This window comes from Psychromonas algicola, assembly GCF_004378355.1.
Lineage (GTDB): Bacteria > Pseudomonadota > Gammaproteobacteria > Enterobacterales > Psychromonadaceae > Psychromonas.
Map to the genome: position 1 here is coordinate 1 of NZ_SNUB01000015.1, position 57,671 is coordinate 57,671.

General features: G+C 36.3%; 54 protein-coding genes and 1 pseudogene (1 of these 55 running past the window's edge). 46 read left to right on the top strand and 9 right to left on the bottom strand.

Features of this window, described 5'->3' with window-relative positions; all coding sequences use genetic code 11:
- Window positions 1–250: 250 nt before the first annotated feature.
- Window positions 251–976: a hypothetical protein gene (locus E2R67_RS09035; RefSeq protein ID WP_134290625.1), complete on the bottom strand. Its 726-nt coding sequence runs from the start codon at window positions 974–976 to the stop codon at window positions 251–253.
- Between the two features lie 16 nt (window positions 977–992).
- Window positions 993–2,936, bottom strand: coding sequence for a VENN motif pre-toxin domain-containing protein (locus E2R67_RS09040; protein WP_134290626.1), 1,944 nt, complete (start codon window positions 2,934–2,936; stop codon window positions 993–995).
- 222 nt (window positions 2,937–3,158) lie between these two features.
- Here E2R67_RS09040 and E2R67_RS16880 point away from each other — a divergent pair.
- The 6 genes and pseudogenes from E2R67_RS16880 to E2R67_RS09070 form a co-directional block, all read left to right on the top strand.
- Window positions 3,159–3,251: pseudogene (locus E2R67_RS16880) on the top strand (Type I secretion system protein TolC); the annotation flags it as partial.
- 164 nt (window positions 3,252–3,415) lie between these two features.
- Window positions 3,416–5,209 (top strand): DNA repair helicase RadD, encoded by a 1,794-nt coding sequence (radD, locus tag E2R67_RS09050; protein WP_134290627.1) that lies wholly within the window; start codon window positions 3,416–3,418, stop codon window positions 5,207–5,209.
- Between the two features lie 149 nt (window positions 5,210–5,358).
- Window positions 5,359–5,814: a DUF1499 domain-containing protein gene (locus E2R67_RS09055; protein WP_134290628.1), complete on the top strand. Its 456-nt coding sequence runs from the start codon at window positions 5,359–5,361 to the stop codon at window positions 5,812–5,814.
- Between the two features lie 87 nt (window positions 5,815–5,901).
- Window positions 5,902–6,495, top strand: coding sequence for an HD domain-containing protein (locus E2R67_RS09060; RefSeq protein ID WP_134290629.1), 594 nt, complete (start codon window positions 5,902–5,904; stop codon window positions 6,493–6,495).
- A 353-nt stretch (window positions 6,496–6,848) separates the two neighbouring features.
- A complete protein-coding gene (gene uxaC / locus E2R67_RS09065; RefSeq protein ID WP_134290630.1) occupies window positions 6,849–8,255 on the top strand; it encodes a glucuronate isomerase in 1,407 nt (468 codons plus the stop codon).
- Window positions 8,256–8,359: 104 nt separating this feature from the next.
- Window positions 8,360–10,396, top strand: a complete 2,037-nt coding sequence (locus E2R67_RS09070; RefSeq protein ID WP_134290631.1) for a heparinase II/III domain-containing protein — start codon at window positions 8,360–8,362, stop codon at window positions 10,394–10,396.
- Between the two features lie 80 nt (window positions 10,397–10,476).
- On the opposite strand, the gene kdgR is transcribed toward E2R67_RS09070, so the two are convergent.
- A complete protein-coding gene (kdgR, locus tag E2R67_RS09075; RefSeq protein ID WP_134290632.1) occupies window positions 10,477–11,259 on the bottom strand; it encodes a DNA-binding transcriptional regulator KdgR in 783 nt (260 codons plus the stop codon).
- Window positions 11,260–11,488: 229 nt separating this feature from the next.
- On the opposite strand from kdgR, the gene kduD reads away from it, so the two are divergent.
- From kduD to E2R67_RS09130, 11 genes are all read left to right on the top strand, one after another.
- Entirely contained in the window at window positions 11,489–12,250 is a 762-nt protein-coding gene (gene kduD, locus E2R67_RS09080) for a 2-dehydro-3-deoxy-D-gluconate 5-dehydrogenase KduD (protein ID WP_134290633.1), read from the top strand.
- 31 nt (window positions 12,251–12,281) lie between these two features.
- Window positions 12,282–12,812 carry a YgjV family protein gene (locus E2R67_RS09085; RefSeq protein ID WP_134290634.1) on the top strand — a complete coding sequence of 177 codons (531 nt, stop codon included), beginning with the start codon at window positions 12,282–12,284 and terminating at the stop codon, window positions 12,810–12,812.
- Between the two features lie 93 nt (window positions 12,813–12,905).
- Entirely contained in the window at window positions 12,906–13,547 is a 642-nt protein-coding gene (locus E2R67_RS09090) for an RpiB/LacA/LacB family sugar-phosphate isomerase (RefSeq protein WP_134290635.1), read from the top strand.
- A 135-nt stretch (window positions 13,548–13,682) separates the two neighbouring features.
- The gene (locus tag E2R67_RS09095) at window positions 13,683–14,633 is read left to right on the top strand and encodes a heparin lyase I family protein (protein ID WP_166739350.1); all 951 of its coding nucleotides are present in this window, start codon (window positions 13,683–13,685) and stop codon (window positions 14,631–14,633) included.
- Window positions 14,634–14,771: 138 nt separating this feature from the next.
- The gene (locus E2R67_RS09100; protein ID WP_134290637.1) at window positions 14,772–16,844 is read left to right on the top strand and encodes a S9 family peptidase; all 2,073 of its coding nucleotides are present in this window, start codon (window positions 14,772–14,774) and stop codon (window positions 16,842–16,844) included.
- A gap of 177 nt (window positions 16,845–17,021) precedes the next feature.
- A complete protein-coding gene (locus E2R67_RS09105; protein WP_134290638.1) occupies window positions 17,022–17,399 on the top strand; it encodes a hypothetical protein in 378 nt (125 codons plus the stop codon).
- 236 nt (window positions 17,400–17,635) lie between these two features.
- The gene (locus E2R67_RS09110) at window positions 17,636–18,004 is read left to right on the top strand and encodes a hypothetical protein (RefSeq protein ID WP_134290639.1); all 369 of its coding nucleotides are present in this window, start codon (window positions 17,636–17,638) and stop codon (window positions 18,002–18,004) included.
- Window positions 18,005–18,070: 66 nt separating this feature from the next.
- Entirely contained in the window at window positions 18,071–19,348 is a 1,278-nt protein-coding gene (locus E2R67_RS09115; protein WP_134290640.1) for a hypothetical protein, read from the top strand.
- A gap of 211 nt (window positions 19,349–19,559) precedes the next feature.
- Complete coding sequence (locus tag E2R67_RS09120) at window positions 19,560–20,762, top strand: bifunctional alpha/beta hydrolase/OsmC family protein (RefSeq protein ID WP_134290641.1); 1,203 nt, start codon at window positions 19,560–19,562, stop codon at window positions 20,760–20,762.
- A 112-nt stretch (window positions 20,763–20,874) separates the two neighbouring features.
- On the top strand, window positions 20,875–21,198 hold the full coding sequence (locus E2R67_RS09125; RefSeq protein WP_134290642.1) for a hypothetical protein: 324 nt from the start codon (window positions 20,875–20,877) through the stop codon (window positions 21,196–21,198).
- Window positions 21,199–21,319: 121 nt separating this feature from the next.
- Window positions 21,320–21,739 carry a BLUF domain-containing protein gene (locus tag E2R67_RS09130; protein ID WP_166739351.1) on the top strand — a complete coding sequence of 140 codons (420 nt, stop codon included), beginning with the start codon at window positions 21,320–21,322 and terminating at the stop codon, window positions 21,737–21,739.
- Between the two features lie 108 nt (window positions 21,740–21,847).
- On the opposite strand, the gene E2R67_RS09135 is transcribed toward E2R67_RS09130, so the two are convergent.
- Window positions 21,848–22,306, bottom strand: a complete 459-nt coding sequence (locus E2R67_RS09135) for an RNA recognition motif domain-containing protein (protein ID WP_134290644.1) — start codon at window positions 22,304–22,306, stop codon at window positions 21,848–21,850.
- 742 nt (window positions 22,307–23,048) lie between these two features.
- Here E2R67_RS09135 and lepA point away from each other — a divergent pair.
- From lepA to rpoS, 19 genes are all read left to right on the top strand, one after another.
- On the top strand, window positions 23,049–24,842 hold the full coding sequence (gene lepA, locus E2R67_RS09140) for a translation elongation factor 4 (RefSeq protein WP_134290645.1): 1,794 nt from the start codon (window positions 23,049–23,051) through the stop codon (window positions 24,840–24,842).
- 188 nt (window positions 24,843–25,030) lie between these two features.
- Window positions 25,031–25,951, top strand: coding sequence for a signal peptidase I (gene lepB / locus E2R67_RS09145; protein WP_134290646.1), 921 nt, complete (start codon window positions 25,031–25,033; stop codon window positions 25,949–25,951).
- A complete protein-coding gene (rnc, locus tag E2R67_RS09150) occupies window positions 25,948–26,634 on the top strand; it encodes a ribonuclease III (protein WP_134290647.1) in 687 nt (228 codons plus the stop codon). The genes lepB and rnc overlap by 4 nt, the downstream gene beginning before the upstream one ends.
- 61 nt (window positions 26,635–26,695) lie before the next feature.
- Window positions 26,696–27,598: a GTPase Era gene (era, locus tag E2R67_RS09155; RefSeq protein WP_134290648.1), complete on the top strand. Its 903-nt coding sequence runs from the start codon at window positions 26,696–26,698 to the stop codon at window positions 27,596–27,598.
- A 48-nt stretch (window positions 27,599–27,646) separates the two neighbouring features.
- On the top strand, window positions 27,647–28,351 hold the full coding sequence (gene recO, locus E2R67_RS09160; RefSeq protein WP_134290649.1) for a DNA repair protein RecO: 705 nt from the start codon (window positions 27,647–27,649) through the stop codon (window positions 28,349–28,351).
- Window positions 28,352–28,409: 58 nt separating this feature from the next.
- Complete coding sequence (gene pdxJ / locus E2R67_RS09165) at window positions 28,410–29,150, top strand: pyridoxine 5'-phosphate synthase (protein ID WP_134290650.1); 741 nt, start codon at window positions 28,410–28,412, stop codon at window positions 29,148–29,150.
- 68 nt (window positions 29,151–29,218) lie between these two features.
- Window positions 29,219–30,445 carry an aminotransferase class V-fold PLP-dependent enzyme gene (locus tag E2R67_RS09170; RefSeq protein ID WP_134290651.1) on the top strand — a complete coding sequence of 409 codons (1,227 nt, stop codon included), beginning with the start codon at window positions 29,219–29,221 and terminating at the stop codon, window positions 30,443–30,445.
- Between the two features lie 61 nt (window positions 30,446–30,506).
- Window positions 30,507–31,316 carry a nucleoside triphosphate pyrophosphohydrolase gene (mazG, locus tag E2R67_RS09175; RefSeq protein ID WP_134290652.1) on the top strand — a complete coding sequence of 270 codons (810 nt, stop codon included), beginning with the start codon at window positions 30,507–30,509 and terminating at the stop codon, window positions 31,314–31,316.
- Between the two features lie 276 nt (window positions 31,317–31,592).
- A complete protein-coding gene (gene pyrG, locus E2R67_RS09180; RefSeq protein WP_134290653.1) occupies window positions 31,593–33,230 on the top strand; it encodes a CTP synthase in 1,638 nt (545 codons plus the stop codon).
- A 121-nt stretch (window positions 33,231–33,351) separates the two neighbouring features.
- The gene (gene eno / locus E2R67_RS09185; protein ID WP_134290654.1) at window positions 33,352–34,650 is read left to right on the top strand and encodes a phosphopyruvate hydratase; all 1,299 of its coding nucleotides are present in this window, start codon (window positions 33,352–33,354) and stop codon (window positions 34,648–34,650) included.
- A 1,146-nt stretch (window positions 34,651–35,796) separates the two neighbouring features.
- Window positions 35,797–36,357 carry a phosphopyruvate hydratase gene (locus tag E2R67_RS09190; RefSeq protein WP_243836991.1) on the top strand — a complete coding sequence of 187 codons (561 nt, stop codon included), beginning with the start codon at window positions 35,797–35,799 and terminating at the stop codon, window positions 36,355–36,357.
- 106 nt (window positions 36,358–36,463) lie between these two features.
- Window positions 36,464–36,745, top strand: a complete 282-nt coding sequence (gene ftsB / locus E2R67_RS09195; RefSeq protein ID WP_134290655.1) for a cell division protein FtsB — start codon at window positions 36,464–36,466, stop codon at window positions 36,743–36,745.
- A gap of 3 nt (window positions 36,746–36,748) precedes the next feature.
- Window positions 36,749–37,447, top strand: coding sequence for a 2-C-methyl-D-erythritol 4-phosphate cytidylyltransferase (gene ispD / locus E2R67_RS09200; RefSeq protein WP_134290656.1), 699 nt, complete (start codon window positions 36,749–36,751; stop codon window positions 37,445–37,447).
- Window positions 37,444–37,926, top strand: a complete 483-nt coding sequence (gene ispF, locus E2R67_RS09205) for a 2-C-methyl-D-erythritol 2,4-cyclodiphosphate synthase (RefSeq protein WP_134290657.1) — start codon at window positions 37,444–37,446, stop codon at window positions 37,924–37,926. The genes ispD and ispF overlap by 4 nt, the downstream gene beginning before the upstream one ends.
- Window positions 37,923–38,966, top strand: a complete 1,044-nt coding sequence (gene truD / locus E2R67_RS09210) for a tRNA pseudouridine(13) synthase TruD (RefSeq protein ID WP_134290658.1) — start codon at window positions 37,923–37,925, stop codon at window positions 38,964–38,966. The genes ispF and truD overlap by 4 nt, the downstream gene beginning before the upstream one ends.
- Window positions 38,963–39,709 (top strand): 5'/3'-nucleotidase SurE, encoded by a 747-nt coding sequence (surE, locus tag E2R67_RS09215; protein ID WP_134290659.1) that lies wholly within the window; start codon window positions 38,963–38,965, stop codon window positions 39,707–39,709. The genes truD and surE overlap by 4 nt, the downstream gene beginning before the upstream one ends.
- A 35-nt stretch (window positions 39,710–39,744) precedes the next feature.
- The gene (locus E2R67_RS09220) at window positions 39,745–40,326 is read left to right on the top strand and encodes a YqaA family protein (protein WP_166739352.1); all 582 of its coding nucleotides are present in this window, start codon (window positions 39,745–39,747) and stop codon (window positions 40,324–40,326) included.
- A gap of 7 nt (window positions 40,327–40,333) precedes the next feature.
- Window positions 40,334–41,191, top strand: a complete 858-nt coding sequence (locus E2R67_RS09225; protein WP_243836992.1) for a peptidoglycan DD-metalloendopeptidase family protein — start codon at window positions 40,334–40,336, stop codon at window positions 41,189–41,191.
- A gap of 105 nt (window positions 41,192–41,296) precedes the next feature.
- Window positions 41,297–42,304, top strand: a complete 1,008-nt coding sequence (gene rpoS / locus E2R67_RS09230) for an RNA polymerase sigma factor RpoS (RefSeq protein ID WP_134290661.1) — start codon at window positions 41,297–41,299, stop codon at window positions 42,302–42,304.
- A gap of 88 nt (window positions 42,305–42,392) precedes the next feature.
- Here the strand turns inward: rpoS and E2R67_RS09235 are convergent, their stop codons facing one another.
- Window positions 42,393–42,578, bottom strand: coding sequence for a DUF3545 family protein (locus tag E2R67_RS09235; RefSeq protein WP_134290662.1), 186 nt, complete (start codon window positions 42,576–42,578; stop codon window positions 42,393–42,395).
- Between the two features lie 213 nt (window positions 42,579–42,791).
- On the opposite strand from E2R67_RS09235, the gene E2R67_RS09240 reads away from it, so the two are divergent.
- The 8 genes from E2R67_RS09240 to groL all read left to right on the top strand — a co-directional run bounded on the left by E2R67_RS09240 (window position 42,792) and on the right by groL (window position 50,002).
- A complete protein-coding gene (locus tag E2R67_RS09240; RefSeq protein WP_134290663.1) occupies window positions 42,792–44,423 on the top strand; it encodes a response regulator in 1,632 nt (543 codons plus the stop codon).
- Between the two features lie 47 nt (window positions 44,424–44,470).
- The gene (locus E2R67_RS09245) at window positions 44,471–44,995 is read left to right on the top strand and encodes a GspH/FimT family pseudopilin (protein WP_134290686.1); all 525 of its coding nucleotides are present in this window, start codon (window positions 44,471–44,473) and stop codon (window positions 44,993–44,995) included.
- A complete protein-coding gene (locus E2R67_RS09250) occupies window positions 44,989–45,606 on the top strand; it encodes a prepilin-type N-terminal cleavage/methylation domain-containing protein (protein ID WP_134290664.1) in 618 nt (205 codons plus the stop codon). The genes E2R67_RS09245 and E2R67_RS09250 overlap by 7 nt, the downstream gene beginning before the upstream one ends.
- A 96-nt stretch (window positions 45,607–45,702) precedes the next feature.
- Window positions 45,703–46,839: a 3-phenylpropionate MFS transporter gene (locus E2R67_RS09255; RefSeq protein WP_134290665.1), complete on the top strand. Its 1,137-nt coding sequence runs from the start codon at window positions 45,703–45,705 to the stop codon at window positions 46,837–46,839.
- Between the two features lie 93 nt (window positions 46,840–46,932).
- Window positions 46,933–47,403, top strand: coding sequence for an FxsA family protein (locus E2R67_RS09260; RefSeq protein ID WP_134290666.1), 471 nt, complete (start codon window positions 46,933–46,935; stop codon window positions 47,401–47,403).
- A gap of 181 nt (window positions 47,404–47,584) precedes the next feature.
- Window positions 47,585–47,830: a DUF1107 family protein gene (gene ytfK / locus E2R67_RS09265; RefSeq protein WP_134290667.1), complete on the top strand. Its 246-nt coding sequence runs from the start codon at window positions 47,585–47,587 to the stop codon at window positions 47,828–47,830.
- 175 nt (window positions 47,831–48,005) lie between these two features.
- Window positions 48,006–48,296 (top strand): co-chaperone GroES, encoded by a 291-nt coding sequence (locus E2R67_RS09270; RefSeq protein WP_134290668.1) that lies wholly within the window; start codon window positions 48,006–48,008, stop codon window positions 48,294–48,296.
- Window positions 48,297–48,367: 71 nt separating this feature from the next.
- A complete protein-coding gene (gene groL / locus E2R67_RS09275) occupies window positions 48,368–50,002 on the top strand; it encodes a chaperonin GroEL (protein WP_134290669.1) in 1,635 nt (544 codons plus the stop codon).
- 432 nt (window positions 50,003–50,434) lie between these two features.
- Here groL and E2R67_RS09280 read toward each other — a convergent pair whose 3' ends face one another.
- Entirely contained in the window at window positions 50,435–51,682 is a 1,248-nt protein-coding gene (locus E2R67_RS09280) for an Lcl C-terminal domain-containing protein (RefSeq protein WP_134290670.1), read from the bottom strand.
- A gap of 203 nt (window positions 51,683–51,885) precedes the next feature.
- Between E2R67_RS09280 and E2R67_RS09285 the strand changes: the two genes are divergently transcribed.
- Window positions 51,886–53,079 carry a helix-turn-helix domain-containing protein gene (locus E2R67_RS09285; protein ID WP_134290671.1) on the top strand — a complete coding sequence of 398 codons (1,194 nt, stop codon included), beginning with the start codon at window positions 51,886–51,888 and terminating at the stop codon, window positions 53,077–53,079.
- Between the two features lie 241 nt (window positions 53,080–53,320).
- Here the strand turns inward: E2R67_RS09285 and E2R67_RS09290 are convergent, their stop codons facing one another.
- Window positions 53,321–53,554 (bottom strand): hypothetical protein, encoded by a 234-nt coding sequence (locus tag E2R67_RS09290; protein ID WP_134290672.1) that lies wholly within the window; start codon window positions 53,552–53,554, stop codon window positions 53,321–53,323.
- A gap of 450 nt (window positions 53,555–54,004) precedes the next feature.
- On the opposite strand from E2R67_RS09290, the gene gss reads away from it, so the two are divergent.
- Complete coding sequence (gene gss / locus E2R67_RS09295; RefSeq protein ID WP_134290673.1) at window positions 54,005–55,903, top strand: bifunctional glutathionylspermidine amidase/synthase; 1,899 nt, start codon at window positions 54,005–54,007, stop codon at window positions 55,901–55,903.
- A 518-nt stretch (window positions 55,904–56,421) separates the two neighbouring features.
- On the opposite strand, the gene E2R67_RS09300 is transcribed toward gss, so the two are convergent.
- Window positions 56,422–57,330: a hypothetical protein gene (locus tag E2R67_RS09300; RefSeq protein ID WP_134290674.1), complete on the bottom strand. Its 909-nt coding sequence runs from the start codon at window positions 57,328–57,330 to the stop codon at window positions 56,422–56,424.
- Window positions 57,331–57,404: 74 nt separating this feature from the next.
- Window positions 57,405–57,671, bottom strand: the 3' portion of a protein-coding gene (locus tag E2R67_RS09305; protein ID WP_134290675.1) for an AAA family ATPase. It continues 2,349 nt past the right edge of the window; the window shows 267 of its 2,616 coding nt (coding positions 2,350–2,616); its start codon lies beyond the right edge, outside the window — the gene reads right to left on this strand; it ends in the stop codon at window positions 57,405–57,407.

Consider the following 57,671-nt stretch of genomic DNA (forward strand, 5'->3'; position numbering starts at 1 on the left):
TTTAACCAGAAAGGTTATCCCTTAATAATGAAGGGTGACGAGTTTTTTATACAATATCGACAGTGAAATAATAAATAAAAATCAATTTGAACTTGATTTACAAAGAGTGACCATATATGTCCAAGTTTACTTGCAAGGCCAAGTAAAGCTATTTCCGTTATTACTTTTATTTTTCACTAACGAAAATAGTTTTATTTTGAAGGTTTAAATTGATGGCTGTCCAAGTTTACTTTTCTTTTTTTGTCCAAGTCTATTTTGCACTACTATAAATAACATCTCTTAACTTTTTTTGTTTCGACTCAGTACTAAAATCTTTGAATACTTCTTCACCAACATGTATGTAAAAAACTTTAGAATCTATACATTCTATACATCCTTCTAAGGCGTTTTTTAAATCTTCAATATTTTTTCCTATTTTTTGGAGGAAATCATTAGAAAGCCACATATGAGAACCAATAGCCTCAGTATATCCAACGCAGAGCTTTCTTACCCCAATGTTTTTACTAATATCTATTTCTAATTGTTCGAGTGGGGCTGGCAAATTATTTGATAACATTGGCAATCCTTCGTAACTTTTTCCTTTTACACTATATTCAATTGGGTCTGTTACATTTTGCCAATAATCAAATTCAATATCTACAAGCCAAGCTTGTAAAAAACCATCAAGCTTTACCAATTCATTAACCCATTCTAACCACCATCTTTCTCTATTTATTTTTTTTACTTTAATTTTTAAAGAAACCTGCTGATAGTTAACTAGCTCTACCAAATGAAAATTAAAATATTCACTTTCAATATTAAACTTATGTCTTTTAAACTTTTTAAAATCTAATAAAAGGCTAGAAAACTTAATTCTTTCTCCATACATAGATATTGAATTAATATTATCTTCCCGAATTAAAAGTGATTCCAAACTTTTCAATATTTCAATCTGTTTTTTTGAATTTAAACTGAAAACAAATTCTAATTTTTGCATATTTAACTCTTTAAATTTATTTAATTATTACAGTTACGCCTATTTCTCTTCCATATTGAATTAAACTAGACGCAGAATTAATACCGCCAGGTTGTACTCTTAAATCTAAAACCATATTCGCAGGCTGATTATCAATAGTTGCGATTCTAGTTGCTAAATCATCTATATGGTTCTGCATGCGGCTCATCCATGTCTTCCCATTTGTATCAACAGTCTTTAAGCTAACAAGGGTATTGCCTTTTTGAAAATCAACTAAAGGAAAATATCCATTATATTCACTTCCTACATTATACCAGTCTTTATAGTCTGTCAGAGCAAGATGTTTTTCAATCTCAATACCTCTGGTGGTTGGTTCCAATGTCCAGAATCCTTCAACAACATCATCAACTTTCCCCCAAAGCCCTTTACTCTTATAAAGCGCAATAAGAGAGCGAGCTGCTATTGCCGCCTCTCCAACACCCGTAGCGAGAGAAATTAAATCTCCCATCTGAGCTTGCGATTGCTGGACTGCATTAAAGACTAAAAGGCTATTAGCCTGTTGATTTAGTTGTTCATTATCAGATACCTCTCTAATGCCATCTAATGTAAAATAATCAGTCCATTTTACATCAAGATTAGAGAGTGCATCTTCTTTCGCTTCTGAATCTAATGCCCAAGGGAAATTATAATCAAGCGCACTATCTTGCCATTTAGGTTCGTCAGAGAATAATAAACTGGTTATTTTTAATGCATCTTCAACACCATATATTTCTACTTGTTCATTATAAAAAGTCGTTATATAGGATTCTAGTTTTATTTTTTCTTCAGTAGATAGGCTATCAGGATCTGTCTTATACTTATCTAATAATTGATCGCTATGTTGATTTATGTAATCTAATTCTAAGATTTTTCTAGCATCCTCTATAGACATTCGACCTTCTCTAGCTTCTTTTAAAGCTTCTAAAGATTCGCCACCTAGAAAGTTATTATCAATCGCCGTATCACTCGCTTGTCCTGCTGCTACTGCATTATTCAGATCGCCTGTAGACGCACCAACCGCTGTTGAAGCAAGACCTAATATTGCAGCAATGGTTTCTTTTTGATCAGAAGTTAAATCACTTCCGTTTTCTGACCCATATAGCCAACTTGCTAAGAGAGGAGCCGCTGCTTCTGAAGTTGCAGCCGTTACACCAGCTGTTAAGCCATCATTACCGCCTGATGCGGCTACCGCTGCGGCTAATACGCCATGTGCTAAAACGTGAGCAGCTTCTTCTCCCCCAGTAAGTTGTCCATTGTGATTATTTGCGGCAATGTCTTTGAAGTACTGACCTATTGCATAGGACACGGTAGGTGATGCAGCGGCGGCTGCTTGCCCAAGTAGACTATTTGTTGGTGTCCCTACTACAGCGCCTATGGTGCCTAATAATAAATTGTAATTTTGTAATGTTTCAGTTTTATCATTAAATTGCGCTTGATTAATTTCGCCACTTTCTAACTGCTCTTTTAGCTCTGTCAATTGGCTGTTAACTAAACCTTTTAATGCAGTTACATTTTTATCAAAAGCTTGTGTTATAGCTTGTTGGTTATTTACAAACTCTTCTACTTCAGCTTGATCAAAATTGTTATTTAACGCACCACTATCAACAATTGCTGTTTCTGTGGTGGTAGTTGTTGCTATATTTGCAATCGCTTGGGTTGTATTTTCACCCGTTAGCGCTTGTTGTGTTTCTGAATCTGTAATTTCAATATTCGCAGTATTAATACCACTGTTAGTTGTTGAACTTTGACTAAATTCTGTCGCGCCGTAGCCTGCTGATCTTGTTAAGCCATATTTACCTGATTCGTTTTTAGAAACTGACGCATCGCCGCCAAAACTTTCGCCGCTGAAGTCTGCATTGTTTTCTAAATTGCTCTGAGTAATAGTGCCGGTACTAAAACTATTATTACCTGCTGTTTCAGCATTACTATTTGATGTAATCAAGCCTGCTACAAGGTTGGTACGCTACATTTCATGTTGGTCACTCCATATTTAGATTGATTTGCTGAATACTTATCTATCTTGGCACATTGCGATGCCGTTTTGGAGTGACCATCTCAGCACCCAACGACTTTGAATTATTGTAATAGATCAACTACCTTTTAGAAATGCATATTACTGTATTATAAGAAGGTGTTTGTTATGACTCAATCTCGCCAATCATAAGTATCATTATCTGATGCGCCTTATTATCATTGTATTTCTCGTTGTGTTCGCCGCGCTTATTTATGTGGTGAAGATAAATACACAGAAAAGTCTTTGAACATTAAAATAGCCCTGACTCCATTTTAACCTCCGTGATAATAAAATTTATTTTTAGACATGCTTATTTCTGTATGTAGAAATCAATATAAACCCATTCATTTACAATCATTAACTGTTAAACTTTCATTTTTCATTTAACTCAAAATATATCCTCATTTATGTACAAACTTCGTCCTTATCAACAAGATGCTGTGAATGCGACTTTGCATTACTTTCGACGTTTTAGCTCACCTGCTGTGTTAGCGTTATCAACGGGCGCCGGTAAAAGTTTGATTATCGCCGAATTAGCGCGTATTGCCAAAGGGCGAGTGTTAGTCCTTGCACACGTTAAAGAGCTTGTTGAACAAAACCATGCAAAATATGAAAGTTATGGTGTTGAAGCTTCTATCTTTTCAGCAGGTCTTGGACGTAAAGAAACCACTGAACAAGTGGTGTTTGCATCCGTACAATCCATTGTTAACAACCTTGAGTTATTTACTGATGCATTTTCATTATTAGTGATCGACGAATGCCATCGTGTGCCCATGCAAGGCGATTCAAGCTATCAGAAAGTGATTAAACACTTACAAGCAATAAATCCTAACCTCAAAGTGTTAGGCTTAACAGCGACACCTTATCGCCTTGGTTTAGGCTGGATATATCAATACCATACGCGCGGACAAGTACGCAGTGAAGAGCCGCGCTTTTTCCGTGATTGTATTTTTGATTTACCGATCCGCTTTTTATTGGATGAAAAGTTCTTAACTGAACCTAAAGTGATGGATATGGCGGTGTTAAGTTATGACTTTTCGCAAATTTCGCCAGCTAATACCGGCACTTATCGCGAAGCTGACTTAAATAAAGTGATTGAAAAATCAGGTCGGGCGACACCTGAAATTATTAAGTCTGTGATTGTGCATGCTAAAGATCGCCAAGGTGTGATGATTTTTGCTTCCACGGTGAAACATGCGCAGGAAATTTTAGGTTATTTAGGGAATGAAAGTGCGGCATTAATCATTGGTGATACTGCGGGTAAAGATCGTGACCAAATTATCCAAGACTTTAAAAATAAAAAGATTAAATACCTAGTTAATGTTTCTGTACTAACCACGGGCTTTGATGCACCGCATGTGGATTTAATCGCCATTCTACGTCCGACTGAATCGGTTAGTTTGTATCAACAAATTGTCGGGCGCGGATTGCGTTTGTCGGAAGGTAAAAAAGATTGTTTAGTAATGGAGTTTGCGGGTAATTGTTATGACCTCTATCAACCAGAAGTGGGACAAGCAGCCCCTGAAAGTGGCAGTGAAATGGTGACTATTCCTTGTCCTGCTTGTCAGTTTAATAATAATTTTTGGGGAAAGCTCGATCCAGCTGGTTTTGTGATTGAACATTATGGGCGTAAGTGCCAAGGTTATTCATTAAAAATTACCGAAGATGATGACGGTAATAAGTTTGAGCAGCGCGTACATTGTAATTATCGTTTCCGTGCTAAATTTTGTGAACAGTGTGGAATGGATAATGATATCGCAGCGCGTGTTTGTGGACATTGTGAAGCGGTATTAGTGGACCCTGATAAAAAATTACGTGAAGCGTTAAAACTCAAAGATGCAATGATTATTCGTTGTGATGATATGCAGCTTTCTGCTACTAAAAACAAGCATGGTAAAAATCAGCTAAAAGTCACTTACAGTGGTGGTCAAGGGCAAATAAGTGAAGTGTGGCAACTGACGACGGCGAAGCAAAAAGCACAATTTTTACAGCGATTTATTCAGCCGCATTTGATTGACCGTTTTCGACCTTTTACTGAAGCGTCAGTGACTAAGATAATCAATAACGAACATAGATTACAAGCGCCTGAAATTGTGATTGCCAATAAAGTAGGGCGATTTTGGCAAGTACGCGACAAGTTGTTTACTATTCATGAATTCCCTAAAGCGGTGGAATTATTAACTCAAATGGACTCTGAATAATATTCATCAAACAGTTTTGTAATTCCTTTGAAACTGAGTAACATGTGTCTGTACTTTGAGGTTTTATAGATTTTAATATGAAATTATCAACATGAGATAACTAGCATGAAACCTCAATATTAATTATCACTATCAAATTGGATCAAAAAATGAATAAAGTATTAATTATTTTAGCTTCTATTGCAGTATTTATTGTTGTCGCTTTTTTTGTTTTAGGCATGATGTCTAAAAAGGGTGAGGCATTAGGTTTAAAAGAAGGTCAACTACAAGCTTGTGCTAGCACTGAAAACTGTGTGATCAGCGAACAAATAGATGGCATGGCGAATACAGTTGAACCATTTACTTTCAGCGGCGATAAAGGCGAATTTGTTAGCAAATTAGAAGGTGTTATTGAAACGTTAGGCGGTAAAGTCACAGTGAAAGAAGGCGACTATATCGCTGCCACTTTTACTTCCGGGATCTTTGGTTTTGTTGACGATGTTGAGTTACGCGTGACGGACGATAATCTTTTGCATTTCCGCTCTGCTTCTCGTGTTGGCCGTAGTGATTTAGGTGCAAATAAAAAACGTGTTGATGCAATGAAAATGTTATTAAATCAACAGTAATATTGCACAAAAATAACTAAGCAATGTTAATTACCTTAACGTGTTTCGATTTCCTCAAACACGTTAAGGTTTAATAGGAATATAAATATGCTCGACTTACAAAAACAGTTAGCTTTTATTATTGAAATCGATAAATTGAAAGCAGTTTATCGTCAAACAACGGTAAAAGAAGATAAAGATCGTTTTGAAAATAGCGCTGAACATAGTTGGCATATTGCATTAACGGCACAACTTTTACGTGATTATGCCGAGCATGATATCGATATCAACCGTGTGGTTAAGATGTTGTTGATCCACGATATTATTGAAATTGATGCAGGTGATCTATTTGCCTTTGCAGAAAGTGAAGATCATCAAGCGCAAGCTTTAAAAGAAGAAAAGGCAGCACAACGTTTATTTGGTTTGTTACCTGCTGAGCAGTACGATGAATATAAGACCTTATGGTTTGAGTTCGAAGCGGCAGAGAGTAATGACGCTCAATTTGCAAAATCAATGGATAGAATTTTGCCCTTGGTGCAGAACATGAATAACCAAGGTGGCAGTTGGGCTAAGCATAAAATAAAACGATCTCAGGTTTTAAAGCGTAACCAATACTTAGAATATATTGCACCTAAGCTTTGGGATTTTGTTCAATCTCAGGCTAATTTAGCGGTTGAAAATGGTTGGTTAACCGCGGACTAATCCATTTCATTTCATGAGTTCGTATTCAATAAGTAATTTTAATCTGCTTTTATAAGCTTGATTGAAATTACTTTTTTATTTCTAAGATTTCATTATTTTCATGCCAACTTATCGCCTCTATCAATCTCTTATTCTTTTTTTCTTAATATTTTTTACTTTTAACCCTTCGTAAAACAATATTTTTATTTATTTGAAGTTTCTATTTAATAATATGAAATGCCGCTTTAAAAACAAATTGTTTGTGATTCTGATCTTAGAATTCTAATGGGTTTGCCTTTATGATGATTTCTATTCATGAGCACTATTTTTTATTCAGTCTTGCTGAAAGTGTTATTACATAGGAGTTATTGATCATGGCCAAACAGTTTATAGATGAGAATTTTCTGCTTGCTAATGAAACAGCAAAACACTTGTTTCATACTTACGCTAAAACCTTACCTATCATCGATTACCATAACCATTTGAGCGCGCAGGAAATTAATGAAGATATTCACTTCTCTTCTATTACTGAGGCGTGGTTAGGCCATGATCATTACAAATGGAGAGCGATGCGTACTAATGGCGTTGAAGAGCAATTTATTACGGGCGATGCATCGGAGCGTGATAAGTTTGAAAAGTGGTGTGCAAGCATGCCTTATTTGTTAGGAAATCCTTTATTACATTGGACTCATTTAGAACTTCAACGCTATTTTGATATCGACCTTGTTATCAATGAAAAAAATGCATCGGCTATTTGGGAAGAGTGTAATAAAAAATTAGCAACGCCAGCATATAGCGCAAGAAATTTATTACGCCGTATGAATGTTGAATCATTGTGTACGACGGATGATCCATTAAGTGATTTAGAACACCATAAAGCATTAGCAGAAGAGGGTTTTGAGGTTAAAGTGTTACCCACATTTCGTGCTGATGACTTATTTTATATTGAAAATAACAACAAATTCTTGAATTGGGTTAAGCGTTTAGGCGATAAAACCCAATCAGATATTCAATCCATTCATAGTCTATTTAAAGCCATTGAGCAGCGATTTGATTACTTTCATAGTAATGGCTGTCGTTTGTCAGATATCGGTATAAAAGTCGTTCCTTATGCTCAAAGCTCCGTTGAGCAAGCTGATACTGTGTTCCGCAAAGTCCTTGCGGGAGAAAACATTAACCAAAATGAGATAGATATTTTTAAAACCCAAATATTTCATTTCTTAGGCGTTAAAAACAAGCAATTCGGTTGGACAATGCAGCTGCATATTGGCGTTTTACAAGACCCTAACCAACGTCGATTTGAAGAAATTGGTCCTGCAACGGGAATGAGTGCAATGGACGATCAACCCATTGCTAAAAACTTGGCGCGATTATTAAGTGATTTAGATTATGAGCGCAATCTGACCAAAACCATTATTTATTGTTTGAACCCTAGAGATAACGCGGTAGTCGCTTCATTAATTGGTGGATTTCAAGATAGTGATTCGGTGCCCGGTAAAATTCAATTTGGCTCTGCTTGGTGGTTTAACGATCAAAAAGACGGCATGCTTAATCAGATTAAAATGTTAGGAAATATGGGCATGTTAGGACGTTTTATTGGCATGTTAACCGATTCTCGCAGTCTACTTTCTATGCCTCGCCACGAGTATTTTCGTCGTATTTTATGTAACTTGATTGGTCAATGGGTTGAAGAGGGCGAAGTTCCAGACGACCAAGTGATGTTAAAGGAAATGGTTGAAGGGATTTGTTATTACAATGCCAAACGTTATTTCAACCTTTAATCATTATTTGAAATAACAATCGTTTAGAGAAGTAAAAGGACGTTACAGGGCAGTCTCTTTTTTAAATCAAAGGGATTGCTTTAGCTGCAAAGGAAGTTTCAACAATGATACAGTTTAATGACAAGCAATTTTCTTTAATTAAAAAACGCACGACTGATAAAACAATAAAGCAAATCATCAAAGATAATGATGTTGTTTTATCGTTTGATGTTCTCGTGCCGCCAGATAATAGAGCAACTTGGAATCACTATTATTTTTGCCCTGATCATGGCGTTAAATTAACTTGGGATAGAAATAAACCAAAGCAACATTGCTGCCCAGTTGATGGTGCTATTTTTACTGGTTCACCTTATGATGGCGCTTGGTGGCGTGGACTTAATGGCTTAAATTCAAAGGCCTGTAATGAGCTAGGATTGTTGTGGCAACTGACTAAAGAACCAATCTACTTAAATAAAGTAAAAGATATTCTGCTTCAATATGCTAAATATTATCCCGATTATGAGCCACATGGCGGCATTCCTTATAATGGTCCCGGTAAGGCAAATGCTCAGACATTATGTGAAGCCAATTGTCATATTGATTTTGCATTAGGTTATGACTTTATCCGTGACGATCTTTCTCCGCAAGATCAAGAATATATCGAAGTTCGACTATTGCGAGAAGGAGCTGATTTTTTAGTTCAACATCGCTCAAAGCAGCTTCATAATCATGAAATGAAAATCAATGCGACCATTGGTGTAATTGGGCTTATTTTAGATGAAGAAAAATATATCGAATTTGCACTTAATACAGAATATGGTTTTCATTACCAATTAAATCACGGTCTAAAGGGCGAAGGTTTTTGGTTTGAAGGTTCGATTCATTATCATTATTACGCGTTACAAGCCTTATTAGGTTATGAGAAGCTAGCTCGCAATACGCCTTATTCTATTCGCTCTAATCCTAATTATTACAAGATGTTTGCCTTCCCATTGCAGCTTATTCTTAATACAGGGGATTTCCCGCGTCTAAATGACTGTGTGGCAGGACAAGAGAAATTAACCGATGCGCATATTTTTGAATTTGCTTATAGTGAGTTTGAAGATCCTCTGTTTGCTTCCGCGTTAGCGAGTATTTATAAAAATATAAGCCGCGATAATATTCATGCCTTACTTTATGGTGTTGATGAATTACCTCCAGCAAAACCATTAAAACCTCAAAATATTCATGCGCCTTTGGTTGGATTGACATTATTGACAGATCAGCCTTCTAACAATCAAATGTTATTTAAACATGCTTTATACGGAGGTGAGCACGATCATTACGATCGCTTAGGGCTAACCTTAATTCAAAATGGACAAGAAGTGCTACCTGATTTAGGCACTTCAGGTTATGGCGCGGAATTACATTATGGGTATTACAAAAATACAGCAACGCACAATACCTTAGTGGTGAATCAAAGTAATCAAACGCCAGCTAATCCTACTGTGCTTCATTACCAAGCTTTACCTGAGCTTGTTTTTATAGATACTTTTGTGGATTGGCGATTACCCGCAGCCAAAGTCGACAGTCATACTTTGGTACATTGGGATGCAACGGCCTATCAAGATGTTCAATTTAGGCGTAGTGTGATTTGGTTAGGTACCGCAGTGATTGAAATTAATCAGGTGGTGAATCCGCATCAGCAACAACTTGATTTAACTTGGCATGCTCGAGGTGAATTTAAATCCCATCTTACTAACGATATTATTCAATCACCCTTAGAAGGCCCGTTAAAACGCATGACTGATTGTCGTTTAAGTGAAGTGAATAGTGGCATTCAAGTCTTTAAATACGATGTTCAGCAAGCAGCGCCTTATTGCCAATATATGTTTACAGAAGGCGGTGAGTATTGGTTAACTGGTTTAGCACCAGATAATCCTGCAACCTCTAATTTAAGTTATGTGTTATTGCGCAGTCAGCAAGAGAGTTTGAAAAATGTGGTGTTACATGATCTTGGTGCGGGTTATAAATTACTTTCCGCTGAATGGATGCTTGAGAGCTTAAACCTTAAATTAACACGAGCTAAAAAGTTGATCTCATTACATATTGACTTTAGTGATGGGGAAGTTGTTTTTCATGTTAAAGAATTTGATGACCATTTATGGAGAGCAATGAATTAAATTCGCTTAACTTAAAAGAAATGAATTTGCATATTAAGAAGAAAGTAGAAAGCAGATCGAGTTTGATCTGCTTTCATTTTTTAAGCAGGGTAATCTGCATAACCTAACTGAGCAGAAATATTCTTACCTGCTTGTTGTAATAGATCGACATAATAAGATAAACGACTTTCATCAAAGCGTATTGTAGGCAAAGAAATAGAAACCCCTGCGATTACATTGCCAAATCGGTCATAAATAGGTGCTGCAATACAACGCAAACCAGGCTCTTGCTCTTGATTATCTTCTGCATAGTGTTGTGTTTTCACTTGCTTTAATTCCGATAAAAGCTGTTCTGTATTTTCTACTGTTTTATCTGTGTGCTTTATAAATTCGACGCGTGATAGGGTTTCACGAACAAACTCTTCTTCTCTGCTTGCTAATAAAACTTTACCAATCGCTGTGCTGTATAAAGGATTGCGGCGTCCGATTTTTGATTGCATTCTAAGACTGTAGTTTGAATCAATTTTATGGATATAAATAATGGCATCCTGATCTAAGGCACCTAAATGTAAGGCTTCATTGGTTTGTTCAGAGATTAAGCGCATTTCTTTATCGGCTAATGATACTAGATCAACATATTCAAGGGATTTAGAGCCTAGTTCAAATAACTTAAGTGTTAAGGAATATTTATCTGCTTCATTTTCTTGAACCACATAACCTAAGGTTTTCATGGTTTGTAAAAATCGATATGTAGTTGCTTTAGACATCATTAAGCGTTGCGATAATTCTGACACTCCAATTTCTTTTTGTTCGCCTAAAGCTTGCAAAATACTAAATACTTTTAGTACTGAAGATACTGACTCTGGCTGAGTAGGTTTGTCCATGCTTATCCCTTATTACTTAATATTAATCGCATTATACCTTGTGCAATTTAATGGTGCAGTATTTTTAAAGTGGTATTTTAAAAATTTAAAACCGTTGCTGGATCATGTTTTTGAATTTTAAAATTATAAAAAATGAAACGTTGTTTTATAAATCGTTGTTGCTTGAGCTTTTTTTGTGTATATTTATTCTATTAAATCTTTTCGATCCTATGTGAGTGAGGAATTTCCTATGATTTTAGATGCATTTAATCTCCAAGGTAAAGTCGCGATGGTGACTGGTTGTAATACAGGATTAGGACAGAGTATGGCACTCGCATTAGCAGAAGCTGGTTGTAAAGTTGTTGGTGTTAATCGTTCATCTCCAATAGAAACGCTTGAAAAAATGAACGCTGCCGAGCATGATTTTTTAGATCTACGAGCGGATCTTGTGACACAAGACGACATACCTCAACTTATCGAAAAAACACTAGCGCATTTTGGTCAGATCGATATTTTAATTAATAACGCAGGCATCATTCGCCGTGAAGATGCTGTGGATTTTTCTGAACAAGATTGGGACGATGTAATGAATGTGAATAGCAAATCACTTTTCTTTTTGTCTCAAGTTGTTGCCAAGCAATTTATCAAACAAGGGAAGGGCGGAAAAATCATTAATATTGCTTCCATGCTTTCTTTCCAAGGCGGTATCCGAGTGCCTTCTTATACTGCATCTAAAAGTGCTGTTATGGGACTTACCAAAGCGATGGCTAATGAATGGGCCAAATACAATATTAATGTTAACGCCATTGCGCCGGGTTATATGGCAACTAATAACACCGCAGCATTACAAGCTGATGAAGCGCGTAATGCTTCAATTCTAGAGCGTATTCCCGCTGAACGATGGGGAACACCTGAAGATATTGCTGGGCCTTGTGTTTTCTTAGCTTCAGAAGCCGCTAATTATATTAACGGTTATACCCTTGCTGTTGATGGTGGATGGTTAGCTCGTTAATTTAGGTTAAAAAGGCGACTAGGTACAAGCGATGGTAGATCAACAGTTTATTGCACAATTTTTAGGCTTTGTTAGTTATGCCCTTGGTATTTATGCCTTTTATCAAAAGGATGATAAAAAACTAAAGGTGATCATGTTTGTGTTCAGCCTTAATCATGCTATCCATTTTTTATTACTAGGCACTGTGGTTTCTGCACTAAGTGCGGTGCTATCAGCGATTAGGACAGGTACTGCGATATATGTTTCATCAACAAGAGTCGCTATATTATTTATTATTATTGGTTTAGTGAGTGGTATTTATTTATCTGATAGCCTCTGGGAGCTTTGGGCTATTTTGGGCATGAGCTTTGGAACCTATTCCGTGTTTGTTTTAAAAGGAATTGCGATGCGGATCGGCTTTTTATTAGGTGCGACTTGTTGGTTAATTAACAATATATCCGTGGGCTCTATTGGCGGTAGTTTACTTGAAGCAACACTGATAACTGTCAATATCATCACGATTATTCGTTTGTTACGAGACCAGCGTAAAGCAAATGAAACGGATTTAGCGGAAGTAAAGTGAGATAAGTTAAATTTAGTGCTTAAAAGGTAGTTTTTAAGACGATTAGATTTAAAGACAATTTTGTAAAAAAAACATATGAATAAGGAGATACTTATGAAAATAGCGTTAATGATGGAAAATAGTCAAGCGGGTAAAAACTCAATTGTATTAAATGAGTTAAAAACTGTGGTTGATCCACTGAATTACCCTGTTTATAACGTTGGAATGAGTGATGAAAATGATCATCATTTAACTTATATTCACCTTGGTATTATGGCTAGTCTTTTAATCAACTCAAAAGCGGTTGATTTTATTGTTGCGGGTTGTGGAACAGGACAAGGTGCGATGATGTCATTGAATATTCATCCGGGTGTTGTTTGTGGTTATTGTTTAGAGCCATCGGATGCTTTCTTATTCAATCAAATTAATAATGGTAATGCGCTTGCTTTGGCTTTTGCTAAAGGTTTCGGTTGGGGAGCTGAGCTTAATATTCGTTATATTTTTGAAAAAGCATTTACAACCGGTGAGCGCGGACTAGGTTATCCATTAGAGCGTGTTGTTCCACAGCAAGCCAATGCTGGGATTTTAAATGATGTGAAAGCGGCTGTTGTAAAAGAAAATTACTTAGATACGTTAAAGGCGATTGATCAATCCTTAGTTAAAACAGCGGTATCAGGTGAGCGCTTTCAACAATGCTTCTTTGAAAACTGCCAAGATGCTTCAATCAAAGAATATGTAGAATCTCTATTGAAATAAACTCACTTATTAACTTCTTAGCTATTAGGGTAACGCATGACTTGTTGTTACCCTTTTTCATTTAATTGAACTATAACTGCAGGAACTGTCTTTATAGGTAACCATTAAAACAACATCTAAATAGGAAGTTATTGCGTGAATAGATTTAAGGATAAAGGAAGGGGGTCTTTTAAAGCAGTGACTTTCACTGGGGTTGTATTATTACTTGCCGCTTGTTCAAATCATGTGCCTACTAAAAACGTTTATAGTAGTTTAGCGCCGACCAATATACCGATTAACTTTACTTCATCTTACCCAGTGATAAGCGAAGGTGTATTAATTGCAGATGGTCCCTATAAAGGTTTGGATGCTTATGCGTTGATTAAAAATTTTGCTGGTCCTAGGTCGATAGAGTCGCCTGGTCTATACGCTAACAATCATCCTGGTGAGCCTCACATTTATGAAGCAAAAGATGCTGTAGTTGGTAACCACTTTGTTTTTACTTTGCATAAAAATAACGATAAAGATCGCGACGTTGTCTCTATTAAAGATCGTCAACGTAATGAAATAAAAGGGTATGCAGGCTCGAGTGATACCTTAAAGGCGTTTAAAAGTGAGGTGGTTTCATATAGTTGGAAGTTTAAGCTAAATGAAGATATTACAATGTCTAAAAATTTCGGACATTTCTTTCAATTAAAAGCCGTTGATGGTGGTGTCGGAACGCCTATTTTGACGATTAGCGGGCGTGATAAAGAGGGCGAATGGTTAGAAGTCATTCATACCATTCATGGTAAAAAAACAGTGCTAACCAAAGTGCCACTTGAAGCCATTAAAGGTCGTTGGTTGCAAGTAAATGCTTACGTTGATTATAGTAATGACGGGAAGCTTGATTTGATGGTCACCGATATGACTAATGGCCGTCGAGTGATTGATTTGTCTTTAGCTGATATAGATATGTTGAGAGGCGAAGGTAAAAACGATTTTGTGCGACCTAAATGGGGAATCTACCGCTCTTTACGAAGTCAGGATATGCTGCGTGAGGAGGAAGAAAAGGTCTTCTTTGCTGATTTTCTAGTGCAAAAACTCCAACCATCTTCTAAATCATAAATTAACTCAATTAAAATAAGCCTATTATTAACCTCAGAAACCATTGTATTCTGAGGTTAACCCCCAATATCAAACCTATCAATCACATTAAATTGCTGATTTAATCAATTTCATTTACAACGCACTAAAGAGAGTTATATGAATAAAACACGAAATATTATTGCCCCTGTTGCTGCCATTAAACCCTATGTACATGAAGCTCATGGGCATCAACGTGATGATAACTATTTTTGGTTGCGTGACGATAAACGAGAAAATCCTGAAGTATTAGCTTACTTAGAAGAAGAGAATCGCTACACAGAGGAAAAAATGGCGCCTTTATCTTCATTACAAACAAGCTTATATGAAGAAATGGTAGCAAGACAGGAGCCTGAATTAGAATCTGTCCCTTATTTCAAAAAAGGTTTTTGGTACACCACGCGTTATGATGAAGGTAAAGATTACAGCGTTTATTCTCGCCGTAAAGGTTCAATGAATGCTGACGAAGAAATATTCTTAGATTGTAATGAACGTGCCACTGGCTTTGCATATTACCAGCTTGGAGATTTAAGTTTATCACCCAACTCAATGCTACTTGCGTTCACTGAAGATACTGTAAGTCGTCGTCAATACACACTACGTTTTAAAAATTTACAAACTGGTGAGCTGTTTACTGACACTATCGAAGATGTAACTGATGTGGTTTGGGCGAATGATAATAAAACCATTTTTTATGTGAAACAGCATCCAGAAACACTGCTTTCTTATCAAGTTTACCGCCATATTCTTGGTGATGATGTGGCTAATGATGTACTTATTTATGAAGAATTAGATGATACTTTCTATCTCAATTTATATAAAACACGCTCAGAAGATTACATTGTAATTTGTGCAGATAGCACAACCACTTCTGAATGTTTAATTTTAGAGGCAAGCCAACCGTTAGGCGAATTTATTTGTTTCTTACCAAGACAAAGAGATCATGAATACAGCGTTGATCATTTTCAAAATAAATTCTTTATTCGTAGTAATTATACTGGGAAAAATTTTGCATTACATACTCTAGAAAACCAAGCTGGTGGATATCAAATTGTTCAACCAACGGATTGGGATATCTTAATTCCTGCAAGAGAAGCTATTTTGCTTGAAGGTTATGAATTAATGCTGGATTGGTTAATTGTAGAAGAGCGTGAGCAGGGTTTACCTGTATTACGTCAAGTGAGCTTTGATAATGGTGAATCGAAAACATTAACCTTTAATGACCCGGTTTACACTGTATTTAGCCATTATAATCCACAATCAGATAGCACTAAATTCCGTTATCAATACACTTCGTTTACAACCCCTTCAACGGTTTATGAGTTGGATTTAAATACGGGAGAAACGACGCTCTTAAAACAAAGCCAAGTAATGGGCGAGTTTAGTAGCCAAGATTATCAAAGTGAACGTGTTTGGATCGAAGCTCGAGATGGTGTGCAAGTCCCTGTTTCACTGGTTTATAAAAAGTCGTTATTTAATCATAGTAACCCATTGTTAGTTTATGCCTACGGTTCATACGGACACAGCTTAGATATTGGGTTTAGCTCCGCCAATCTGAGTTTGTTAGATCGAGGTTTTGTGTATGCGGTTGCACATATTCGTGGTGGTGAAGAACTAGGGCGAGATTGGTACGAGCAAGGGAAATTATTAAATAAGAAAAACACATTTAATGATTTTGTCGATGTTTCAAAAGGGCTAGTCGAAAAAAATTACGGTGCGCAAGATAATGTTTTTGCCATGGGCGGAAGTGCTGGTGGTTTGTTGATGGGAGCAATTGTGAATCAAGCTGCTGAATTATATCGAGGTGTAATTGCTGCTGTTCCTTTTGTGGATGTCGTTTCAACCATGTTAGATGAGTCTATTCCATTAACAACAGGTGAATATGGCGAATGGGGAAATCCTAACGATCCAGAATATTATCATTATATCTTGAGTTATAGTCCTTATGATCAAGTGACTGCCAAAGCTTATCCTAATATGTTAGTGACTACTGGCTTACATGATTCACAGGTACAATATTGGGAGCCTGCAAAGTGGGTAGCCAAACTACGCGAGTTAAAAACCGATGATAATCAATTAATGTTATACACCGATATGGAAGCTGGGCATGGCGGAAAATCTGGACGCTTTAAACACTTTGAAGATATTGCTAGAGAATTTGCATTTTTAATCGATTTAGCAAAAGTAGATTAAGTTTATTACTTAAATAATAAATTGCGCTTGAGTATGTTGATGGAAGCGTATTAATACCATTGTTAGCTTACACAGTGATCGTAAGCTAACAATGAATGTTAAAAATGATAAAAAACTAAACTTTTAATGGAGGCAGCCGAATACCTATTGATAGCTTTGCAAACAATGAGGTAATTTATGACTCCTGTTACAAACGACAACTCAGTTTTAAATCTCAATGGCAGTACCAGTAATACTTCCAACCCCATTGTGGCTGATGAACAACTAAACGTAGACAGTGAAGAAAATCAGCTAGTGAATATTGTATCTAAACAAGATAATGAACTCTCATTAACCGATGAAGGGCGCGCCTTACTTGCCGTATTGGCTGAAATTGATGAATCAGATAAAACAAATGATTTAGATATGGCGGATAAAGTTGAGTCCTTTACCTATGGCGCTTTTGGTATGGAGCACCCTGACGATGTAAAAGAAGTTGCTGACAGTAGTTATTCTGCAGGGCAGTATTTAAAAGGTGCACTTTCAATTGGTGCAATGCTGCTGGCTATTGTTTAATTGTATGATAAATTTAATTAAATGAGTGTAAGTTTTATCATAAAGTAAATATCGTAAATATCGTTTTACCAAGCTGTTCATGTAAGGTATTCCCTCCAATAAAGACGTGAAGTCTCCTAGAAAAACCGAATACATTTACGAAAATAAATATAACGATATAATCACTTTCAAATAATCGTTCTTTGATAAGTCAATTATCCAAAGCTATCTAATACCCGCTATAGAAAAGAGTTTTTATGAATATAAAAGTATCGGTTGGAAAAAAGTCCACAACAATACGGTGGCAGTATCTAGGAGAGCAAAAGTTCCTGCGCCTTTTAGGTCTTGTTTCAGCTCAATATTCAACGGCTAAAAAGGTTATTATCACTATGGGGTGTGATGGAAAAATTAGACAATTAGGGCTTGATGGAGAGCAAATATCTGAGTTTTCTTTTTGCAATAGCGATCATTGTCGGTTTTATACATTAGCAGCGAGCATCGTCAGTGAATTAGGTGTTTGTGCGGTAATGGGGCATACACCAGAATTAAATGGAGAAAGATTTTGGCAGCATGAAATTGATTTTGAGAAAAAAGAATTAGGCCCACCTGTTAGTAAGTGGCGATAAAAGGTTATATGAGTGTCTATTTACCATTATTTTACAAACAAATTAATAATCATAGGGATTTTATTCATGTGCTTATCTACTTTCGCTTCTAGTGAAGAGGAGCTTTTTTTAAATCCTCTAGAAAGTTTTCCAACCTCTAGCGCTAGTTCTATCGCTCCTCCTTTTGATTTAGGATTAACTATTATTTCTAAGTCGCATGTCACTCAAATTACGCGCCTTATCTATCCCGATGAAAGTGAGCATTCTGAAGTTGTTTTACAAGAGATTATTGATGTAGCACCTTCTATCATTGCTGTTATTGATGATTTTTTTGATAAAAATACTAAGATTAATAACCCTTCATTTGACTACAGTATGGATACTTATGATCTGCCTGATTGGAGTATTTACGATAGTTACATTTTACCCGAGGCAGCCTTAGTGGTTACTGCTTCGCTTTATTTTGATCCAAATAAAAAAGAAGAGGAGCCTTTCCATTCAAGTGGTCAAGCTTATCAAATCAAAGTGAGCCAAGTACTTACCAAATCGTTGTCTTCTATGGAAGTTCAAAACCTGAGTGGGCGGTTATTAGAAACGTTAGTTAATAAAATAAAATTGAAAGATTATAAAGAAATATCGTTCAATGATCTTAACCTTGAAAAAATAGAAAATACGTTTGGCTTATTTGAAGCGGGATCGACCACCTATGTACGCGATGATTTATATGATGAGTATTCATTAACGTTTAAAAATAATTTTAATCTTTTTATTGAGCAAGTTGAGCAAACAGGACTGCAAGAGTCAGGGCTTTCTTTTACTGCTAAAGGCGATGCAGATTCAATTGAGTTTACTTTGTCGCATCAATTTTTAGGTGGTTACTTTAGTTATAAAACCAATATAACCAGTACAGAACCCGACGTTAGAGAAAAGAGCGATGCATTTTATCAGCAAGTCACTAAAGATTTAGCGTCTTCTAAAATAGGTAAAGCGACATCATTAGAGTATTTATCTGTTCAATCATTAATCAATAAAGCCGTTACTCGTTTTAAAGAGTTAGGTATTGAAGCAAGGCTGGAAGGCGAAGATAAAGGTCAATATGCTATTTACTATAAAGAAAATACTAAGGTGTATGCTTTTTTATTGGAAAATGTAGAAACAATTGCGGAGTGGTTTAAAGCAAATAAAATAAATAAACTCATCATTAACCCAGATCGTTTTTTTAATGGAGTCGCTTACCAAACGCAAAGTTACCGTAAAGATTCTGAAGTCTCTCTAAATGCTAAAGATTTTAAATATTTAGGTTTTAGTTGGCAGTCTCAAGATACGTTTTTTGAGCATTTAGAAACATTATCTAAAAGCGATTAAATATTTTTAAAAACAGGAAATGGAGTTAAGTGACGCATTTTTATCTGTGATATATAAGTATTTTAAGCAGCAGGTAAAAGTTATATAAAGAGTTTTATTGCGTTAGTTAATCATGTGTTTTTCCGTTGTTTCTACTATATTGAATGTGTACAGTGGATCTTATTGTTGAAAGAATTAATGCTTAATATATAGCTATTTAAAGGGATTATTTATGCGTCAAAAAGTCGAATTCAAAAGTGGCAATCACACTTTGAGTGGATTGTTAGAAACACCAGAATCAAATGTTAAATTTTATGCCTTGTTTGCGCATTGTTTTACCTGTGGTAAAGATGTTGCTGCAGCATCTCGTATTAGTCGCGCACTAACAGCAAAGGGAATCGCGGTTTTGCGCTTTGATTTTACTGGTTTAGGCAATAGTGATGGTGACTTTGCAAACACTAACTTCTCTTCTAATGTGCAAGATCTCGTTGCTGCCGCTGACTTTTTACGTAAAGAATATCGCGCACCTAAGTTATTAATTGGTCATAGTTTAGGTGGTGCCGCTGTATTAGGCGTTGCAACGAAAGTACCGGAATCAGTTGCCGTTGTGACAATCGGCGCGCCATCTGATGCGGCACATGTTGCACATAACTTTGCAGCTCATATTGATGATATTGAAGCTCATGGTGAAGCTGAAGTTAACCTTGCAGGGCGAAAATTTAAAATTCAAAAACAATTCTTAGATGATATTAATAGCTATGGCAATAGTCATATTAGTAAGCTTAAAAAAGCGCTACTAGTGATGCATTCTCCTATTGATAGCATTGTTAAAATCACCGAAGCGGAAAAAATATACCAATCTGCATTTCATCCTAAAAGTTTCGTTAGTTTAGATACCGCCGATCATTTATTAACCAATAAAAACGACGCTGAATATGCAGCCGATGTTATTGCCGCATGGGCAAGTCGATATGCATCAAGTGATACAGATGCCTACCAAAGCAAAGTGCCTAAAGGCCATGTTCTAGTAGAAGAGAAAGATCATAAATTTGCACAACACGTAAGTACTTCAAGCCACTATTGGTTAGCTGATGAACCGGTTAAAGTAGGTGGCAGTAATACTGGCCCAGATCCATACGAACATCTATTGGCTGGATTAGGCGCATGTACTTCCATGACCTTAAGAATGTATGCAGAGCGTAAAAAACTGCCGATAGAACATATCAAGGTTCAATTAACGCATACACGCAATTATCAAGATGATTGTAATAACTGCGAAGAAAAGAATGGCTTAGAAGCGATTGTACGTAACATTAGCTTTGTAGGTGATTTAGACGAACAACAAAAACAACGCTTCTTAGAAATTGCAGATAAATGCCCTGTGCATAAAACTCTGCATAGCAATGTAGCTGTCGTCAGTAAACTAGTAGAATAAAACTAAAAATATTTATTTTGAGTTTTATTCGTTATTGATCAACCTTATTATTGTTTTATTGCTAGATAATTAGGTTGATCAATATATTGTTAATATCAATAAGGTGATGGTGATGGATCTTAATTTTCTCTTAGAATATAACTTAGGTTTGATATTAGTAGGGTTCATTGGTGTTTGCTCGCTTGCGTTTTTATTACTTCAAGCCTTTTTTCATGATAAAAATATTGCGATTGTTGCGCTAGTTGGTTTACTTGCTAGTAGAGCATCGTTAATTTTTCCTGCAATTGTTTCCAATATTATTATCTTATGTACAGCTGTCATTAACCTTGTGTTTATCTCTCTTTTTTTAGTGAAACACTATAAAAGTAAATTTGTATTTATCCCCATTTTTTTAATGCTCATCTCTATGGTTGTTTTATTTCTTTTTGCTTCTTGAATTTAACCCATCACTGCTCGCTGTCTCGTTAACGTAAGTCTTTATTATAAGCTATGGTCTACACTATAAGAGTCGTTTTACACAAGTGTTTATTTTTATAGATTAATAATAGGTTTTCATCATGTTTGAATTACTTTACACAAGCCTTTCTCCTTCAGGATTAACTCATGCTGAATTGGTCGAGTTATTAGAAAGCGCAAGGTTAAAAAATAAGCTGCTTGGTATTACCGGCATGATGATTTATCACGAACGAGAGATCATGCAAATTCTAGAAGGTGAAAAAGAAGTAGTGGAAACTTTATTTCAAACTATTTTAGAAGATAACAGACACACTAGTGTTAATGTTTTTTATCAAGGTGATATAGAAGAGAGAGCTTTCTGCGGATGGTCGATGGCATTAAAACATTTAGACGATAAAGCAATTAAAATGATTGCCGTAGACTATGAGGGAAATGAACAAAAAGCTTCTGCGATAAGCATGTTAGTAGATAATCAAAATCGCGGTAAAAAAACATTTCTTTCCTTATTAGAAACTATTTAGTGGTACCAAGCCCCATAGTTCAAAAATAGCCTTGTCTAACAAATTGAAGGGTAAAAAAAAGCCCGAGAATAATAAATATTCTCGGGCTTTTTGTATTTCTAGCCAGTACTAACGAGCATCTTCACGCGGAGTGCGTTCATTTGCTTCACGTACTTTTAATGAACGTTCTTGGAATTCTTGTTCATTTAAAGCTTCAATAGCACGTGCTGCATCTTGCTCAGGCATTTCAACAAAACCAAAACCACGGCGTTTACCTGTGTGTTTGTCTTTCATTAAACGTACTGAAATAACTTTACCTTGTTCTGAAAATAATGTGCGGATAGCCATTTCGTTTGCACGGTAAGGTAAGTTACCTACATAGAGAGTTGTTGTTGCAAAATCACCTTCAGTTGCACTTGAAGCTGATGTTCCTTTACTTATGTGTGCGATTTGGATTGCAAAACCACTGATAACAGAACCAATTGCGAATAAAGCTGCACCGTTCAGATTGATTGGAAGTAAAGTAATGGCTGCAGCACCGATTAAAGCAACTGCAACAGAAAGCAACACTGGTGTGTTAGATTTCATAATTTAATAACCTCAAAAAATAATAAAAAGAAAAGAATTGAAAACGTAAGCGAAAATCCAAAACAGATTGAATTAAGCATACTAATATAGTGCTTTTGAGAATACAGGCTAACTCCTTGCCATGGATAATCCATTAAAAGCGTTACTATTGTATGTTAAAAAACTGTTTTAGCGTTAATAGATTACAACATCATGTTTAATCTTGTTCAACAAAAGTTGGAAATGTGAAGCAAACCACGCTGTTTGTGATTGAATTATGAACATTTAGTGCCTTTTTTGTGTCCAAGTTTTTAAAAAACTGAAAAAGTGAATGATTTATCTCGGCTAAATTTTAAACATTAAAGACGCTATAAATACATTATTGTTACAATTATGTTATTTGATGGTCGCTAAAAAAGACATTTTATAGTGATAAAATGATCTATTTACTTGGTTTAAATGAAGGATTGTGGATTACAATGTTCAAACTTTTTATCTACAATCCGTTGGCCTCATAACCTACTAAATTTTACACCTTACAAGATAACGGGGATAAGCGTTTAAAGATGGCGATTAAAACAGAAATTCGCTAGAATGCACGGCAATTAAGATGCGTAAAATAGGCGCGTTAACACTAGACATCAAAAATAAGCATCAAAATAGCTAAAAACTTCTATAAATGTAGTTAAGCAGATGGTTCTTAATAACTTCTTAAGTTGTCTGCAATACACATATAGTCACTAAAAAGGTATTTATAGTATTCATGAAAAATATTCGTAACTTTTCAATCATTGCTCATATCGACCATGGTAAATCAACCTTGTCAGATCGTTTAATCAGTACTTGTGGTGGGTTGACTGAGCGCGAAATGGAAGCGCAAGTAACTGATTCTATGGATATTGAGCGAGAACGTGGTATCACGATCAAAGCACAAAGTGTTACTTTGGATTATAAAGCAAAAGATGGTGAAACTTATCAGCTTAACTTTATCGATACGCCGGGACACGTGGATTTTTCATACGAAGTATCGCGTTCTTTAGCCGCTTGTGAAGGTGCCTTATTGGTTGTTGATGCCGGACAGGGTGTTGAAGCGCAAACATTAGCAAACTGTTACACAGCATTAGAGATGGATCTGGAAGTGGTTCCTATCTTAAATAAAATCGACTTACCAGCTGCTGAACCTGATCGCGTTGCAGAAGAAATTGAAGACATTGTAGGTATTGATGCAACAGAAGCTGTTCGTTGTTCTGCGAAAACAGGTTTAGGTATCGACTTAGTTTTAGAAGAAATCGTACGCATGATTCCGCCACCAGAAGGTGACCTTGATGCACCTCTACAGGCGTTAATTATTGATTCGTGGTTTGATAACTACCAAGGTGTTGTTTCATTAGTGCGTATTAAACACGGCCAAATTAAAGTTGGCGATAAAATGAAAGTGATGACTACTGGTCAAGTTCATTTAGTGACTAAAGTGGGTTACTTTACGCCAAAACAAAAAGAAACAGGTATCTTAAAAGCAGGTGAAGTAGGTTATGTTATTTCCGGCATCAAAGATATTTTAGGTGCGCCAGTAGGGGATACATTAACATTAGCGGATAATCCATCACCTAAAGCTTTACCTGGTTTTAAACGTGTTCAACCGCAAGTGTATGCTGGATTATTCCCAGTGAGTTCTGATGACTATGAGAACTTCCGTGATGCATTGGGTAAACTAAGCATTAATGATGCTTCATTATTATATGAACCAGAGAATTCATCTGCATTGGGATTTGGTTTCCGTTGTGGTTTCCTTGGTTTACTACACATGGAAATTATCCAGGAACGTTTAGAGCGAGAGTATGATATTGACTTGATCACAACTGCTCCGACTGTAATTTATGAAGTTGAACAAAATAATGGTGAAGTAGAGTACGTTGATAGCCCTGCTAAATTACCACCAACGAACAATATTAAAGAGATCCGTGAGCCAATTGCAGAGTGTAATATTTTAGTACCACAAGATTATTTAGGGAATGTTATAACCTTATGTATCGGTAAACGTGGCGTACAAACTAAAATGGCTTATCACGGCAAACAAGTTGCATTGACTTATGAAATTCCAATGGGTGAAGTGGTATTGGATTTCTTTGATAGATTAAAATCTACAAGTCGTGGTTATGCCTCACTTGAATATAACTTTAGCCGTTTTCAGTTGGCTGATATGGTGCGTGTTGATGTCATGATCAATGGCGATCGTGTTGATGCATTAGCTTTAATCACGCACCGAGATAACTCAGAATCTTACGGACGAGATTTAGTTGAAAAAATGAAAGATTTGATCCCTCGTCAAATGTTTAATATTGCGATACAAGCAGCGATTGGGAGTAAAATCATTGCACGTTCAACAGTTAAGCAATTAACTAAAAACGTATTAGCAAAATGTTATGGTGGCGATATCAGCCGTAAGAAAAAACTATTGAAGAAACAGAAAGAAGGTAAAAAACGTATGAAGTCTGTAGGTAATGTAGATGTGCCTCAAGAAGCGTTCTTAGCTGTACTTCATATCGGCAAAGATTAGACATTTCTAAACACTAACAATACTTAAGTTAGTGATGAAATAAAAATTAATGCGCAGGTTGGTTAACTTGCGCATTTTGTGTTTTAAACGAGTCATATTAGTTAAGCGTAATGAATACTTGTGCGGTCACCTCATGAGCGAATCAAAGTAATTAAGTAATCTGATTTAAAAAATTAATAGGAAATAAAATGGCAAATACATTTGCATTAATCTTAGTCATCTTGACCATTACAACTGGCTTTGTTTGGGTTTTAGATAAAATTAAATGGGCTAAAAAGCGTAAACAAGCCTATGCAGATTTACGTGCGCGCTCTGAAATTGAATTAGATGATAAAACGCTCGCAAAAATGGTTCCAGAAAATCCAATTGTTGAAAATGCTCGTGGGTTATTCCCAGTGATTGCTGTTGTTTTTATTTTGCGTTCGTTTATTTATGAACCTTTTCAAATTCCATCTGGCTCGATGATGCCAACATTATTGGTGGGGGATTTTATATTAGTTGAAAAGTTTTCATACGGAATAAAAGAACCTGTATGGCAAACAACCTTGATTCCTACTGGGCATCCTAAAAGAGGTGATGTTGCTGTGTTTAAATACCCTGAAGATCAACGTATTGATTTTATCAAGCGTGTTGTTGGTTTACCGGGTGACCGAGTGGTTTATAAAGATAAACAATTATATTTAATTCCTGCTTGTAATGAAGCCAAGTGTGGTGATTATAAAGCGCTTGATATGAGTTTCATAGGTGATGAGAACTTCAAACACGAAAGTGACACTATGCAAGTGTATACAGAAACATTGGGCGAAGCTGAACATCAGTTATTAATTAACCCAAAACGTAGAGAACCGGTAAATGCTTACTATCAGCAGTCAGATGTAAATACTTATGCCTATGAATGGGTTGTGCCTGAAGGTAATTATTTCGTGATGGGAGATAACCGTGACAATAGCCGCGATAGTCGTTTCTGGGGATTTGTTCCTGAGCGCAATTTAGTCGGTAAAGCGGTTGCTAAATGGATAAGTTTTGAATTTGAAAATGGTGCGGATAGCTTCTTACCAAGCTGGATCCCATCAAATGTGCGTTTCGAACGTATAGGTAGTATTAAATGAACATTAAAGAAGAAGAGTTAAAACGTTTAGAAAAAAGAATTGGTTACCAGTTTTCAGATTTTTCGTTGTTAAAACAAGCCTTAACGCATCGTAGTGCTTTAGGTTTACATAATGAACGCTTAGAATTTCTGGGTGATTCTATTTTAAGTTTTGTTATTTCCACTGATTTATATGCTCGCTTTCCAAAAGTAGATGAAGGTGATTTAAGCCGTATGCGTGCCACTTTAGTGTGTGGGAAAATGCTATCGGAAGTGGGACGAGAGTTTGTGCTAAGTGATTGTTTGATCTTAGGTCCTGGTGAATTAAAAAGTGGTGGATTCCGCCGTGATTCAATTATTGCAGACGGCGTCGAAGCCATTATTGGTGCTGTTTTCTTAGATTCTGATATTGATACAGTTAATAAACTAGTATTAAGTTGGTTTGATAGTCGTTTAAATACAATTAAACCAGGCATTAGCCAGAAAGATCCTAAAACACGTTTACAAGAACATTTACAGTCACGTAAACAAGCATTACCTGTTTACGAAGTGCTTGATGTAAAAGGTGAAGCGCATAATCAACAGTTCACTATGAGCTGCGAGATTGAAGGTATGGAAAAAGTGCAAGGTAAAGGTACAAGTCGTCGTAAAGCAGAACAAATTGCTGCAGAAGCAATGTTAACTGCCTTGTTAGGTGAGCAATAATGTTTTCAACTAACAACTTGACTGTTTTAAACTTAACTATCATCTATTTAGGAGCTAAATAATGACACAAAAATGTGGCTTAGTCGCAATCGTCGGGCGTCCTAATGTAGGTAAGTCGACACTTATTAATGCACTGCTTGGACAAAAAGTAAGTATTACTTCTCGTAAAGCGCAAACAACGCGTCACCGTATTTTAGGTATTGATACCGATGGTGATTATCAAACTGTGTTTGTTGATACACCGGGATTACATATCGAAGAAAAACGTGCCATTAACCGTTTAATGAATCGTGCTGCATCCAGTTCAATTAACGATGTTGAAATGATCGTATTTGTTGTGGAAGGGACGCATTGGACTGCCGATGATGAAATGGTATTGAAAAAATTTGAATACCTAAAATGTCCTGTGGTTTTGGCTGTGAACAAAATTGATAACGTTGAAGATAAAGAGCTGTTATTACCGCACCTACAAAAAATAGGTAAGCTTTACAATTTCGCTCATATTTTACCTATGTCAGCTAAGTCAGGTGATAACGTTGAAAAAATACGTGAATGGTCAAAAGCGGTATTGCCTGAATCGGAGTTTTATTTTCCGGATGATTACATTACCGACCGTTCTTCTCGTTTTATGGCGTCAGAGATTGTTCGTGAAAAATTAATGCGCTTTTTAGGCGATGAATTACCGTATTCTGTGACTGTTGAAATAGAACAGTTTAAGCAAAAAGCGAATGGTTTATTACATATTAATGCATTGATTTTGGTTGAGCGTGATGGTCAAAAACGTATGGTTATTGGTAACAAAGGCGAAAAATTAAAAGCCATTGGCAAACAAGCCCGTATTGATATGGAAGAGTTATTTGATGCAAAAGTCTTTTTAGAGATTTGGGTTAAAGTGAAATCAGGTTGGGCTGATGATGATCGAGCATTACGCTCATTAGGTTACGGCGATGATTATAGCGGCTAATCGTAACTAGTTAGCTTTTAGAACACTAACATTTAAGCGGCGTTTATTATGTCAATAGAGTGCCACAATGCATTTATACTACATCGCCGTCCTTACGGAGAAACAAGTCAAATCGTCGATTTGTTTTGTCAGGATGTAGGAAAAGTGAGTTTAGTTTTTAAAGGAGGGCGAAGCAGTACGCGAATGAAACGCGGTATGGCTCAGCCTTTTACATTATTACTGGCAAGTTACTTTGGTCGTGGCAGTTTAAAAACCGTTAAGTCGCTAGAGGCACAAACACAAGTTGTCCCTCTACATGGCCAACGTTTATATATTGCTATGTATATTAATGAATTATTATATCGCCTGCTACAAGCAGAAACGGCCTGCGACGGCCTGTTTGAATGTTATCAAAAAACATTAATTAGCATTGCACGCGATCAAGACCCACAAAAATCATTACGTTTATTTGAATTAACATTATTAGAAACATTGGGTTACGGCATTAATTTTGATCGTGATGTTTATAGTGATCAAGTGATCGAATCTGGTTTTGAATATCAATATAAACAACAACTTGGTTTTTTTGCAAAACAAGCTATCTGTAATCCTAAACAGGTTTATGATGGGCAAGATATTATCAATTTATCTCAACGTGAACTCGATAGTGAAGCAACATTAAAAATGGCTAAACGCTTTTGTCGTCAAGCGTTAGCTGAATTATTAGGTGATAAACCCTTGCATAGTCGTACTTTATTTGCAGCTGGTAAATAATTTAAATAACGAAGTCTATGCGGTTAACTAAAATAAACAGATAAATTAAGGAAAAAGCATGAGCAAAATTTTATTGGGCGTGAATATCGATCATGTTGCAACACTTCGTAATGCACGTGGTACATGTTATCCAGAGCCTGCACATTTAGCAGCTGTTGCTGAAACTTCTGGTGCCGATGGCATTACTATTCATTTACGTGAAGATCGTCGACATATTCATGATCGTGATGTGGCTGTTTTAGCACAAACATTACAAACACGTATGAATCTTGAAATGGCTGTGACCGAAGAAATGGTTGAAATTGCTATTCAAACTAAACCTACCTTTGTCTGTTTGGTGCCTGAAAAGCGTGAAGAATTGACAACAGAAGGTGGATTAGATGTGGTCGGCAATTACGATAAAATTGCTGATGCTGTTAATCGTTTGAATGCCGCTAATATTCAAGTGAGTTTGTTTATTGATCCCGAAGCCGATCAAATTGATGCTGCCGTTAAAATGAAAGCCGCTTATGTTGAATTACATACAGGTCAGTATGCAGATGCTGAAAGCGATGAAATTCAAGAAGCTGAATTAGCACGTGTGGCTAAAGCAGCTACTTATGCACAACAAGCTGGCATTAAAGTTAATGCCGGTCATGGTTTGAATTATCATAATGTAAAACCGATTGCAGCCTTGCCTGAAATTATCGAATTAAATATTGGTCATGCCATTGTTGCACGTGCTTTAGTTGATGGTTTTGCAACCGCAGTCAGTGAAATGAAACGTTTAATGGTTGAAGGTCGAAACCATAGCCTTTAATTCATGTTGTTAGCCACTCTAATGAGTGGCTAATCTTCATATCTATATTTTCCCGCTAGAGGTGTCCGTTGAGTTCAGCATCTTATATTGAACAGTTACGTAACCAATTTCCTATTTTAGATCAGCACGTTAATGATCACCCTTTGGTGTATCTTGATAACGCCGCAACAACACAAAAACCACAATCCGTTATTGATGCTATTTGCGATTATTACCTACACAGTAATGCTAATGTGCATCGCGCTAGCCATGCATTAAGTAATCGCTCAACACAATTGTTTGAAGCAAGCCGTGAGAAAGTGAAGTCATTTCTGAATGCTCAGCGTTCTGAAGAAATTATTTGGACCAAAGGCACAACGGAAGGCATTAATTTGTTAGCTAATGTGTTTGCTGAACAATTAACTGCGGGCGATGAAATCATCATTAGTGCGCTAGAGCACCATGCGAATATCGTTCCATGGCAATTACTTGCATCAAAAACGGGGGCTGTTATTCGAGTTGTTCCGCTGGCTTCTGAGCAGACTCTAGATATGCAAGCGTTTCAACGTTTGTTAAATGTAAAAACTAAACTTGTCTCTATTGCGCATGTGTCTAATGCATTGGGCATTATCAATCCTATAAAAGACATTACCGAATTAGCACATCAACAGGGAGCGAAAGTCATTATTGATGGTGCTCAAGCCGTTGCGCATCTCGCTGTAGATGTGCAACAACTTGATTGTGATTTTTATCTTTTCTCTGGTCATAAATTGTTTGCACCTACGGGAGTTGGCGTTTTATATGGAAAGTATGATTTATTAAATAAGCTTCCTGTCTGGCAGGGCGGGGGAGAAATGATTAAAAGCGTAAGTTTTGAAGAAACAACTTACAATGAACTCCCTTTTAAATTCGAAGCAGGAACACCTAATATTTCAGGAGTCATCGCTTTAGGTGCTGCCATTGATTTCGTTAATGATTTAAATAGAAACGTATGTGAAGAGTATGAAAAAAAATTACTCGAGTATACTGAAAATGCATTGAATCAAATAGCAGAGGTAACTGTGTTAGCTAATGGGGTAGCTAAGTCTGGTGCAATTAGTTTTATTGTCAATGGTGAACATAGTGCTGATATTGCTATGTTACTAAATGCACAGGGCATAGCTGTTAGAAGTGGCGCACATTGCGCGATGCCTTTAATGCAACACCTTCATTGTAATGGCACGGTTCGCGTGTCTTTTTCAGTTTATAATACGCTTGATGAAGCGAAAGCTTTTATATCATCATTAAATAAAGTCATTGAGTTGTTAGTTGATTAACTCATCAGCTAACTTATTTCATCTTTTAATTGTTTAATTTTATCGTGTTACGGAAACCAATATGTCAGCTAATCTAACTCAGTTATTATCTATTATGGAACAATTAAGAACGCCTGAAACAGGTTGCCCATGGGATTTAAAGCAAACCTTTGATAGTGTGGTGCCACATACTATTGAAGAAGCTTATGAAGTCGCTGATGCCATTGCGAATAAAGATTTTGATGATCTTAAAGGTGAGTTAGGTGATTTATTGTTTCAGGTTGTTTTTTACGCGCAAATGGCCAAAGAAAAAGGCTTATTTGAGTTTGATGATATTTTAGAAGTCTTAAATGAAAAGTTAATTCGTCGCCATCCGCACGTATTCGCGTCTTCTGAATTTACAAGCGATGAAGAGATAAATGCGAATTGGGAAGCAGAGAAAGAAAAAGAACGCCTTAAAAAAGCCAAATCACTGAATGTGGAAGAAAGTATTTTAGATAACATTCCATTAGCGTTACCCGCAATGACACGCGCTTACAAAATTCAAAAACGTGCAGCCAGTGTCGGCTTTGATTGGACTGAATTGGAGCCTGTGATTGCTAAGATTCATGAAGAAATTGATGAAGTGTTGGTAGAAGTTAAACGAACGGATTTAAATGAAGCAGATCAAAAAGCACGTATTGTTGACGAGCTAGGGGATTTATTGTTTGCTAACGTGAATCTTGTTCGTCACTTAAAGGCTAATCCAGAGCAAGTGTTAAACCAAGCTAATCATAAGTTTTCAGATCGTTTCCGTTTGGTAGAAAAGCAAGTTAAATCCCTAGGAAAGGAAATGGGAGAGTGTACTTTAAATGAGTTAGATGCAATCTGGAATGAGATTAAAAAGAAATAAATTGAGCGGTGTGAATTTAAGATATTGAATTCCTTTATGGATAGCGAATAAAAGCAGTTTATTAGCAATAAACTACTTTTATTGTTTGTCGAAAATTACAGTGCTTGTTATACTATTGTCCCATCTAAATGTTCAATTTTCTCCATTTTGATAAAGCGGTCACATTTCAATACTCATACTTCACTTATTGATAAGCTGAAGTTTTTTGCTGTGAAACGTTTTTATTAATGGCGAGATTAGCACTCTTATTCTCATTGTTAATGGCTCAGGGTTATTATGACAACAAAATATATATTCGTAACAGGTGGCGTAGTTTCATCCCTTGGTAAAGGTATTGCTGCAGGCTCTCTTGCTGCAATTTTAGAAGCGCGTGGTTTAGATGTAACTATTCTAAAGCTTGACCCGTATATTAATGTAGACCCAGGTACAATGAGCCCAACTCAGCATGGTGAAGTATTTGTAACCGACGATGGTGCTGAAACCGATCTCGATTTAGGCCATTACGAACGCTTTATTCGTACCAAAATGACTAAGCGTAATAACTTTACAACGGGACGTATTTACTCTGATGTATTAGCTAAAGAACGTCGTGGTGATTACTTAGGTGCAACGATTCAGGTGATTCCTCACATTACCAATGAAATTCAAGCTCGTGTTATTGCTGGCGGTGAAGGCCATGATGTTGCGATCGTTGAGCTTGGCGGAACTGTGGGTGATATTGAATCACAACCTTTCTTAGAAGCTATTCGTCAATTAGGGCTTAAAGTCGGTCCTCAAAATGCGATGTATATGCATTTAACCTTGTTACCTTATTTAAAAACTGCGGGTGAAGTGAAAACTAAACCAACACAACATTCTGTAAAAGAGTTACGCAGCTTAGGTATTCAACCAGATATTCTTATTTGTCGTAGTGAAGTCAGCTTCCCTGCAAATGAACGTGCTAAAATTGCATTGTTCTGTAATGTTCAAGAAAAATCAGTGATTTCATTACGTGATGTTGATTCTATTTACAAAATCCCTGCGTTATTAAAACAGCAAGGGTTAGATCAAATTTGTGTTGAGCGCTTTGGGTTAGATTGTCCTGAAGCAGACTTAAGCGAATGGGAAAAAGTAGTTTCTGAAGAAGCGAACACAACCAGCGAAGTTATTATCGGTATGGTTGGTAAATATATTGAATTACCAGACGCATACAAATCAGTGAATGAAGCATTAAAACATGGCGGCTTAAAAAGCGCAGCCTCAGTGAAGATTAAATATATCGATTCACAAGATGTAGAGATCAAAGGCGTCTCGATTCTAGAAGGGGTTGATGCTATCTTAATCCCTGGTGGATTTGGTGAGCGCGGTGTCGAAGGTAAAATTCTTGCGGCACAATATGCTCGCGAAAATAAAATTCCATACTTAGGCATTTGTTTAGGTATGCAAGTGGCATTGATTGAGTTTGCACGTAATGTAGCTGGCCTTAATCATGCACATTCAACAGAATTCCAAGTGGATTGTGAGCAACCTGTTGTTGGTTTGATTACTGAATGGATTGATAAATCAGGTGAAGTTGAATTACGTACTGAAAATTCAGATCTTGGTGGGACGATGCGTGTTGGTTCGCAGAAATGTCACTTAGAAGAAGGATCTAAAGTATTAGAGATGTATGGCAGCAAAGAAATTTTTGAGCGTCATCGTCATCGTTACGAAGTTAATAACAATTTATTACCTATTCTGAAAAAAGCAGGATTACAGGTGACAGGGTTATCTGAAGATAAAAAGTTAGTTGAAATTATTGAAAACCCAAATCATCCTTGGTTCGTTGCTGCGCAATTCCATCCGGAATTCACTTCAACACCACGTGATGGTCATCCATTGTTCAAAGGGTTCATAAAAGCTGCGATAGATCATCAAGAAGGTCGTTTTTCATAGTTTTTATTGACCAGATAACATTAGTTTGTTAAAAAATTACCCAATAAAAAGGTTGCCGCTTTATATGGCAACCGATACAAGCATTTTTAAATTTTATTTTTACTAAAACAAAGGAAAAATCATGTCAAACATAGTTAAAGTACTTGGTCGTGAAATCATGGACTCACGTGGTAACCCAACTGTAGAAGCTGAAGTTCATCTTGCTGATGGTTCTATCGGTATGGCTGCTGCGCCTTCTGGTGCATCTACTGGTTCTCGTGAAGCACTTGAATTACGTGACGGCGACAAAGCACGTTACCTAGGTAAAGGTGTTCTTAAAGCTGTTGCTGCTGTAAACGGTCCAATCGCTGAAGCACTAGCTGGCAAAAGTGCATTAGCACAAGCTGAGCTTGACCAAATCATGATCGACCTAGACGGTACTGAAAACAAAGCTAAATTTGGCGCAAACGCTATCTTAGCTGTTTCACTAGCTGCTGCTAAAGCTGCTGCAATCTCTAAGAAAGTACCTCTTTACGCTCACATTGCTGACTTAAACGGTACTTCTGGTGTTTACTCTATGCCTCTTCCAATGATGAACATCATCAATGGTGGTGAGCATGCAGATAACTCTGTTGACATCCAAGAATTCATGATCCAACCTGTTGGCGCTGCAACGTTCCGTGAAGGTTTACGTATGGGTGCTGAAGTATTCCATAGCCTAGCTAAAGTACTTAAAGCTGACGGTCACTCAACTGCTGTTGGTGATGAAGGTGGTTTTGCTCCTAACCTAGCTTCAAACGAAGCTGCACTTGCTGCAATCAAAGTTGCTGTTGCAAATGCGGGTTACGAATTAGGTAAAGACATTACTTTAGCGATGGATTGTGCTGCATCTGAGTTCTACGACAAAGAAGCAAACATCTACGACCTTAAAGGTGAAGGTAAAAAATTCACTTCAGAAGAATTCAACTTCTTCCTTAAAGAGCTTACTGAACAATACCCAATCGTTTCTATCGAAGATGGTCTTGACGAGTCTGACTGGGATGGTTTCGCACACCAAACTAAACTTCTTGGCGATAAAATCCAATTAGTTGGTGACGATTTATTCGTAACAAACACTAAGATCCTTAAGCGTGGTATCGACAACGGTATTGCTAACTCAATCTTAATCAAATTTAACCAAATTGGTTCACTAACTGAAACGTTAGCAGCAATCAAAATGGCTAAAGACGCTGGTTTCACTGTTGTTATCTCTCATCGTTCAGGCGAAACTGAAGATGCAACAATTGCAGATTTAGCTGTTGGTACAGCTGCTGGCCAAATCAAAACGGGTTCATTAAGCCGTTCTGACCGTGTAGCTAAGTACAACCAACTTCTACGTATCGAAGAAGCGCTAGGTTCAAAAGCACCATACAATGGTCTTAAAGAAGTTAAAGGTCAGTAATTCTTTAAATAGAAACTAATTTTTAACGTTTAAGATTTAAATCCTCAACTTAGGTTGGGGATTTTTTTTTGCCTGCAATTCGTTTCAAAAGCACCTCTATTCAATTCAGTCTTAAAGCAATTAAAGGTCAGTAATTTGACTGGTGCTTAGCACCTCCATTAACTTCAGTCTTAAAGAAGTTAAAGGTCAGTAATATTTATTCTTAACTTCGGTTAAGTTAGATATTCTGCTTTAAAGCTTAAGATTATAAATCCTCAACTTAGGTTAGGGATTTTTTTTGCCTACAATCTTTTTCAAAAGCACCTCCATCACTTCAGTCTTAAAGAAGTTAAAGGTCAGTAATTCTTTAAATAGAAACTAATTTTTAACGTTTAAGATTTAAATCCTCAACTTAGGTTGGGGATTTTTTTTTGCCTGCAATTCGTTTCAAAAGCACCTCTATTCAATTCAGTCTTAAAGCAATTAAAGGTCAGTAATTTGACTGGTGCTTAGCACCTCCATTAACTTCAGTCTTAAAGAAGTTAAAGGTCAGTAATATTTATTCTTAACTTCGGTTAAGTTTAATATTCTACTTTGCTTTATGAATCCTCAACTTAGGTTGGGGATTTTTTTGCCTGCAATTCGTTTCAAAAGCACCTCTATTCAATTCAGTCTTAAAGCAGTTAAAGGTCAGTAATTCTTTAATTAGAAACTAATTTTTAACGTTTAAGATTTAAATCCTCGCTTCGGTGGGGATTTTTTTTGCCTACAATTCGTTTTAAAAGCACCTCTATTCAATTCAGTCTTAAAGAAGTTAAAGGTCAGTAATTCTTTAATTAGAAACTAATTTTTAACGTTTAAGATTTAAATCCTCGCTTCGGTGGGGATTTTTTTGCCTACAATTTGTTTCAAAAGCACCTCCATCACTTCAGTCTTAAAGCAATTAAAGGTCAGTAACTCTTTAATTAGAAACTAATTTTTAACGTTTAAGATTTAAATTCTCGCTTTGGTGGGGATTTTTACTTATCTTTGACTGATATAAAAATGCCACAGGTTAAGCAGCTCAAGACTCTCCTTTTTAGCTTTTAGAGTTAACTACCGATATCTTCTTGATAGCTCCAAGGGTAGAATGCCGTTTTTTATTTATTGAATGTTATCGAGGTGGTTGTGCCTTTTATTATTGATTTATTGGGTTGGACAAGTGTTTTCTTTTATATTCTATTACTCGTGTTCAATAGAATGAAAAATATGCGAGTGGCATCATTTCTTTCAGTTATCAATGATGTGATATGGGGTATTTTAATTGGTGTGATGCCTAAAGTTTTACTTAACTTAGTTGTAGGCAGTGTTAATTTATATCGTTATATTTGCGACTTTACTGAAGTGCCGGCCAATATAGTTCGTTTGATATTAGCGACTATGATTGCATTTCTACTTTATGCGACTTACTTTTCTATTAATGATTATCTAGCAAACCCATCTCAAGGGCTTTTACTCACTTGGGTTGATTTTGCTATTATTTTAACTGCATTGAGTGTTAAGAATTTACGCCTATTCCAACTCTTTATGTTTTTGTCTGCCTTTGTTGGCGGATACGCTTATTATTTATTAGGCATTGAACAAATGCTTGTTATTAAAGCTATTGTTGGCTTGATTATGCTTCATAAGCTATTTATTAATCCTTTATTTCCTAAGCTTGAAAGTGTTCTTTTCTTCTGGAATAAGTGATTTTCTTAATATTTAAGAAGTTTCACTGACACTTAGCTTAAGTAGGTTGATTTTAATTTCTCTATGAATATGGGATGATTCACTTTTTAGATTGAGTTTAAACATCATGCGCTTACTGTTAATCACATTTATTTTTCTATTTGCCTTATTACAATATCATTTGTGGTTTGGCAAAAATGGATTACGAGATCACCGAGAATTAGAGCAAGAAGTTGAACTTGCTCTTTCCGGGAATGCTGAGTTGGTGACTCGAAACCAAGTTATGTTTTCTGAAATTGATAACCTTAAAACAGGTACGGATGCTGTCGAAGAGCGTGCCCGTAATGAACTGGGTTTGATTAAAGAAGGTGAAACTTTTTTCCGTATTGTGCCTAAAGAAGAAAATTAATATATGACGAAACCTTCTTTTTCAGTGGTTATACCCGCTGCTGGTATTGGTAAGCGAGTTGGAGCTGATATTCCCAAGCAATATTTATCTATCTTAGGTAAAACAATTATTGAGCATAGCCTACAGCCCTTTTTAGATCATGCTGAAATACAAAGGGTTATTGTGTCTATTGCTAAAAATGATCAATGGTTCAAATATTTAGCGATTTCTAAACACCCTAAGTTACAAATTGTAGAAGGGGGGAAAGAAAGAGTAGATTCAGTATTAAGTGCATTACAGCAATTACATGCAGATGACATCGTTTTAGTGCATGATGCCGCTAGGCCTTGTATTCAAAAATCTGATATTGATAAATTGATTACGCATGCAAAAAGTAATTCTTGCGGAGCTATGTTGGCGTATCGTGTTCGCGATACCATGAAAAGAAGCGACCATAATAAGCAAGTTAAAAGCACGGTTGATCGAGAGAATTTATGGCATGCGCTAACGCCACAATTGTTTAACAATCAAGCATTGATCCACGCAATAACAACAATACAAGATCAGCATTTAATAACCGATGAAGCTTCTGCTATAGAAATGTCAGGTGGTGATGTTGTTATTATTGAAGGTCGTAGTGACAATCTAAAAGTGACGCAATCAGAAGACTTGTTGCTTGCTGAATTTTATCTTTCTAATTTTTATTCTAAGGAAAAGAAATGATCCGAATTGGTCATGGTTATGATGTACATAAGTTTGGTGGTGAAGGTCCAATAACGCTTGCCGGTGTAAAAATTCCTTATATTCAAGGTTTGATTGCTCACTCTGATGGTGACGTTGTGATACACGCATTCTGTGATGCTATTTTGGGCGCTCTTGCCTTAGGCGATATTGGTCGTCATTTTCCTGATAATGATGATGCTTATAAAAATATTGATAGTAGAAAGCTACTGTTTGATGTTTATAAACTAGCAACAGAAAAAGGTTATCGCTTAGGTAACGCTGATATTACCATTATTGCTCAAGCACCTAAAATGGCGCCTTTTATAAATGATATGTGCACAGAGTTAGCGCGTGTATTAGACATAAAAGAAGGTGATATTAATGTTAAAGCGACAACTACGGAAGAATTAGGTCCAATGGGACGTAAAGAAGGGATCTCTACTCACGCTGTGGTGATCCTATTAAAGGATACTAAATGAGTGATAACACGATTGAAAAGGTTATCTATCCGCTAGATTTTAATTACTTATACGGTAAACCAACTTGCACCGCGCGATTTAAACAACACTGTGAAGACTTTAGAGTTGAAGAGTATTTAGACTTCGAATTAACAGGTGAAGGAGAGCATGTTTGTTTATGGGTTAAGAAAGTGGGGGAAAACACTGATTATCTCGCTCGTCAATTAGCTAAGTTCGCAGGTATTGCAGCAAAAAATGTAAGTTACGCGGGATTAAAAGATCGCCAAGCTGAAACTTACCAATGGTTTTCTTTATATATTCCAGGAAAAATTACGCCTGATTTTGATCAGTTTGAACTTGAAGGTGTCACAATACTCAAAGTGATTCGTCATAATAAAAAACTACGAACGGGTTGTTTATCTGGAAATAGTTTCGCTATCGTATTGCGAGAGGTTTCTGATAAAACAGAATTACAAGCAGCTTTAGATAAAGTCCAACATGGTGTGCCAAATTACTTTGGTAATCAACGTTTTGGATTTGATGGACATAATGTTAACGCCGCACTGCAGTTATTTAATGGACGAAAAATAAAAGATCGTTTTAAGCGCGGTATGTATTTAAGCGCGGCAAGAAGCTATCTATTTAACACTGTGATATCACAGCGTATTCAAGATAATTTACAATCAACACCATTATTAGGCGATTGTGTGCAGTTTGTTGCTAACCGTTCTTTCTTTCCCTTGCCGGATTTATCTGACTCAACAATGCAACGATTATCTTCTCGTGAAGTCTGTTTAACTGCGCCTTTATGGGGAGCGGGTGAATTAACATCGGCAGATGATGCCAAACAATATGAATTAAATTGTCTGCAACCCTTTGAAAACTTACAAGCAGGTCTTGCCAAAGAGGGCTTAAAACAAGAACGTCGTCCTTTATTATTAATACCTGAGAAGTTTAGTTATCAGTGGCTAGATGACGAATCTGTGAAAATCGAGTTTTATTTACCTTCTGGTTGTTATGCGACTAGTATTATTCGCGAACTCATAGAGGTAAACGCATGATGTTATTGATTAGTAATGATGATGGTGTATTAGCGCCTGGTTTGCTAGCTTTGCAACAACACTTGTGTCAAATTCACCAAATTGAGACCATGGTGGTTGCACCTGAGCGAAATCATAGTGGAGCAAGCAATTCGTTAACACTTGAGCAACCATTAAGAAAGCAAGCACTAGCAAATGGCTTTATTTCAGTGAATGGAACGCCTACTGATTGTGTGCACTTAGCATTAAATGAATTATGCCCTTATCCACCTCAGTTGGTTGTTTCTGGCATTAATGCTGGCGCTAATATGGGCGATGATGTTTTATATTCAGGCACCGTTGCTGCGGCAATGGAAGGGCGCTTCTTGGGGTTGCCTGCTGTGGCTGTTTCTTTAAATGGTACGAAGCATTATGAAACGGCGGCCATTTATGCAAAAAAAATAGTGGAAGGGCTACTTAAAACGTCGCTTCCACATCATCAAGTTTTGAATATCAATGTACCCGATTTACCGGTTGATCAAATCAAAGGCATTAAGATAACGCGTTTGGGTAAACGTCATAAAGCGGAAATGATTGAAAAAAGCATGGATCCAAGGGGGCGAGAAATATTTTGGGTCGGGCCTCCAGGCGAAATCGCTGATGCAGGCGAAGGAACTGATTTTCATGCTGTACAAACCGGGTATGTGTCAATAACCCCGCTTAAAGTTAATTTAACAGCATTAGAACAATTACCTGTATTAGAGAATTGGTTGAATACCTTATAGACGAAACTTATCGTTAAAATAAAAAGAGAGATTTAGTGAAAATATTTGCTCCCCTGTATAAAAAAGTAATGCTTTGGTCTGAACATAAATATGCGCCTTGGTATTTGTATTCTATGGCTTTTATTGAATCTATCTTTTGGCCTGTGCCTGTGGATATTATGCTTGCTCCTATGGCTTTATCTAAACCGCATCTTGCTTGGCGTTTTGCTTTCTGGTCCACTGTGTTTTCTGTCTTAGGTGGTGCAGTAGGTTATTATTTAGGGTATTTTTTATATGATCCTGTTGTGTTACCTTTTATCGAAATGATGGGGTATCAAGATAAAATGCTAACGGCTGAATCTTGGTTTGGGCAATGGGGAATACTTGTTATTTTTATTGCTAGCTTTACACCTATTCCTTTTAAAGTATTTACAGTTAGCGCTGGAATGATGGGCATGGTATTTGCTCCTTTTTTATTAACTGCGTTGGTTGGACGTGGATTACGTTTTTTCTTAGTCGCTGGTTTAATGGTATTAGGAGGCAAAAAAATGGAAGCAAAATTAAGTCAATATATCGATATTCTTGGTTGGGGGACAATAATTGCCGCTATTATTCTTTATCTGATCCTAAAGTATTAATTTAATTGTGAAAGCCTTACTACTCTTAACATTACTTTTCTTAACTGCATGTTCTTCAACGGAAGGGCGTGCCCCTGTCTATGATGCAATATCAAATAAAAGTAGTTCTGAAGGCAAAGTTGGCACACACATTGCTCGTACTAAAATAATAGGGCAAGACACTTATACGGTTCGTCCTGGTGATACTATGTATTCGATCGCTTGGCGTGCAGGTATAGATGTTAATGTATTGATTAAACGAAATAATATTAAAAAACCTTACACTATTCATACAGGTCAGGTTCTTAAGTTATATGAAAATAATCAAAAAACAGTTTCTAATTCACAAAATACAAAAAATCAAGGCTTAATAGGCTGCACAGCTCAAAGCTGCAAGAAAAAAACACAATCAAAGGTTGTTATAAAATCATCAAAAGAATATCCTGTTAAAGTAAGTGGTGAAAAAATAGTCAAAGAAGAGCGAGTTAATCAATCTGAGACTATTCAAAAAGTAACGGGGTGGAAATGGCCAAGTAAAGGGAAATTAACAAAGACCTTTGCAAATTCAGTTCAAGGGATGAAAGGAATATCCATTTCTAATACGCGTGGCACACCTGTTTATGCAGCGGCTTCAGGTAAGGTTGTTTATTCTGGAAGCGGGTTAAGAGGTTATGGGAACCTTATTATTATCAGGCATAACTATGACTATTTAAGTGCTTATGCACATAACGAAAAATTACTAATAAAAGAGAACGAACAAGTAAAAGTTGGTCAAAAAATAGCAATAATGGGTGATAGTGGTACAGACTCTGTCCGCTTACATTTTGATATTCGATATCGGGGCAAGTCAGTTGACCCCCTGCGTTATCTACCTAAACGACGTTGACCTTTGATTAGCTGCTACTTGTTTAAGTTTTTTGATAAGAAATATGGCTATTACAATAATAATATAACATCAAAATAATTAGAGCTTAGATAGGGAGCGTTAACCATGGTAGGAACAACCTCAATTAGTATAGATGACATTGAACTAGAAAATTATAGTCAAAGTGCAAACATCGATGGTGACGATCAAAATAACCAAGAGCTTGAAGTTATTGAAATCAACCCTCCTGCATTAAAAGTAGAAGAAGTTGAACGTTATGCCGTCAGTTCAGATTTGAAAACGATGGATGCAACGCAATTATATTTGGGTGAAATAGGTTACTCTCCTTTACTAACCGCTCCTGAAGAAATTTATTATGCGCGTCGCTCTTTACGTGGAGATGATGTTTCACGCAAACGTATGATTGAAAGTAATTTACGTTTAGTTGTAAAAATATCACGTCGTTATAACAATCGCGGTTTATCATTACTTGATTTAGTCGAAGAAGGAAACTTAGGCTTAATTAGAGCGGTGGAGAAGTTCGACCCAGAAAAAGGTTTCCGTTTTTCAACTTATGCAACTTGGTGGATACGTCAAACCATTGAACGCGCAATCATGAATCAAACTCGTACCATCCGCTTACCTATCCATATTGTGAAAAAATTAAACGTTTATTTACGTACTGCACGTGAATTAGCACACAAATTAACCCATGAACCCACTCCAGAAGATATTGCTAAAGAATTAGACGTTTCAGCTAAAGAAGTGTCTAAAATTCTAAAATTAAACGAACGTATTAGTTCCGTTGATACACCTATCGGCCATTCCTCTGACAAAGAGTTATTGGATATTATTCCAGACAGTAATGAATCAACACCAGAAAACGAATTACAAACTAATGATATGAAATTACGTATTATTGATTGGTTGGAAGATTTAAATCCTAAACAGCGTGAAGTATTAGCGAGACGGTTTGGTTTATTAGGGTATGAAGCCGCTACTTTAGAGAATGTAGGGAAAGAAATTGGTTTGACTCGAGAGCGTGTTCGCCAAATTCAAGTTGAAGCTTTAAAAACTCTACGTGAAGTTTTGTCTCAACAGGGTTTATCAATTGATTTATTATTTCAATATTAAACTTTAGGGCAGTATAGCTTATTCATTTAGAATAAAAAAACGCACTTTTAAGTGCGTTTTTTGGTTTAAGTTGATGCTTTATAACTAATTAATTTAGCTCACCTTGAGAGAAACTGAACGAAGGGTCAATTTCTCGTAACTCTCTAGCTAATAACAATTTAGCCTTCATTTCTTCAATTTCACGCCACTTTCTAGGTTTTGGCTGTCGTTTCGTCGCACTTAAATGCTGTTTATCGTTATTCATTTCTAAATCATTGAACTGGATCTCTTGCATGCTTGCTCCTTAGCTCTAATACTCAAAGTGTGTTTTAATACAAACACCTTAAAGTCATTAAGTGACATTTATATGACATTAATATTGTATTTCATCCAAGCAGTAACGATTTATTTGAACTATGATTAATTTCTGTTTTTTAACTTTTCAAGATAAATAAGTTAACAAAGTGTAAACATTATTTTGGTCTCCAGTATAAGGTTCTAATTTCATATGATATTACCGGCTAATTTCTTTACAACGCAATCAGTATTGGTTGTCGATGATATTGATACCATTCGCAGCGCCGTTAAAGGCATGTTGCAAATGCTAGGTTGTAAAGATATATCTACAGCGACTAATGGAGAACGCGCTTTAGAGGTTTGTAAGCATCATGAATTTGATTTTATTCTTTGTGATTTTAATTTAGGCAAAGGTAAAGACGGCTATCAATTATTTGAAGAATTAAAATTACGTAAGTTATTAAAAAACAATACGTTGTTTGTGCTTATTAGTGCTGAAACAGCAATACAGATTATCCATGGTATTGTTGAGCTTCAACCTGATGATTATCTACTAAAGCCCTTTTCCTATAAAAAACTAGAAAGTCGCTTAACTAAAGCATTAGAAAAACGCAAAGTATTGGGACTCATTTTCGATGCTGTAATGGCTAATGATTATCAAGGAGCGCTAGAAGCTTGCGATACCATTACTAAACTACACCCTAAGTATGCGATGGCTGTAATGCGCCTTAGAGCGGAAGTGTTTATCAAGTTAGGTCGCTATCAAGAAGCGTCTATATTATATGATACTGCTTTAGTGACTCGAGAATTTGGTTGGGCGAGGTTAGGTAAAGCAATCACCTGTTATTACCTCAATGAATTACCTAAAGCGATTATTATATTAAAACAGCTCGCTGAAGTATTAGAGACCAGGGTAGAAGCTTTAAACTGGTTAGCAAATATTTTTGTTAAACAAAATCGACTGGAATTGGTAGAAGAAACGCTTATTGAATCAGTTAAAATTTCACCTAAAAATATACCTCGTCAACGTGCTTTGGCTAATTTCTCGGTTTTGAATGGGGATTGGGAAGTCGCGTTACGTTGTTTTAAAACGGTATTAACCAATACTCGTTTTTCAATTCATGAAAATATTGAGCATCATTTTAATTATGTCCATTGCTTAATAGATAAAGCACAAACAGAAAGTGAATTACAACGTGCTAAAATATTTTCTCAAGTCCAAGCCGTACTTAGAAATGCTAAAAACAGGTTTGATCCTACTATCTTCTCAGAATTAGAAAAAGTAGCTAATGCTCGTATAGCGGTATTACGAGATGTTTTACATGAAGCAAATGCAAGCCTTTTAGACTGTAGCCAAGAGATAGTGGTTAATTGTGGTAAAGATAGTATTTTACAATTAGCTAAAGCTTGGTTTGAGTTAGGTGATTATGAGCACTATGAAACCTTAATGAAGTTACTTCCTAAAGAATCTCCTAGCGAAAGTATAGAAAGTGTTAGCGAAATGCTACGCATTGAAAAAGCAAGTAAAGAAAGCAATGTTAAAATAGCTAAATTATTAGAGCTTAACCAACAAGGCCTTGCTCTTTACAAGAGTGGTTTATACCAAGCTTCTACAGCTGTATTTTTAGAAGCATTTCAGTTAGTGCCAAACAATTTACAACTTGCATTAAACTTAGCCCAATCTATTAGTAAAGGTTGGCCGTCCAATGAGACTTACTTACTTAAAAAAGTAACGATTAAACGTTGTGTGAATATTATTGAATCACAACCTCTACCATTAGAGAGACAGGTTAAAGCACGCTATGATTCTTTTGAGTATGATCTTAAAAAATTAATAGTTTAACGTGAGTATGTGGTAATACTTAATTTGCTATAGCCTTTGGGAGGAGAATGAGATTACTCATTATCAAAGGCTTTACCCTTTTTGAACTAATTATTTCTATTGCTATCATTAGCATTATTTCTATTATTGGTATTGCGTCATATCAACCTTTAATTGCTAACCAAGCGCTTTCCTATCGCGCTGATCAAATCTACTACACATTAAAACTCGCCCAATCAGAAGCTATTAAACGTAATAAAACTATCTATGTTCATTTTTGCCAGCAGCAGTCCGTGTGGAAAATGGGGATAAGTGAATCCTCACAATGCGATTGTTTTACCTATAATGCCTGCCAGTTAGATGGCATTGAAAAGGTGCAGAATTTAGCTGATGGTAGAACGTTATTTATTAACGAGGAAGCTATTACCTTTAGTGGAAATCAAGCTTCTTACAAAGCATTACGCTTTAAGGTTGAAATTGGCTCTATCACATTAACCAATAGTGAAAAAAAATCACTTTCTATTATTCAAAGTGGTAAGCGTTTAAGAGTTTGCGCACCAGGCATTGAAAAGTTGGGATATCCTCAATGTTAAAGCGTACAAATAAAACACTCGGATTTACCCTAGTTGAGTTGCTTATTTCTTTGCTATTGGGATCTCTTTTATTAGTTATGTTGATTGGTTTATACGTCAATAGCGTGTCGGCATCAGCTAAAGCACTTCAATTCTCAAGGTTACGTACTGAGCTTCAAGGAATGCTCGCTTTAATGGAAAGTGATATTCGTCGTGCGGGTTATGGCGGTAGTGAATACAGAGTGGGGAAAGACAGGAATAAGGTATTTGATATCCTCAACACAGAAACACAAAAATGCATTATTTATGCATATAATTATAAATTAGCTGAATCCATCAGTAGTTCTTATTTTATGGGCTTTCGTTATTCAACGGCCACAAAAAATTTGCAGTTTGGTAGCAAGGTGGATACACAAGCAATCAATTGTTTCAGTAGTGGATCTTGGGTTAAATTAAACGACCCTGATTTTTTAAAAATTACCTCATTAAGTTTTATTGAAAGTACTGCTGTGATTGGACAAACCACTAAGCGAAGTGTCGATATTGCTATTGCAGGAGAATTGACCACTAACAGTGATTATAAATACAAGGCAAAAATACGTGTGCAAGCACGTAATAGTGAATTGAATTAATAAAAAATGACCGTTATGATGATGAGTAAGTATGAACAACTAACTAGTTGATTTCTTTATTCCTATTTTTCTATTCTACTCATCTGGAAGTAATACATGCACATTGCCGCTAAATCTTGGTTGAACAGCTACTTCATTTGCTTCTTTTTTATTTGGGGAATCTTTTTACCTTTTTGGGGGATCTGGCTAGAAGCCAAAGGGGTAAGTCCGGAGCAAATAGGCACCTTATTTTCCTTAGGATTAGTACTGCGTTTTTGCAGCAATATTGGCCTGTTACCTCGTTTAAAAACAGCCCGCGGTACGTTAAAGCTATTAAGCGTTTTAAGTTTTGGTTTATTAGCTTGTTTATTACTCTTAGTCTTCTTTCAAGGTTGGTATGCCTTAGCGGCTTTAACTTTATTACTTAACTTTTTAATTGGACCAATGATGCCACTGGGCGACATCATTGGAACTCGTCTAGTTAAACAAATTAAAATTAACTATGGGCAAGCTCGCTTATGGGGTTCAATAAGCTTTATTGTAGGCTCTTCTTTTGTTGGCTGGTCTATTAGTGAATTTGGTAGTGAAAGTATCCTTTGGATCATCATTGCTGCCGCTTTGGTTACCTATTGTTTAAGTTTAATTAAACTAAACCCACAACTACAAGATCCAACGGATAAACCTAAAGAAAAAGTTAATATATTTCTTTTATTAAAGCAGCCAACAGTTATTTACTTTGTATTAGTCATGGGACTGATACAAGGTAGTCACGGTGCTTATTATGCATTTAGCTCTATTTATTGGAGCTCAATGGGGATTTCTGAATTTAATATTGCTTTGTTATGGGGGATTGGTGTTTTAGCTGAGATTATTCTGATGCGCTTTAATGATCGTTTATTTAATCATTGGAGTATTAAAAACATGTGCTTATTAGCGCTGGTTGCTGGCATTATTCGTTGGTTTGTTCTCTGGTACACAACGGATTTAGTTTTGTTAATGTTAGCTCAAACCTTTCATGCCTTTACTTTTGCCTTGGCGCATTTAGCGGCGATGCGTTTTATTGCAAAACAAGCAGATGAATTAATGGTGGGCTATCAGTCTTTATATTCAAGTCTATCATTAGGGTTAGTGATGGCTTTATTAACCTATATTTCAGGTTGGGTATATGAGCCACAAAGCGGAACTGTATTTTTATGGATGGCTGCAATTTTATTACCTGTTTTTATATTATTAAAAAAATGGCGTATTGAATAATTGAACTTATGCTTGCTTTTAAACCTAATAACTTGAATTTCATAATTTAGACCCCAGTTCTAAAGTGTATTCATTCTATTAACTGAGGTATTTATGTTCGCACGATTGTTTTTGGTTTTTACTGCTGTTTCATTACTTGAGATTTTTGTACTCGTTAAAGTAGGCAGCTTTTTAGGTGCATTAACAACAATACTTCTTGTTATTGTGTCAGCATTAATTGGCTCTGCGTTAGTGCGTAGTCAAGGTTTACAATTATTAACACAACTTCAGCAGCGTGTTGCTGCAGGCGAAATGCCTGGCCAACAATTAGTTGAAGGCATGATGTTAATTATTACAGGTGTATTATTAGTCACACCCGGTTTTGTTACTGATTTTTGTGGTCTGTTATTATTACAACCAACGATTCGCGCCAACATGGCAAAAATGGTAATGGCAAACATTAAATTTACCTCACAAACAACTATGGGTGGTTTCGGACAGCAACAAGCAAACCGTAATACTCCATATGATGATTCTGTGATTGAAGGTGAGTTTGAACATAAAGAAGATAAAAGAATTGATTAGTTGATCATAAATTGTAGTTTTTTTTGGTAAATTTCATATTAGCTACTATATTCTCTGACGCATAATCAAGATTTAGCAATTCGCTAACTGATTAGACTCGATGTTAATAAAATTGTCATGTTAACTCTGTATTATTCGTGCCTCAGTTATTTATGCACTAAATAAGATAAAAGGAGAACCGATGAAACTTAATCGTTCTACTACTCTAAGAAGTTTTAAAAAATACCAACCTCGTCAAATTGCAAAGTTTGTTAAAGGTTTTTTCAATGGTCGTATCTTCATTGCTGGATTAGGCCGCTTTCGCGTAATAGAGGGCAAAGTTGTTGCCTATAAACATCTCAAAACAGAACAAAAAATACTGATGGCAGTCAGTGAGATTAACCAAGTTGTTGCTGAACTTTCTCGTCCTAAAGTTGCAATTGCTTAAGTTCCTCATTTACAAATTCATCTAAATTAAACCAGCGCCTCAATTGCTGGTTTTTTTTCAACAAAAATAACGCCTCTTTTAAATATTTTTTCATAATAGCCTTGAATCGAATTTTTTTGGCCCCATCAGTTAATGCATCATAGAATTTAATTTGTTAACAACCAAAGGAGTCATAATGTCTATTCGTCCTCTACATGATCGCGTTATTTTAAAACGTACTGAGCAAGAAACTAAATCTGCAGGTGGTATTGTTTTAACTGGCAGTGCTGCTGAAAAGTCTACTCGCGGTAAAGTGATTGCTGTGGGTAATGGCCGTATCTTAGAAAATGGTGAAGTAAGACCATTAGATGTAAAAGTCGGTGATACTGTTATTTTTAGCGAAGGTTATGGTTTAAAAACAGAAAAGATTGAAGGCGAAGAAGTCTTGATCTTAAGTGAAAGTGACATTTTAGCAATTGTTGAATAATTGTTAAAAATTGCTGTTTATTCTCTTGTTTTGAAAACAAAAATTAAAGTACAAAATTAAAGGAAAATATAATGTCTGCTAAAGAAGTTAAATTTGGTAATGATGCTCGAATTAAAATGCTTGAAGGCGTTAATGTCTTAGCAAATGCTGTACGTGTAACATTAGGGCCAAAAGGGCGTAATGTTGTTATCGATAAAAGCTTTGGTGCTCCGCACATCACTAAAGATGGCGTAACAGTAGCGAAAGAAATCGAACTTGATGACAAGTTTGAAAACATGGGCGCACAGATGGTTAAAGAAGTCGCGTCGCAAACTAATGATGCTGCGGGTGACGGAACAACAACCGCAACTGTATTAGCGCAATCTATTATTACTGAAGGTTTAAAAGCCGTTGCTGCTGGCATGAATCCAATGGATTTAAAACGCGGTATCGATAAAACAGTAAAAGCTGCCGTTGCTGAGCTTAAAACACTATCTACGCCTTGTTCTGATTCTAAAGCAATCACACAAGTTGGTACTATCTCTGCAAACTCTGATTTAGAAATTGGTGAAATCATTGCGAAAGCAATGCAAAAAGTAGGTAACGAAGGTGTTATCACAGTTGAAGAAGGCCAAGGTCTAGAAACAGAATTAGACGTAGTAGAAGGTATGCAATTCGACCGTGGTTACTTATCGCCTTATTTCATGACCAATCAAGAAGCTGGCACAGTAGAATTAGATAACCCATTTATTCTAATTGTTGATAAGAAAATCGGTAACATCCGTGAATTATTAACTACATTAGAAGCAGTAGCGAAAGCGTCTAAACCACTATTAATTATTGCTGAAGATGTTGAAGGCGAAGCGCTAGCAACATTAGTAGTAAATAACATGCGTGGCATCGTGAAAGTCGCGGCTGTTAAAGCACCTGGTTTCGGTGATCGTCGTAAAGCTATGCTACAAGACATCGCAATCTTAACTGCAGGTACTGTTATCTCTGAAGAGATTGGTTTAGATCTTGAGAAAGTACAACTTGAAGATCTAGGTCAAGCGAAACGTGTTGTGATCAATAAAGATGAAACAACGATTATCGATGGCTCTGGTGAGCAAGATGCAATCTCTGCTCGCGTTGCTCAAATCAAACAGCAAATCGAAGCGTCTTCATCAGACTACGATAAAGAAAAACTACAAGAGCGTTCAGCTAAATTAGCTGGCGGTGTTGCAGTGATTAAAGTCGGCGCATCAACTGAAGTTGAAATGAAAGAGAAAAAAGACCGTGTTGACGATGCATTACATGCAACGCGTGCTGCGGTTGAAGAAGGCGTAGTTGCTGGTGGTGGTGTTGCACTGGTTCGTGTTGCTGGTCTATTAAAAGATCTTAAAGGCGATAACGACGATCAAAACGTAGGTATTCGTGTAGCACTTCGTGCAATGGAATCACCATTACGTCAAATCGTTTCAAACTGTGGCGAAGAAGCATCCGTTGTAGCAAATAATGTACAACAAGGCACAGCAAACTATGGTTACAACGCAACAACTGGCGAATATGGTGATATGTTAGAAATGGGGATTCTTGACCCAACTAAAGTAACACGTAGCGCATTACAGTTTGCAGCATCAGTAGCAGGCTTGATGATCACAACTGAATGTATGATCACAGATTTACCTGTAGATGCGCCAGCAGCGGCTCCAATGCCTGATATGGGTGGAATGGGCGGAATGATGTAGTTTCTGAATGCATAAATGGTCTACTTCATCGTTGCGTTGCCACTCGTTTAAGAAACACTAAACGTCGCGACAAAGCGCCTTGAATTAAACAATTTCTGCTATCCAGAAACGGCTCAGCTGTTTATGAATGAAAGCCCACTTCGGTGGGCTTTTTTGTACCTGTTATTTTTTAATCAAAATAAGGGGGCTTCTTTAACGTTCCGTTCATACATCATATCCTTGTGGCGAGCTGAACTAGAGGAACGGCTCTATTGATTCAGGGAAACGAAGCTAGGCGGGATATCGACACATTAAACATGTTTTTTATTAACCGAGCGCCTGCCAATATTTATATTCCGTTTGCATTATTAAGTTGGGCTAATATTCATCTAAAGTCGTAGTTAGTCTAAAAAAGCAAAAAGAGCGACAGTTCAATGAACCATCGCGAGATAATTATTTTACTGTTCGAACCATTAAAGTGTAGTTTTTAGTCATGACTAAATCTGTCGCATTTTCTGATGACATATCATAATCAGAAGGTATCCCTGATTTAGGATCACTCCGTTGCGCTCCTGCACCATGCCAATCATAATACTTGCTTGCTGAAGAGTTCTTTTTACTAAAGGCTTTACTAAAAGAGATATAGGTTGCGGTATATTTAAAGTCACCTTGAGTTGTATTAGACCAAAACCATAGTGGATCTGAAGTATCTCCACTGCCTGTCAATGTAAATATATTGGTATTAATCGCGGGCCAAGAACCAACCTTACCTCCATACTTAACGATACTTTGAAGTTCTTTAATATTTGGTAAACGCCAGTCAGAATAGCCTGCTAGATTAGAGGTTTTAGCATTTACAATAGCAGTCTGCCAATCCCTTCTTACACCGTCATCTGATTGTTGCCACATTAATCCAGTGGCTTGATCAGTTATAGTTCCATCGTTATTCTTAACAAAATCATTAACACCATAAACATTTTCTTCACCACGGACACATCTGACAAAGTTACCCGGAGCATGGATATTTTTATTGTTTGTACCGAAAGTGTAGCCTGTTTCATAAGCTTTAATATGGCCGTCAGCAAAGTTATAGCCGAATGCTGCTTCTACGTCCTCTGTATCATGGACGGGGCCTAGAGTATATTTGGTTATTGACCAATATTGGCCAATATAAGCCATTCTTTTGTCATATTCAAAATCAAAATAATCAGTATCAATATAAGGTGTATTTTCACTTTCGTTACGAGGATTAACAATTTCTCCTCTAAAATCAGCTAGAGAAAATAGCTCTTTAATTGTAGGTAGTCGCCAGTCTGTATTGCCTGCAATCGATAAATTTTTACAATAGCTAATTGCATTCTCATATGAATAGTGATCATAATCTGGAGTCTTTTGCCACATCATGCCTGTATTATTATCAGTGACAGTTCCATCTCCATTATTAGTATATGAAGCTTGTACACCTAGGTATTGTGCGTCTTGCCCATATAAAACATTATTTTCTGCAGGGCATATTATTTCGCTTCCGCTATTATCAAAACAATTATCTTGGCTTGTATCAACCACAATAAATTGAACTTTAGGTAATGGTGTTTCATTATTTGTTATTACTTGAAGCTGTTGACTACATCCAACCAAGGCTCCAATAGTAATAGTTAGAACTGAAATTTTAAAAGATTGATTCTCAAATAAATATTGCATGACAGTTTCCTTTTAGTCTGATGAACTGAAAATAGTGTAAAAATAAAACAGTGTCGTCCATTTGGCGTCATTTGGACGTTTTTATCGCTAAATATATATAAAAATAATCCTATCGCTAAAATGTTCTTTTTACTCTTTCTGCACTTACTATAAAATAAAGCAGAATTTACTATTAATTCTAAAATAATTAGGAGTCCTTAACCTTGCAGATTGTAAATAATACATCATGGGGAATCAGTCTAATTGGGTTATCTCTGTCAGTTTTTACTTTGCTTAATATCTTTATTAAAGTAGATAAACACAAAACAGATTTATTGCTCTTTGGCTGGTTAGTGACTCTTAATATCCCTTTATTATTAACCTTATTTGCATACGCTAATTTAGATCTTCACTGGTTAAATATGTTTATCAATCCAAGTGTGAATTTATTACAAGGACCCATTTTATATACTTATGTTCAGATGTTAATTAGTGGGAATGGCAAATTTAAGTTACCTTATCTTTTACATCTAACCCCATTCATATTTTTTTATTTTCTGTTTGTTTTTATGCCACACCTAGTTCCAATCCCTCTACATAATGAACAATCAAATTTAATGCCAGATGTAGAAAATAATAGTCTTTCTTTATCATTTAAAGCGCTGTTTGGTTTCTTAAATTCACTAATATTCATTGGCTATTCAATAATAACCATTATCTTATTAAGAAAGCATCAGAAAATAATCAATAAGTTTTTTTCACAAAAAAACAACCAAATCAGTTTAAAATGGATATATTCACTTCCTTTGGTATTTATTATTTTATTGTTTATTAATATTGCCAATGAAAATAATAACGGAGCTTTTTATCAAACCCCTCCGATGACTTTACATCTTTTATCTTATTTATTTTTTATTATCCTCCTTTGTTTTTTCGGTATGAAACAAAAACCTGTGTTTTATCCTGATCCTCTGACCTTAAAGAAAAATTCACTAAATAACCAATTAGCTAAAACAGAAGAAGAGTCAAAACCTAAATGTGCTTCGACTGCAAATATGCTAATTAATGAAAGCCTAGTTTCAGAAATAATTGTAAAAATGCAGAAGTATATGGAAATTAACAAATCTTACTTAAATCCAGAATTTTCTATTTATCATTTATCTGAAGAACTCAACATTCCTAGGCGAGCATTATCTCATGTGTTGAATCACGGATTATCTAAGAATTTTTTTCAGTACGTTAATGAATACAGAGTTGGGGAGGTGAAACGACTATTAGAGAACCCCGAAGAAATGAAGTCAACAATATTAGATCTTGCATTTAAATCTGGGTTTACTTCTAAATCAAGCTTTAATGGTATTTTTAAGCAGTACTGCCATGTTACGCCTTCACAATATCGTAAGATGGTCAGAAAATGATTTTTATAAATCGTAAATAAGGGGAGATGGAATTTCCCAGTGATTGCATGCTTTAATAAAGAATGTCGTAGGGTTTGAACGGGATATACTAAAATTACTCTTTGAGTGTAACAGACACTCTTTCAGTATCATCTGGAGTTAGATGCCCCATTTTATTTAGTGTGATTGGGAGCCGTTGTGCAACAACAAATTATATAACGTTTGTTGTTGCTTTATAAAGTCAGTTAAATAAATGCTTTATTTATGCTGCAGCATGGAAATTATCTTCGTAATACCATTTAGCTTTAAAACAAAGATATAACCCTAAAGCAAAAGGATAAATTCCCATCAGGCGATCAATCCCTTCGAGAATTAAAAATGGTTCATCAGCACCCATAGGAGGCGTTTGTCCGGCTACTGCCATATAGATACCAAGTGCTAAACTTACGAAACTTATTCCCAATAATATAGAGATATTAATTTTTAAAAAATTCATCTTAATTCCTACCTTTTTCAGTCTAAATTAGTCAATAAAATAATTTGCAGTTCCATTTGCGATTCAATACATCAAATGACCTTTAAATTTAGTGTTTCTAATGCAAGACCCCGTGATAGATACTACGGCAAATGAATCAGATAACTCACCGTAACAGCTTTAACTAGCATTGTTAGTTATTTACACTAATAATCACTCATAGAGCAGTATTTAAATAAAAACATGTATTGAAAAGTAGAATAAAAATCTATAGTAAATTGATTTTGTGAAATTAAATACTGCTTTCAAAGCGTGGTTTTTAACGTATTTAACTTCCCTAGACCTAGGTGTTTTTTGCGGATTAATTCAATAAATATTAAGGCATTATTTATTTATAATTTTGCTCAAAAAGTCGATTGCTAATAATAAAACTCTCGTTTATATTGCGATCGTTTCTTACCCTTTAATTGGATGACAATCTTGTCTAATAAATTAGCTCCTTGTTCTTTTGGCACCTTGCTTGGCTATGCGCCTGGTGGGGTTGCAGCTTATTCTAGTGACTATGACACTGCCAGTGATCTTGAGTATCCTAACCGCAGTGCTTTTCGTAGTTATATTGATGGCATTTACATGGGATATAAATGGCAATGCGTTGAATTTGCCCGCCGCTGGATGTATCTAAATCATGGTTATATTTTTGATGATGTCGCCATGGCGTATGAGATATTCAATTTACGATCAGTACGTGATATTGCATCGAATACCCGTTTGCCTTTGCAAGCCTTTAGCAACGGCAGCAAACGTCATCCTCAACCCGGTTCATTATTGATTTGGGAGCAAGGTGGTGAGTTTGAACAAACAGGGCATGTTGCCATTGTGACAGAAGTATTTGCCGACAAAATTCGCATCGCAGAGCAAAATTTAGATCATCACGTATGGCCTGAAGGGCAAAACTATAGCCGCGAATTAGAAGCAAGGATCAGTGAAGAGGGCGAGTACTGGATTGCTTGCTCATTTAATGACGTGTTGATTCTAGGTTGGATGATACAAACGGAAGACGATCAAGATGCAGAAATTAGCGTAGAGACTAACAAAAAACTGTTTGCGTTAGCTAGTCATCAAGCAAAACCAATAGTTGGAAAAGATAAGCCTTGGCTTAATATTGCCAATCAAGATGAAGCGGCTTATGTAAAAGCATTAAATGGCCATAAATTAAGTACCGATCTTGACGATCAGTATCGTTATTATGTGTTATCAAAAACAGCGCAAGATACCCTGCGCAGAGCAACCAATGAGCTTCACGGTTTGTTTATGCACGCAACGGATTACGTGTTGGATAACGAAGCGTTATTAGAGAAATTTAACCTACCGCGTGCCTTGCTAGCAAAAATCAGACAATCTTGGGATAACCGATTAAATCAGTTGATCACAAGCCGCTTCGATTTTGCCATGACAACAGAAGGGTTAAAGGTTTACGAATATAACTGTGATTCCGCTTCCTGTTATATGGAAGGGGCCAAAATCCAAGGTAAATGGGCGCATCATTACGGTGTTCATGAAGGCGAAGATGCAGGTAAGGATCTATTTAAACAACTCGTTCAAGCATGGCAAAAAAGTCAGGTAAAAGGGCTGATACATATTCTTCATGATGATGATCCAGAAGAAAAATATCACGCTTTATTTATTCAACAAACATTAAAAGCTGCAGGTATTAAAAGTCGCATGATTGCAGGGATTGATTCCTTAACATGGGATGAACTAGGTAATGTAGTGGATGCCAATGGTGACGTATTGAATTGGGTTTGGAAAACATGGTCATGGGAAACTGCATTAGACCAAATCCGCGTTGAATGTGAATCCGATGAAGCAGAGCCTGAACATTTTCAGCCTTTATCTAAAACCGGAAAAACACCAAGACTTGCCGATGTGTTATTGCATAAAAACATCATGATCTTTGAACCGTTATGGACCTTGATCCCAAGTAACAAAGCGATATTGCCTGTACTTTGGTCATTATTCCCTAATCATCCATTATTATTGCAAGCAGACTTTGAATTAAATGAAGAGTTGAAAGCAAAGGGTTATGTAAGCAAACCGATAGTAGGGCGATGCGGTGCAAATATTGAATTAGTCGACGAGGAACAAAGCGTCATAGAAGCCACGGGGGGGAACTTCGCCGCGCAAGATAATATCTACCAAGCTTTATTCCCATTGCCGTTAGTGGAGGGTCAATACGTGCAGGTATGTACTTTCACTGCTGCAGGGAAATATGCAGGCAGTTGTTTACGTGTTGATTCGTCGATGATCATTAATAAAGACAGTGATTGTCTGGCATTACGGTTTGTGAATGACGAGGATGTTTTGCAGTAAGAGATGACTGGTTGATCTTTGGTTGTATTTTGTATTAGCTCATTGCGGTGGGCTTTTTTGTTTTTTATTTTGGCTTTGATTTATAGATTTAGATGGTGGCTCGTCTGCGCTCGTCGAGGCTGTTTGATATTTATTCGCTTGGTGTTTCGCCCTGTCGGCGACTTTACTTTCTCTCTGCCAGCAGAGAAAGTAAGCAAAGAGACTGGTCCCGACTCGTTTTTTTATCTGAATAAATAGCTACCTTCTTAACGCACCGTTCATACGCCACATCCCTGTGGCGAACTGAACTAGCAACGGCAAAGGGCACGCAGAGCTTAGCCCGCTCATAACACTATGCTGCCGCATAAATCGCTCCATGCCTTTACTTGCTAAAGGCATCTATTGATTCAGAAAAACGAAGACGGGAGGGCTAGATGTAGCCACTTTGCGTATCGTTATTTATTAACTTATTGAGATTATTGATTGTAACTAATGGCTGTCCATTGCTTTCTAGATTGCAGTTGCTTGTTTGGCATTAATTACGGATACTGCCTTGCTAGACTCAATATATCTTTAATTTTAACATGGACATATTTAAGAAATATATTGATCTCACTTAGCTCTAGATTTTTCTGATTTGTTGTAATGCTTGATGGTGTCGCATGTAAAAGCTTACTTGTGTACGAATAGATATATTCATACTCGTCACCTAAGTCGACTTTTTTTGCCATATCACACCAGTTCCAACGGCTAGGGATAAGAAGTTTAATGTCGTTAGATATTGAAGACGAAAAACTAGCCTTTTCGTTTTCAAGCTCAGTAATGGATCTTGTAATAACTGGTAACTGTTTATTCTCAACTAAATGAGCTTGAAAACTATACCCATTTGATTTTGCTTCCTCAGCATAAATAGAGAAATGTCGAGCTGCTTTGTCATCAATCTTTTTCATTACGAAAGAGCTTAGATTAAAAGCTTCTTTCTCTTTTATTTTAGAATTCGTAATGTTATTAAGTTTTTTAAGCTCCTCTTTCATTATTGCTTTTTCTTCATTTTCAAACTTTTTCAAGAGTAGAACCTCTCGCTCAGTTTGAGTTTTACAATCTTTCCAATACCTCAGTTGGGTGTCAATTAATCGGCTGTAGTAAACCAAACCATATCGTGAATCCATCTTAAACAATAGCAACCAAACAGACATCTCAAAAATGTATCTTGTCACTGCTAATATGCTCATTGTTTCTATGTAGTTAAAATTCTGTTCCGTAAACAATCTTAACTTAACTAAGCTATCTCCCATTGCCGAGCGACACCATGAGTCAGCGTCAAACTTCATCCTTTCAGTAACTGCGGCATCTTTCCGAACCCTTGAAGCTTCGTCATTAAGTTGTGGTTGGAGTTCTGTTATAAGCGTTATTAAAGTCGATATTTGACCTTCTATATTTAAATTCATAATCATCTCTGCTTTGCCAAGTTCGCGTGCTTTGACTTGTTATATTCGGATTTTAATTCTGTCATAGTATGACTCTATAGCGCTTGGTCTAGGCTTTCTAGAGCAAAGATAATCGTAGACACAGTATTTCTATCAAACTCTGCTCGGTCATTTTCTTCGTGCGTGCCTTTATTTAAATATTGCCATTCACGTGAATCACCACTCATTCCAACTAATGAGTTAAGAGGATCAAATATTTTACTCTTATCTGGGTCGGAAAAATTAGCCTTACCAATTTTAGCTTTAAGTTGTTCAGATAAATTTCTCAGTTCTATTGGAGCGTTATGGCCTCGTAACTTTAA

Coding starts and splice junctions, on each gene's coding strand:
- E2R67_RS09255 (WP_134290665.1), top strand. CDS start 45,703: ATGCACATTGCCGCTAAATCTTGGTTGAACAGCTACTTCATTTGCTTC.
- pyrG (WP_134290653.1), top strand. CDS start 31,593: ATGACAACAAAATATATATTCGTAACAGGTGGCGTAGTTTCATCCCTT.
- ytfK (WP_134290667.1), top strand. CDS start 47,585: ATGAAACTTAATCGTTCTACTACTCTAAGAAGTTTTAAAAAATACCAA.
- lepA (WP_134290645.1), top strand. CDS start 23,049: ATGAAAAATATTCGTAACTTTTCAATCATTGCTCATATCGACCATGGT.
- E2R67_RS09250 (WP_134290664.1), top strand. CDS start 44,989: ATGTTAAAGCGTACAAATAAAACACTCGGATTTACCCTAGTTGAGTTG.
- E2R67_RS09135 (WP_134290644.1), bottom strand. CDS start 22,306: ATGAAATCTAACACACCAGTGTTGCTTTCTGTTGCAGTTGCTTTAATC.
- era (WP_134290648.1), top strand. CDS start 26,696: ATGACACAAAAATGTGGCTTAGTCGCAATCGTCGGGCGTCCTAATGTA.
- uxaC (WP_134290630.1), top strand. CDS start 6,849: ATGGCCAAACAGTTTATAGATGAGAATTTTCTGCTTGCTAATGAAACA.
- radD (WP_134290627.1), top strand. CDS start 3,416: ATGTACAAACTTCGTCCTTATCAACAAGATGCTGTGAATGCGACTTTG.
- rnc (WP_134290647.1), top strand. CDS start 25,948: ATGAACATTAAAGAAGAAGAGTTAAAACGTTTAGAAAAAAGAATTGGT.
- E2R67_RS09245 (WP_134290686.1), top strand. CDS start 44,471: ATGAGATTACTCATTATCAAAGGCTTTACCCTTTTTGAACTAATTATT.
- E2R67_RS09120 (WP_134290641.1), top strand. CDS start 19,560: ATGCGTCAAAAAGTCGAATTCAAAAGTGGCAATCACACTTTGAGTGGA.
- E2R67_RS09055 (WP_134290628.1), top strand. CDS start 5,359: ATGAATAAAGTATTAATTATTTTAGCTTCTATTGCAGTATTTATTGTT.
- ispD (WP_134290656.1), top strand. CDS start 36,749: ATGACGAAACCTTCTTTTTCAGTGGTTATACCCGCTGCTGGTATTGGT.
- E2R67_RS09085 (WP_134290634.1), top strand. CDS start 12,282: ATGGTAGATCAACAGTTTATTGCACAATTTTTAGGCTTTGTTAGTTAT.
- E2R67_RS09270 (WP_134290668.1), top strand. CDS start 48,006: ATGTCTATTCGTCCTCTACATGATCGCGTTATTTTAAAACGTACTGAG.
- E2R67_RS09110 (WP_134290639.1), top strand. CDS start 17,636: ATGAATATAAAAGTATCGGTTGGAAAAAAGTCCACAACAATACGGTGG.
- surE (WP_134290659.1), top strand. CDS start 38,963: ATGATGTTATTGATTAGTAATGATGATGGTGTATTAGCGCCTGGTTTG.
- lepB (WP_134290646.1), top strand. CDS start 25,031: ATGGCAAATACATTTGCATTAATCTTAGTCATCTTGACCATTACAACT.
- E2R67_RS09280 (WP_134290670.1), bottom strand. CDS start 51,682: ATGCAATATTTATTTGAGAATCAATCTTTTAAAATTTCAGTTCTAACT.
- groL (WP_134290669.1), top strand. CDS start 48,368: ATGTCTGCTAAAGAAGTTAAATTTGGTAATGATGCTCGAATTAAAATG.
- mazG (WP_134290652.1), top strand. CDS start 30,507: ATGTCAGCTAATCTAACTCAGTTATTATCTATTATGGAACAATTAAGA.
- E2R67_RS09090 (WP_134290635.1), top strand. CDS start 12,906: ATGAAAATAGCGTTAATGATGGAAAATAGTCAAGCGGGTAAAAACTCA.
- E2R67_RS09130 (WP_166739351.1), top strand. CDS start 21,320: ATGTTTGAATTACTTTACACAAGCCTTTCTCCTTCAGGATTAACTCAT.
- E2R67_RS09035 (WP_134290625.1), bottom strand. CDS start 976: ATGCAAAAATTAGAATTTGTTTTCAGTTTAAATTCAAAAAAACAGATT.
- E2R67_RS09290 (WP_134290672.1), bottom strand. CDS start 53,554: ATGAATTTTTTAAAAATTAATATCTCTATATTATTGGGAATAAGTTTC.
- truD (WP_134290658.1), top strand. CDS start 37,923: ATGAGTGATAACACGATTGAAAAGGTTATCTATCCGCTAGATTTTAAT.
- recO (WP_134290649.1), top strand. CDS start 27,647: ATGTCAATAGAGTGCCACAATGCATTTATACTACATCGCCGTCCTTAC.
- E2R67_RS09115 (WP_134290640.1), top strand. CDS start 18,071: ATGTGCTTATCTACTTTCGCTTCTAGTGAAGAGGAGCTTTTTTTAAAT.
- E2R67_RS09240 (WP_134290663.1), top strand. CDS start 42,792: ATGATATTACCGGCTAATTTCTTTACAACGCAATCAGTATTGGTTGTC.
- ispF (WP_134290657.1), top strand. CDS start 37,444: ATGATCCGAATTGGTCATGGTTATGATGTACATAAGTTTGGTGGTGAA.
- gss (WP_134290673.1), top strand. CDS start 54,005: ATGACAATCTTGTCTAATAAATTAGCTCCTTGTTCTTTTGGCACCTTG.
- E2R67_RS09100 (WP_134290637.1), top strand. CDS start 14,772: ATGAATAAAACACGAAATATTATTGCCCCTGTTGCTGCCATTAAACCC.
- E2R67_RS09060 (WP_134290629.1), top strand. CDS start 5,902: ATGCTCGACTTACAAAAACAGTTAGCTTTTATTATTGAAATCGATAAA.
- E2R67_RS09300 (WP_134290674.1), bottom strand. CDS start 57,330: ATGAATTTAAATATAGAAGGTCAAATATCGACTTTAATAACGCTTATA.
- eno (WP_134290654.1), top strand. CDS start 33,352: ATGTCAAACATAGTTAAAGTACTTGGTCGTGAAATCATGGACTCACGT.
- kduD (WP_134290633.1), top strand. CDS start 11,489: ATGATTTTAGATGCATTTAATCTCCAAGGTAAAGTCGCGATGGTGACT.
- rpoS (WP_134290661.1), top strand. CDS start 41,297: ATGGTAGGAACAACCTCAATTAGTATAGATGACATTGAACTAGAAAAT.
- pdxJ (WP_134290650.1), top strand. CDS start 28,410: ATGAGCAAAATTTTATTGGGCGTGAATATCGATCATGTTGCAACACTT.
- E2R67_RS09125 (WP_134290642.1), top strand. CDS start 20,875: ATGGATCTTAATTTTCTCTTAGAATATAACTTAGGTTTGATATTAGTA.
- E2R67_RS09235 (WP_134290662.1), bottom strand. CDS start 42,578: ATGCAAGAGATCCAGTTCAATGATTTAGAAATGAATAACGATAAACAG.
- E2R67_RS09070 (WP_134290631.1), top strand. CDS start 8,360: ATGATACAGTTTAATGACAAGCAATTTTCTTTAATTAAAAAACGCACG.
- E2R67_RS09260 (WP_134290666.1), top strand. CDS start 46,933: ATGTTCGCACGATTGTTTTTGGTTTTTACTGCTGTTTCATTACTTGAG.
- E2R67_RS09105 (WP_134290638.1), top strand. CDS start 17,022: ATGACTCCTGTTACAAACGACAACTCAGTTTTAAATCTCAATGGCAGT.
- ftsB (WP_134290655.1), top strand. CDS start 36,464: ATGCGCTTACTGTTAATCACATTTATTTTTCTATTTGCCTTATTACAA.
- kdgR (WP_134290632.1), bottom strand. CDS start 11,259: ATGGACAAACCTACTCAGCCAGAGTCAGTATCTTCAGTACTAAAAGTA.